This window comes from Posidoniimonas polymericola (assembly GCF_007859935.1).
Lineage (GTDB): Bacteria > Planctomycetota > Planctomycetia > Pirellulales > Lacipirellulaceae > Posidoniimonas > Posidoniimonas polymericola.
In genome coordinates, this window is sequence record NZ_SJPO01000009.1 from 227,861 (window position 1) to 268,623 (window position 40,763).

Annotated in this window: 34 protein-coding genes and 1 pseudogene (1 of these 35 cut by a window edge); 18 read left to right on the plus strand and 17 right to left on the minus strand. The window is 67.2% G+C overall.

Annotated features, from left to right (window positions below):
- Positions 1 to 202 carry the start of a helix-turn-helix domain-containing protein gene (locus tag Pla123a_RS18370; RefSeq protein WP_231956535.1) on the minus strand. It extends 677 nt beyond the left edge of the window, so only the first 202 of its 879 coding nucleotides appear in the window; the start codon lies at positions 200 to 202; its stop codon lies beyond the left edge, outside the window.
- A 180-nt stretch (positions 203 to 382) separates the two neighbouring features.
- On the opposite strand from Pla123a_RS18370, the gene Pla123a_RS18375 reads away from it, so the two are divergent.
- Positions 383 to 883, plus strand: coding sequence for a HEAT repeat domain-containing protein (locus tag Pla123a_RS18375; RefSeq protein WP_146589664.1), 501 nt, complete (start codon positions 383 to 385; stop codon positions 881 to 883).
- Positions 884 to 910: 27 nt separating this feature from the next.
- Here the strand turns inward: Pla123a_RS18375 and Pla123a_RS18380 are convergent, their stop codons facing one another.
- Positions 911 to 1,723 (minus strand): SDR family oxidoreductase, encoded by an 813-nt coding sequence (locus tag Pla123a_RS18380; RefSeq protein WP_146589666.1) that lies wholly within the window; start codon positions 1,721 to 1,723, stop codon positions 911 to 913.
- A 176-nt stretch (positions 1,724 to 1,899) separates the two neighbouring features.
- On the opposite strand from Pla123a_RS18380, the gene Pla123a_RS18385 reads away from it, so the two are divergent.
- The 4 genes from Pla123a_RS18385 to Pla123a_RS18400 all read left to right on the plus strand — a co-directional run bounded on the left by Pla123a_RS18385 (position 1,900) and on the right by Pla123a_RS18400 (position 6,131).
- Positions 1,900 to 2,964, plus strand: a complete 1,065-nt coding sequence (locus Pla123a_RS18385; protein WP_146589668.1) for an ABC transporter ATP-binding protein — start codon at positions 1,900 to 1,902, stop codon at positions 2,962 to 2,964.
- Between the two features lie 114 nt (positions 2,965 to 3,078).
- The gene (locus tag Pla123a_RS18390; RefSeq protein WP_146589670.1) at positions 3,079 to 5,061 is read left to right on the plus strand and encodes a glycoside hydrolase family 97 protein; all 1,983 of its coding nucleotides are present in this window, start codon (positions 3,079 to 3,081) and stop codon (positions 5,059 to 5,061) included.
- Between the two features lie 88 nt (positions 5,062 to 5,149).
- Complete coding sequence (locus Pla123a_RS18395) at positions 5,150 to 5,392, plus strand: hypothetical protein (RefSeq protein WP_146589672.1); 243 nt, start codon at positions 5,150 to 5,152, stop codon at positions 5,390 to 5,392.
- Between the two features lie 118 nt (positions 5,393 to 5,510).
- Positions 5,511 to 6,131 carry a DUF3124 domain-containing protein gene (locus Pla123a_RS18400; RefSeq protein WP_231956536.1) on the plus strand — a complete coding sequence of 207 codons (621 nt, stop codon included), beginning with the start codon at positions 5,511 to 5,513 and terminating at the stop codon, positions 6,129 to 6,131.
- 143 nt (positions 6,132 to 6,274) lie between these two features.
- On the opposite strand, the gene katG is transcribed toward Pla123a_RS18400, so the two are convergent.
- Together katG and Pla123a_RS18410 are read right to left on the minus strand one after the other, a co-directional pair.
- Positions 6,275 to 8,641 (minus strand): catalase/peroxidase HPI, encoded by a 2,367-nt coding sequence (katG, locus tag Pla123a_RS18405; protein WP_197528098.1) that lies wholly within the window; start codon positions 8,639 to 8,641, stop codon positions 6,275 to 6,277.
- Between the two features lie 295 nt (positions 8,642 to 8,936).
- Positions 8,937 to 11,993, minus strand: a complete 3,057-nt coding sequence (locus Pla123a_RS18410; RefSeq protein ID WP_197528099.1) for a CHAT domain-containing protein — start codon at positions 11,991 to 11,993, stop codon at positions 8,937 to 8,939.
- A 346-nt stretch (positions 11,994 to 12,339) separates the two neighbouring features.
- Between Pla123a_RS18410 and Pla123a_RS18415 the strand changes: the two genes are divergently transcribed.
- From Pla123a_RS18415 to obgE, 6 genes are all read left to right on the plus strand, one after another.
- The gene (locus tag Pla123a_RS18415) at positions 12,340 to 13,323 is read left to right on the plus strand and encodes a hypothetical protein (RefSeq protein ID WP_197528100.1); all 984 of its coding nucleotides are present in this window, start codon (positions 12,340 to 12,342) and stop codon (positions 13,321 to 13,323) included.
- 144 nt (positions 13,324 to 13,467) lie between these two features.
- Complete coding sequence (gene rpmA, locus Pla123a_RS18420) at positions 13,468 to 13,719, plus strand: 50S ribosomal protein L27 (RefSeq protein WP_146589679.1); 252 nt, start codon at positions 13,468 to 13,470, stop codon at positions 13,717 to 13,719.
- A gap of 223 nt (positions 13,720 to 13,942) precedes the next feature.
- Positions 13,943 to 14,065 (plus strand): hypothetical protein, encoded by a 123-nt coding sequence (locus Pla123a_RS25190; RefSeq protein WP_261342760.1) that lies wholly within the window; start codon positions 13,943 to 13,945, stop codon positions 14,063 to 14,065.
- On the plus strand, positions 14,062 to 14,460 hold the full coding sequence (locus tag Pla123a_RS18425; RefSeq protein WP_197528101.1) for a type II toxin-antitoxin system VapC family toxin: 399 nt from the start codon (positions 14,062 to 14,064) through the stop codon (positions 14,458 to 14,460). The genes Pla123a_RS25190 and Pla123a_RS18425 overlap by 4 nt, the downstream gene beginning before the upstream one ends.
- Positions 14,461 to 14,650: 190 nt before the next feature.
- Positions 14,651 to 15,247 (plus strand): transglutaminase-like domain-containing protein, encoded by a 597-nt coding sequence (locus Pla123a_RS18430; protein WP_146589683.1) that lies wholly within the window; start codon positions 14,651 to 14,653, stop codon positions 15,245 to 15,247.
- 44 nt (positions 15,248 to 15,291) lie between these two features.
- Entirely contained in the window at positions 15,292 to 16,287 is a 996-nt protein-coding gene (gene obgE, locus Pla123a_RS18435) for a GTPase ObgE (RefSeq protein WP_146589685.1), read from the plus strand.
- A gap of 831 nt (positions 16,288 to 17,118) precedes the next feature.
- On the opposite strand, the gene Pla123a_RS18440 is transcribed toward obgE, so the two are convergent.
- From Pla123a_RS18440 to Pla123a_RS18455, 4 genes are all read right to left on the minus strand, one after another.
- Positions 17,119 to 18,249: a hypothetical protein gene (locus tag Pla123a_RS18440; RefSeq protein WP_146589687.1), complete on the minus strand. Its 1,131-nt coding sequence runs from the start codon at positions 18,247 to 18,249 to the stop codon at positions 17,119 to 17,121.
- Positions 18,250 to 18,273: 24 nt separating this feature from the next.
- Positions 18,274 to 18,807: a permease prefix domain 1-containing protein gene (locus Pla123a_RS18445; RefSeq protein WP_146589689.1), complete on the minus strand. Its 534-nt coding sequence runs from the start codon at positions 18,805 to 18,807 to the stop codon at positions 18,274 to 18,276.
- Between the two features lie 4 nt (positions 18,808 to 18,811).
- Positions 18,812 to 19,168, minus strand: coding sequence for a PadR family transcriptional regulator (locus tag Pla123a_RS18450; protein ID WP_146589691.1), 357 nt, complete (start codon positions 19,166 to 19,168; stop codon positions 18,812 to 18,814).
- Between the two features lie 200 nt (positions 19,169 to 19,368).
- Positions 19,369 to 20,631, minus strand: coding sequence for a beta-ketoacyl-[acyl-carrier-protein] synthase family protein (locus Pla123a_RS18455; RefSeq protein WP_146589693.1), 1,263 nt, complete (start codon positions 20,629 to 20,631; stop codon positions 19,369 to 19,371).
- 390 nt (positions 20,632 to 21,021) lie between these two features.
- On the opposite strand from Pla123a_RS18455, the gene Pla123a_RS18460 reads away from it, so the two are divergent.
- The 3 genes from Pla123a_RS18460 to Pla123a_RS18470 are packed head-to-tail and all read left to right on the plus strand — an operon-like array spanning position 21,022 to position 22,951.
- Complete coding sequence (locus tag Pla123a_RS18460) at positions 21,022 to 22,251, plus strand: fatty acid desaturase family protein (RefSeq protein ID WP_146589695.1); 1,230 nt, start codon at positions 21,022 to 21,024, stop codon at positions 22,249 to 22,251.
- Positions 22,252 to 22,269: 18 nt separating this feature from the next.
- Positions 22,270 to 22,539: a hypothetical protein gene (locus tag Pla123a_RS18465; RefSeq protein WP_146589697.1), complete on the plus strand. Its 270-nt coding sequence runs from the start codon at positions 22,270 to 22,272 to the stop codon at positions 22,537 to 22,539.
- On the plus strand, positions 22,514 to 22,951 hold the full coding sequence (locus tag Pla123a_RS18470; RefSeq protein WP_146589699.1) for a type II toxin-antitoxin system VapC family toxin: 438 nt from the start codon (positions 22,514 to 22,516) through the stop codon (positions 22,949 to 22,951). The genes Pla123a_RS18465 and Pla123a_RS18470 overlap by 26 nt, the downstream gene beginning before the upstream one ends.
- A 151-nt stretch (positions 22,952 to 23,102) precedes the next feature.
- Here Pla123a_RS18470 and Pla123a_RS18475 read toward each other — a convergent pair whose 3' ends face one another.
- The 6 genes from Pla123a_RS18475 to Pla123a_RS18500 form a co-directional block, all read right to left on the minus strand.
- Entirely contained in the window at positions 23,103 to 23,480 is a 378-nt protein-coding gene (locus Pla123a_RS18475; protein ID WP_146589701.1) for a CBS domain-containing protein, read from the minus strand.
- A gap of 138 nt (positions 23,481 to 23,618) precedes the next feature.
- Positions 23,619 to 25,409, minus strand: a complete 1,791-nt coding sequence (locus Pla123a_RS18480; RefSeq protein ID WP_146589703.1) for an ATP-binding cassette domain-containing protein — start codon at positions 25,407 to 25,409, stop codon at positions 23,619 to 23,621.
- 102 nt (positions 25,410 to 25,511) lie between these two features.
- Entirely contained in the window at positions 25,512 to 26,561 is a 1,050-nt protein-coding gene (locus Pla123a_RS18485) for an ROK family protein (protein ID WP_146589705.1), read from the minus strand.
- Between the two features lie 192 nt (positions 26,562 to 26,753).
- A complete protein-coding gene (locus tag Pla123a_RS18490; protein ID WP_146589707.1) occupies positions 26,754 to 28,157 on the minus strand; it encodes a hypothetical protein in 1,404 nt (467 codons plus the stop codon).
- Between the two features lie 178 nt (positions 28,158 to 28,335).
- The gene (locus Pla123a_RS18495) at positions 28,336 to 29,109 is read right to left on the minus strand and encodes a 3-keto-disaccharide hydrolase (protein WP_146589708.1); all 774 of its coding nucleotides are present in this window, start codon (positions 29,107 to 29,109) and stop codon (positions 28,336 to 28,338) included.
- A gap of 115 nt (positions 29,110 to 29,224) precedes the next feature.
- Complete coding sequence (locus Pla123a_RS18500) at positions 29,225 to 29,521, minus strand: hypothetical protein (protein WP_197528102.1); 297 nt, start codon at positions 29,519 to 29,521, stop codon at positions 29,225 to 29,227.
- 661 nt (positions 29,522 to 30,182) lie between these two features.
- Here Pla123a_RS18500 and Pla123a_RS18505 point away from each other — a divergent pair.
- Positions 30,183 to 31,111: pseudogene (locus Pla123a_RS18505) on the plus strand (IS110 family transposase).
- A gap of 1,272 nt (positions 31,112 to 32,383) precedes the next feature.
- On the opposite strand, the gene Pla123a_RS18510 reads toward Pla123a_RS18505, so the two are convergent.
- Both Pla123a_RS18510 and Pla123a_RS18515 read right to left on the minus strand, forming a co-directional pair.
- Positions 32,384 to 33,652: a DUF1501 domain-containing protein gene (locus tag Pla123a_RS18510; RefSeq protein ID WP_231956537.1), complete on the minus strand. Its 1,269-nt coding sequence runs from the start codon at positions 33,650 to 33,652 to the stop codon at positions 32,384 to 32,386.
- A 218-nt stretch (positions 33,653 to 33,870) separates the two neighbouring features.
- Positions 33,871 to 35,568: a DUF1549 and DUF1553 domain-containing protein gene (locus Pla123a_RS18515; protein WP_146589710.1), complete on the minus strand. Its 1,698-nt coding sequence runs from the start codon at positions 35,566 to 35,568 to the stop codon at positions 33,871 to 33,873.
- Between the two features lie 853 nt (positions 35,569 to 36,421).
- On the opposite strand from Pla123a_RS18515, the gene Pla123a_RS18520 reads away from it, so the two are divergent.
- From Pla123a_RS18520 to sdhA, 3 genes are all read left to right on the plus strand, one after another.
- Positions 36,422 to 36,730, plus strand: coding sequence for a hypothetical protein (locus tag Pla123a_RS18520; protein ID WP_197528103.1), 309 nt, complete (start codon positions 36,422 to 36,424; stop codon positions 36,728 to 36,730).
- A gap of 308 nt (positions 36,731 to 37,038) precedes the next feature.
- Complete coding sequence (locus tag Pla123a_RS18525) at positions 37,039 to 37,872, plus strand: succinate dehydrogenase cytochrome b558 subunit (RefSeq protein ID WP_146589712.1); 834 nt, start codon at positions 37,039 to 37,041, stop codon at positions 37,870 to 37,872.
- Positions 37,873 to 37,973: 101 nt separating this feature from the next.
- On the plus strand, positions 37,974 to 39,956 hold the full coding sequence (gene sdhA / locus Pla123a_RS18530) for a succinate dehydrogenase flavoprotein subunit (RefSeq protein WP_146589714.1): 1,983 nt from the start codon (positions 37,974 to 37,976) through the stop codon (positions 39,954 to 39,956).
- Positions 39,957 to 40,288: 332 nt separating this feature from the next.
- Here the strand turns inward: sdhA and Pla123a_RS18535 are convergent, their stop codons facing one another.
- Positions 40,289 to 40,612 carry a transposase gene (locus tag Pla123a_RS18535; protein ID WP_146589716.1) on the minus strand — a complete coding sequence of 108 codons (324 nt, stop codon included), beginning with the start codon at positions 40,610 to 40,612 and terminating at the stop codon, positions 40,289 to 40,291.
- Between the last annotated feature and the right edge of the window lie 151 nt (positions 40,613 to 40,763).

Sequence of the window (40,763 nt, forward strand, 5' to 3'; positions counted from 1 at the left end):
TCAGCTGGCGAGCGCCAATCCGGATATGGTCCCCGCCCAGGATGTAGACCAGCGACCCCTCGTTGAGGAAGTTGATCTCGACCTCTTCGTGCCGATCGGGCCGCGGCATGCGGTGCGGCTCCCAAAGTTCGCACCGGAACCCGTAGGGCGTGAAGTCCTTGCGATGAGAATTGAAGTGCTGCACGACCTCAGAATATGGCAAGTCCAGGAATATATCCAGGGAGAATGCCCATTAACCGAACCGTACGATGACACTTAGCGCCCCTCACGAAGGCCTAGCCAGCCGGCGTAGGGACGAGTCGCACCAGCCCTTCCCATGCTCTTGGTCGCAGGGGTGGTTTTGGCGCCGGTCTTATCAGCACACGCTTGGAGCCCCTCATCGATGCCCTCCAACGAAGCCTGCGCTCTCGCTCACGAACAGATCTTCACGGGCAGCTGCCCCTGGTGCGACGAGGAGGTCAGCATGTTTGACAACCTGCCGCAGATCGCGGTCGCGCGCACACGCAAGTGCCAGTGGAACGTCACGGCGATCGAGCGGGCACTCGACAGCGGCGACGAGTCCGCCTGCGCGGCGACAGTCTCGAATCTAGTGGGCGCCGACGGGCCCGAACTCGAAATGGTTCTGCCGCTGCTTCAGAAGGCGCTGCAGGCCCCTTCGCCCGTGGTTCGGACGCACGCCGTGCGAGCCGCGGTCAAGATGGGAGAAACGCTTTCGGCAGAGGACGCCCGGTCCCTGATGCGGGGAATCTTCGAATCCCCCGCAGGGCTGTCGGTGAAGTCTCTGCTGGTCGCCAGTCGGCTGCTTTGCAACGACCTCGACTTCGGTGACTGCGTCGATCCGGACGGCGGGGACCGCGAGTGGATGGTTCGCGACCCCTTCTAGCGGCTAAGCATCCACGTGACGCGCCGGCTAGATGGTCGTCGACGAATAGCCGCCGTCGACCACAATGTTCTGGCCGGTCACGAACGAAGACGCCCGCTGCGCCGCGAGCCAGACAACCGCGCCGCCCAGCTCTTCGGCCGTGCCGAAGCGGGCCATCGGCGTGTGGCCGATGATTTGGCCGCCGCGCTCGGTGTAGCTGCCGTCCTCGTTGAACAACAGCGCGCGGTTCTGATCGGCCGGGAAGAAGCCGGGGCTGATCGCGTTAACGCGGACGCCGGTCGTGGCCCACTCGCGGGCGAGGAACTGCGTGAGGTTGATCACCGCCGCCTTGGCCGCCGAGTAGGCGACCACCCGCGACAGCGGGATCATGCCGCTCATCGACGCGATGTTGATGATGCTCCCCTTGCCGGCCTTGACCATCGCGGCGCCGAACACCTGCGCGGGCAGCACCACGCCGCCGGTCAGGTTGAGGTCGAACACGCGGTTCCAGGCGTCGAGCGGCAGCTTGCAGAAATCGTCGCCCGGCTTGAGCGTGGCGTCGGGGTGGTTGCCGCCGGCGGCGTTGACCAGCACGGTCGGCTCGCCGAGCTCGGCGGCGATCGCGTCCCGCGCGGCCTGCAGGCTGCCGGCGTCGAGCGCGTCGGCGGCCTGGAAGATCGCCTTGCCGCCTTCCGACTTGATGCGGTCGACAGCCGCGGCGCCCCGTTCGGCGTTGCGGCCGACTACCGCCACCGCCGCGCCGGCGGCGGCCAGCGCGTCGGCCATCGCCCCGCCCAGGGCGCCCGTGCCGCCGATCACCACCGCAACGTCATCGCTCAGGTCAAACAGATCAGCAGCCACGTGCAACGCTCCAGGTATGAGTGTCAGGCAAGAATATCGGGTCGAAGAGTCCGCCGGCCAACCGAGGCGCAATCCAGCGGGCAGGCCACCATTTTGCTAGGCTGGAGGTCCGGGGTCGACCCCCGCGAGTGCATTCTCCCTGCCCCCGCCATCCGCCGCAAACCCAGGGCCGTCTGTTGCCAACGCTCGAGCTCCGCCACCTGAGCAAGACCTACCCCAACGGCGCCGCTGCTGTGCGTGACGTTTCGCTCCAGCTGCCGGCCGGCGTGCTCGCCGTGATGGTCGGGCCAAGCGGCTCCGGCAAAAGCACCCTGCTGCGGCTGATCGCCGGGCTCGAGCGGGCGACCTCTGGCGAGGTGCTGTTCGACGGAACCGCGCTGTCGGGCGTGCCGCCCCACCGCCGCGACCTGGCGATGCTGTTCCAGCAGCCCGCTCTCTACCCGTACCTGTCGGTCCGCGGCAACCTGGCCCACGGTGTGAAGCCGCTCCGGCTGGGCCGCGGCGAGGCCGACCACCGCGTGGCCGAGGCGGCCCGGCTGCTGGGTCTCGAGCCGCTGCTCGACCGCCGACCGCAGGAGCTCTCCGGCGGCGAGGCCCAACGGGTCGCGCTCGGTCGGGCGCTCGCGCGGCGGCCCCGTCTGCTGCTGCTCGACGAGCCGCTCGCGAGCCTCGACGCGGCGCTCCGTGGCGAGCTGCGGGGCGAGCTCCGCCGGCTGCACGCCGCGCTCGGCGGCACGATGCTGTGCGTCACCCACGACCAATCCGAGGCGCTCGCCCTCGCCGACCTGCTGGTGGTAATCAACGAGGGAACTCTGCAACAAGTCGGACCGCCGCAGGAGCTGTACGAGCGGCCCGCCAACCGCTTTGTCGCAGGCTTCCTCGGCCAGCCCGGCATGAACCTGTGGAGCGGACGCGCAAGTGACCATCGGTTCGAAGCCGACGGCGGAGCCATCACGGCTCAGATTGCCGGCGTTCCTAAGGGCGACATGGTTCTCGGCGTACGGGCCGAGCGGCTCCGGCTGAACGACGAACAGGTCCCTCCATTGGGCCGCGGGCGGGTCACGCACGTCGAGCCGCAGGGGCCCGACGCCGTCGTGCACCTCGACGCAGGCGGCGCCCGCTGCGCGGCCCGGTCAGCGGCGCCGTGCTGCTTCCAAGTGGGCGACGACGTGACGCTCGGCGCCGTGGCCGACGACCTGCACTGGTTCGCCGCCGACGCCGCGGGGCTCCGGCTGGCTTAGCGTTGGTTGGTTATCGACCAGCAGTCGATTGGTCGACATGCAAACGGCAGGTGACTCCGTTAAGCTATCGGCTGCTTGTCCCGTCCGACTCTCTTCTCCATCACGAGCTCCACTATGCGTCCGCACCGCTGTCTTCGGTTGTCGCTGATTCTGTTGGCGTTTTCCGCCAAGCCGCTGCTGGCGCAGGAAGTCCGGATCGGCTCGCCCGATGGGCGCAACACGATCGTTCTCTCGGCCGGCGACAACCGCGGGCCGGTTCAGATCTCTGTGATTCGGGACGAGGCCGAGCTCATCGCGCCGTCGCCCTGCGGTCCCAGGCTCGTCGGCAGCGGCGTATTGGGGAAGCGAGTGGAACGGTTCGAGTCTAAGACCTGGCGGATCGATAGCGACTTCACGCTGCCGTGGGGCAAGACCAACATGGTCCGCAACCGCGCCGCGGCGGCGCTGGTCGACCTGTCCTGGCCCGGCACCCCTGACTGGCAGATCGAGCTGTACGCGTCGGACGAGGGGGTCGCGTGGCGGCACCACCTGAAGTCGCCCGCCAAGATTGCCGACGAGGGGTCGGGCTTCCGCGTGAACGGCGGCCCGCTGGCGTTGTACGGCGAGCTCGCCAGCTCTACGACCTCGCACGAGATGCTCTACCGCTACGCACCGCTGGCCGAGATCCCGGACGGCGTGCTGCTCGAAATGCCGCTGCTGCTGACCTGGCCCGACGGGCCGGCCGCCGCGATCACCGAGGCCCGCGTCCGCGGCTTCCCTGGCATGTGCCTGCAAGGGACCGGCACGCCCGGCACGCTACGCTGCCGCCTGTCGCCGCTGCCCGACCAGCCAGGCGTGTGCGCCGTGGGCGACGCGCTCATCAGCCCGTGGCGGGTAGTGATGGTGGCCGACAGGGCAGGGGAACTGCTGGAGAGCAACCTGCTCACCTGCCTGAACGACCCGCCGGAGGGGAGCTTCGCGTGGGTCAAACCGGGCAAGACCACCATGCACTGGTGGAACGGCGAGTTTGAGCAGGACTTCAAGCTCCCGCCCGACAGCACCGAGTCGCTCGATCGGCACCGCCGGTACATCGACTTCTGCGCCGCCAACAACATCGCCTACCACATGGTCTCGGGCGACGGCCGCTCGTGGTACCGGCAGTCGTCGACCAACTACGGCAAGCCCAGCCCCGACGCCGACGTCACCGCGGCGCGGCCGGAGATCCGTCTGCCGGAGATCCTGGCCTACGCCAAAGAGAAGGGGGTCGGCATCCGGCTGTGGGTCCACTGGCGCCCGCTCAGCGAACAACTCGAAGAGGCGTTCGCGCTCTACGAGTCGTGGGGGGTCCGCGGGCTGATGGTCGACTTCCTCGACCGCGACGACCAAGCGATGAACGAGTTCACCGAGCGGATGCTCAGCTCCGCCGCCCGGCACAAGCTGCACATCCAGGTGCACGGCTCACCCAAGCCGAGCGGCGAGGAGCGGACCTTCCCCAACCTACTGAACCGCGAGGGGGTGCTCAACCTCGAGCACCTCAAATGGAGCGACCACTGCACCCCCGACCACGACGTGAATGTCGCCTACGCCCGAGCGCTCGCCGGCCTGGTCGACTACCACCTCGGCGGGTTCCACGCCGTGCCGCCGGGTGAGTTCGAGCCGCACAGCCTTGAGCCGGACGTGCTCGGCAGCCGCTGCCATCAGCTGGCCCTGTACGTGCTGTACGAGAACCCGATGCCGATGGTCGCCGACACGCCCGAGCGCTACGCGGGTGAGGCCGGTTTCGACTTCCTCACCGCCTGCCCCACGACCTGGGACGAGACCCGCTTTGTCGCCGGCGAGCCGGGCGAGTACCTCGTGCTGGCCCGCCGCCGCGGCGATGCCTGGTACCTGGGCGGGATCACCAACCACCAGGGCCGCGCGGTCCCGCTGCCGCTCGACTTCCTGCCCGCCAGGGGCGCCGAAGCGCGGCTCTGGCTCGACGCATCGCTCGACGGCGGCCGGCCCAACACGCTCAAAGAGCAGCGGGTGAGGCTCGGCCCGACCAATGTCCCCACCATCCAGTTCGCGCCGGGCGGCGGGTTTGTGGGCGTGCTGCGGCCCAACCCGGACGACCGCTGACCACCGCATTGGCCCCGGCTCGCGGCCAGCCTACAATGGCCGGGCCGCTATTTGGCGGCGCGGAACACCGATTACCGGAGCAAGCACAATGGCGTGGCTGTTTGAGCGTACTGTCGAGTTGGCGGCCTGGACCGCGATGTTTGTGGCCTGGATCTCGGCCGCCTGCATGCTGTACTGGGCCTACCTCTGGGTCGCGACGCTCAACTCCGAGCCGGACCACCAGCTGCTGGTGAACGTCAGCCAGTGGGCCGCGGCGTTCGTCGGGTTCTCGGTGGCGCTGGGTGCCCTGGCGTGCATCGACCGCTTCCTGTTCGACGCCGACGAGAAGTAGCGGAGTATTGCCGAGCGGCGCCGCTTTCGACCTCCGTCGCGCCGGCGCAATGGGCTAGACTTGCGGGACGGTCCTCACGCCCGTGACCCATCGCAAGCCTCGCCTGGAAACCGCCTGAATGCCTCCGCTGACCGAACATGACGTCGAAGCCTTCATGGGCCGCTTCAAGCTGCTGCTGATCGTGGGCGGCTTGCTGCTGGGCGCACTGATCTTGGGCGGCCTGCTGTACATGGACGCGCGGCTTGAAACGGTCCGCGATGCGCTGCACTTCCGCAACCCTGAGAACGCCGCCCGCGAGTCGATCACGGTCGAGGCGCCGCAGTCCGCCATCAACGCGGTCGACGGGCAGACGGTGTACGTGCCGGCCTACTCGCATATCTACCACCAGGACGGCCGCTCCTACCTGCTGACGGTCACGCTGAGCGTCCGCAACACAGACCCCGAGCACGAGATCGTCGTGACCTCGGTCCACTACTACAACACCGAGGGGAAGCTCGTGAAGGACCACCTCGATCAGCCCCGCCGGCTGGCGCCGCTCGCCACCGCCGAGTTCCTCGTCGAGCGCGACGACACGTCCGGCGGCAGCGGCGCCAATTTCCTGGTGGAGTGGGTCGCCGAGCAGCCGGTTACTGAGCCAATCGTCGAGACCGTGATGATCGACACCCTCGGTCAGCAGGGGATCTCGTTCGCCCGGGTTGGCAAGCCGATCAAGAAGGTCACACCGGCCGAGGGTGAGTAGCCGGCCCGGATGACCTGGGGGAGGGTGATACGGCCGGTTCCCGCCGGCAGCCAGATAGAGATGGAAACCCAGCCAAAAAATGCCCCCTGACCGCGGGGCGGGCAGGGGGCGTGTGAACTCCGTTCTTGGTTGCCGAGCGGCTGCTACTTCTTCACGTCGAAGCGGTCGAGGTTCATCACCTTGTCCCACGCGGCGACAAAGTCGGTGACGAACTTCTCCTTGGCGTCCTCGGCGGCGTACGCCTCGGCCAGACCGCGGAGCTGCGAGTTGGACCCGAACAACAGGTCGACCCGCGTGCCGGTCCACTTCACGTCGCCGCTCTGGTAGTCGCGGCCCTCGTAAACGCCCTCGGTGTCCGACTCCTTCCAGGTCGTGCCCATGTCGAGCAGGTTCACGAAGAAGTCGTTGGTCAGCGTGCCCGGCTTGTCGGTCAGGACGCCGTGCCGCGACTGCTCGTAGTTGGCGTCGAGCGCCCGCAGGCCGCCGATCAGCACCGTCATTTCCGGCGCGGTGAGGGTCAGCAGCTGGGCGCGGTCGACCAGCCGCTCTTCGGGGCGGCCGCGGTAGTCGTCCGACAGATAGTTTCGGAAGCCGTCGGCCTCCGGCTTCAGCAAGTCGAACGACTCGGCGTCGGTCATCTCGTCGGTGGCGTCGGTGCGTCCCGGGGTGAACGGGACCTCGACGTCGTGCCCGGCGTCGCGGGCCGCCTTCTCGACCGCGGCGCAGCCGCCCAGCACGATCAGGTCCGCCAGCGAGACCTGCTTGCCGCCGGTCTGCGCGTCGTTGAAGTCCTGCTGCACCTGCTCGAGCTTGTCAAGCACCCTGGCGAGCTGCTCCGGCTGGTTGGCCTCCCAATCCTTCTGCGGGGCCAGGCGGACGCGGGCGCCGTTGGCGCCGCCCCGCATGTCGGAGCCGCGGAACGTCGAGGCCGAGGCCCACGCGGTCGAGACCAGCTCCGGCACACTCAGGCCGGTCGCCAGGATCTGGTCCTTCAGACCGGCGACATCGTCGTCACCGATCGGTTCGTAGTCGGCGTCCGGGATCGGGTCCTGCCAGAGCTGTGCCTCGGGGACCTCGGGTCCCAGCAGCCGCGAGACCGGGCCCATGTCGCGGTGGGTCAGCTTGTACCACGCCTTGGCGAAGGCCTTCTCGAACTCCTCGGGGTGCTCGTGGAACCGCTTGGAGATCTTGCGGAAGCCGGGGTCCTCCTTCAGGGCGAGGTCGGTGGTGAACATGATCGGTGCGTGCGACTTCGAAGCGACGTGCGCGTCGGGCACCGTGCCCTCACCGGCGTTCTTCTTGGGGGTCCACTGCTGGGCTCCGCCCGGGCTCTTGGTCAGCACCCACTCGTAGCCGAACAGGTGGTCGAAGTAGTCGTGGGACCACTGCGCCGGGGTGGTGGTCCAGGCGCCTTCCAGGCCGCTGGTGATGGTGTCCTCGGCCTTGCCCTTGCCGAACTTGTTCTTCCAGCCGAAGCCCTGCTCCTCGAGCGGGGCCGCCTCGGGCTCGGCTCCAACGTACTCCTTCGGGCTGGCGGCGCCGTGGGCCTTGCCGAAGCTGTGGCCGCCGGCGATCAGCGCGATGGTCTCCTCGTCGGACATCGCCATGTTGCCGAAGGTCTGGCGGATGGCGTGGGCCGCGGCCTGCGGATCAGGCTTCCCCTTGGGGCCCTCTGGGTTGACGTAGATCAGCCCCATCGTGGTGGCGCCGAGCGGGTTGGGCAGGTCCTCGCCCACGGTGTAGCGGTCGCCGCTCATCCACTCCTTCTCGGGTCCCCAGAAGACGTCCTGCTGCGGCTCCCAGACGTCCTCGCGGCCGCCGGCGAAGCCGAAGGTCTCGAAGCCCATCGACTCGAGCGAGACGTTGCCCGCCAGCACCATCAGGTCGGCCCACGAGATCTTCTGGCCGTACTTCTGCTTGATTGGCCACAGCAACCGCCGGGCCTTGTCGAGGTTCGCGTTGTCGGGCCAGCTGTTGAGCGGCGCAAACCGCTGCGTGCCGTCGCCCGAGCCGCCGCGGCCGTCGCCCATGCGGTACGTGCCCGCGCTGTGCCACGCCATGCGGATGAAGAACGGGCCGTAGTGGCCGTAATCGGCGGGCCACCAGTCCTGCGATTCGGTCATCAGCTCGCGGAGGTCGTTCTTGACCGCCGCGAGGTCGAGTTTGTTGAACTCTTCGGCGTAGTCGAAGTCCTTGCCGAGCGGGCTGCTGAGCTCAGAATTCTGGTGCAGCACGCGGAGGTCGAGCTGGTTGGGCCACCACGCCTGATTGTTCATCGTCAGGACGGTGGTCGACTTGTAGCCGTCGGAGTGCATGTCGCCGTGGGAGTCGGCGCCCGGTCCCTGGGCCGGATTGTCGGCAGCGTTCTTGAGGGCCGTGAAGTACTGCACTGCGCCGGTGATGGGGCACTTGGCAGCGGCCTTAGCGGGCGGGGCGCCTTCCTCGGCGCGGGCCTGCACGGCGCCCGACGCCACGAAGGCGGCCAGGAACAGCAACGAGCGAATAGTCATCGGTGAACTCCTTTCAAGAGAATTGCGACAAGCGATGGTCCGCCTGAGGGACGGGGCCGCCCGAGGGCCGGTCGCGGGCGGGCTCCCAGCACAACTATAGCGGTCGCTCGCGTAGCGGGTCCAATACACAGGCGACATGCGTGCAATGCGTTCGGCGCATGGCTGCGTGTCGCAGCAGTCGCCCGGCTGGTTGGTGATAGCGGGCTGCTTCCCGCAGGCGGCCTTGCGCGGTTGCGCCGTGTCTGCGGACGCCGGACGGCAGACGAATCACGACTCCCGGGGAGCCTTTCGCAGGCTAGGCCGCCGCCGGCGCCGCCGGCGGGTTTTCGGCGTCGCCGGGGCCCGCTTCTTGTAGCTCCTCGGGCGGCGGCTCGTAGCCCGCATCAATCAGCAGGTAGCCCGACCAAAAGAACGGGTGGTCGGCCGACGGCGGCTCGGCTCCGAGGTCGCGCAGCTTGAGCCGCGGCTCTTGGTACGGATCGAGCAACGCGGTGCGGGCGAGCGTCACGCTCCGCCGCCAGGCGTCGGTCGCGGGGGTGCGGGTCCAGTCGGTGACGAACTCTTGCACCAGCTGGCGGTGCACCGCGCCGCCGGTCTGCCAGCGGCTCATCAGCACCGTCTGAGCCCCCGACGCCATCAGGCCGCAGGCGGCGTGGAACACCTCTTGGCCGAGCGGGAGGGCGGCGACCTTGCCGCGGCGGCTGCGCCGGCCGCCGGCCGATTTCAGCCCGTTCTCCGCGGCGGTCCTAAGCCCGGCCAGCACGACGCGTTCCGGGCCCTCGTACGGCAGCCGCTCCCAGTCGGCGAGCGTCCCGCCAGTGGTGCGGTCGATCGGCAGCGGCGACCAGTCGTACGGCGGCTGCTCGGCGAGCACGCTGTCGGTCATCACGACCGCCGACTCGAACGCCGAGATCAGCGTCGCCGAGGGCACCGGCGAGGGGGTCGGCAGCTTGGTCGGCCCCGCCAGGACGCCGCTCAGCCCGTCCCAGGTCATCTGCTGCATCTCGCGGGTCTCGTCGTCGCCGGAGGCGTGGGGCGTGACGATCGCCGTGTGCTGCACCAGCCGCGGCGGGTCCTGCTTGGCGAGCGCCAGGCCCATGGTCGGGGCATAACGCGGCATGACGACGTCCGCGATCAGCTGCCGCTTGCTCGGCTCGCCGATGATCAGGGCCTCGAACGGCAGGTGCCAGAGCGGCCCGTCGGGGACGATGATCAGCCGCTTCGTCTGCGAGAGGTCGAGCCGCGACTCCTGCAGCAGTGCGTCGCCCAACGCGGTGGCGAGCTGCCGCCAGGCGTCGTCCTGCAGGTCCTCATCGGTGATGCCCTTGTTGTTGCTGTAGTTGCCGATGGCGTTGAGCAGCTCGGCGATCTTGCCGCGGACCACGCCGGCGTCGGGCAAACGCCAGTAGTGCTCGCCCCCGGAGACCAGCACGAACCCGTGCAGCGTGTCGCCCATCTGGTGGAACACCAAGAGCGCGTCGCCCGGCTGCATCCGCTTGCGGATGTCCTCGGCCGAGCGGCGGGGCGGGAAGCTCAGCTCGGTCGGCAGCCGGTGCAGGGCGAGCTCGGTGAGCATCGCTTCTTGGAGGGCGGTCGCCTTGCTCAGCTGCGTGAACAACCGCTGGTCGCGCCGCGCGTCGTCCGAGAACAGCGTCTTGGCGTCGGCCAGCTCGCTGCGGGCCGCGGCGGCCTGCTCGGACACCGGGCGGTAGCCCGGCGACCGGGCCGAGAAGACCTGGCGCTCGAGCCGCTGCGCCTTGTCGAGCTCGGCGTCGGGCGCCTCGAGCAGCGTCCGCAGCGTCAGCAGCCGGCCCCCGAGCGGCTGGTGGCTGAGGAACCGGCGGCGTTTGGCGAGGTCGGCCGCGTAGAGCGCCGGCAGGGTCTCCCGCCGCGCGAGCGACGCCGTGATCCAGCGGTCGAAGGCCGGCTCGTGGTTGGTCCGCAGCAGGCACATCGCGTCCATCGTGTCGTAGGCCCAGTGCAGCGGCGCCGGGTCGGTGAGCATCTGCTTGTAGACGTCCACCGCGACCCGCGGCGAGAGCTCGCCGGCGTCGAACCGCTCGTTGGCCAGGGCGAGCTGGAAGTTCGAGAGCGACAGCTCCGAGTACCGCTGCAGCGACTTCTCGAGCGACTGCTGCCCGGCCTTCTGCTTGCCCGCCTGCAGCGCCGCCATCGCCGCGACGTAGTCGGCGTAGGCGCCCAGCCGGCCGTTCGCGACGTCGCTGCGGCGGGGCAGGGCCGACGCGACCAACGCGGCCGCCTCGTCGGTGTGGCGGGCGGCGGCGTGCTGCTCGGCCAGGATCAGCCGCGCCTGCGCGGCGATGTGGTTGAAGCGTTCCCGCTGCGCCCAGTTGGCGATGTCCGGCAGCGTTGGCTCGACGCCCTCGGCCGCCAACGACTGGCGGTGCACGTGCTGCAGGCCGAGCGCGTCGGCGACCGTGTCCCAGTCCTCGTAGGCAAACGCGGCGAGGATCGCCTCGCTGGTGAGCCGCGGGACCTGCTTGTCCTCCTCGGTCCCCAGCGTGAGCATCGCCTGGGCCAGCAGCGCGGCGCCGGTCAGCTCGTGGTCGTAGCGGCCGCCGAGCAGCTCCGCCCGCACCAGGCACGGCCCGGCCTCGAGCGGCTTGTAGACGCCCATCAACGCCAGGCCGGTGACGAGGTCGGCCCAGGACGACGACCAGTGGTTCGGCGGCGCCAGATTCCCCCGCGAGAGCGTGTCCGCCAGGTCGCGTGACAGCGCGTCGTGCGGCCCCAGCGGGCCGAGCAGCGTGTTGCGGCGGCGGATCGCCAGCGCCGCGGTCCGCATCACCTCCGCGACGTCGATCTTCCAGAACTGCGGCATCTGCACCAACCCGCCCTGGCTGGCGGCCGCGTTGTTATTGAGGTTGCCGAATGCGAACAGCATCGTGTCGGGCAGCCGACCGTAGGTCACATTGCGGGTGGGGCGTCCCCACGGCGCCAGCCGGCGGCCGTTCGGGTCGGGCCGCGGGTCCTGGGTGAACCGCACCCGCAGCATCCAGTTGTGGTTGGCCAGGAACAGCTCGCAGGCGCGGTTGAACTCGAGCAGCGCCTGCTGGTTCAGGCCCATCTGGTAGAGGGCCTCGCCCCGCATGGCGTAGAAACAGATGGAGTCGACCCAGCGGCTGGTGACCGTCTTGATGCTGCCGCGTTGCTCGCGGAGCAGATCCCTAGCCGCGTCCTGGTAGTCGCCCTCGTAGATCGATTCGACCGCCAGGTAGTAGCTGGGCCCCGGGACGGCGCCGGTTTGGGCGTCGGCACGTCGCGGCGCGAGCAGGGCGGCCGCCAGCACCAACATGGCGATCAACGCCTGGGCGGGCGAGGTCCTCTTCATCGGATTCCCTAGGGAAAAGCGGCGGCGGACGGAGAGTCGGCGGCAGAATTCAATCTTAGCACTCTGCCGCATATAGGACGAATCGATGGCCGCGCCCGCCGGGCGACCCCCCCAGCCGCGCCAGCCCCACCCGGGCGGAGGTCCGCAGCGGCGCCCTGCCGCTGCACGAAACCCGCCTCGAGGTTTGCTCTGACCGTTGGCGGCAAATATACTGCAGAGACGGAACCGCAAGCCCCGCCAGGGCTTGCACTTACTCGAACGGATTCGCTCGCACCGCCCCCGTGCCTGTGTCGGCCCCCTGGCCGCCGCTCGCCCGCGGGCCCCACCTCTGCCGTTCGACACCGCTATGCCTCTTGTCTTGAACCATGTTGTGTCGCTGCGCGCCGCGTGGCTGATTGCGTTGGCCTGCCTGCTGACCTCGGCAAACGCCCGCGCCCAACAGGTCGATCCCAGCCAGGCGCCGCGGAACTTCGCCCCCGGCGTGCTGACAACCGTTCCGCCCGAGATCCTGCCGGGCGAGACCGCCAGCGTGCACCCGCTGGTCGAGCTACGCAGCAACCAAAAGCTGGCCTGGCAGCCCGAGTACCTGGCCACCAGCCAGACGCTGTACGAAAAGGCCGCCCACGCCCGCTTCACACGGGACATCTGGTGCCTGGAGTTCTCCTACAAGCCACTGCGGCTAATCTGGGTCGACGTGCCGCAGGCCAACGGCCGGCTCGAGAAGAAGCTGCTGTGGTACCTGGTTTACTCGGTCCGCAACACGGGCGAGGGCCTGGCGCCGGCCGCCGGCGAGGTCAACGAAGAGAAGGCCAAGCCGACCGAGATCGGCCCCGTAACCTTCGTCCCGCAGTTTGTCCTGCAGGGCCACGACCAGGAGAACGGCCGGCGGCAGTACCGGGCGTACCTCGACAAGTACGTGCCGTCGGCGATGGAAGCCATCCGCCGCCGCGAGGTCCGCGGCCGCAAGCTGCTCAGCCCCCCCCAGATGGCTGAAACCCCGCTGCCCCCCGCCCAAGACGGCGACGACGCCATGTGGGGCGTGGCAATCTGGGAGGACGTCGACCCCGACCTCGACTTCTTCAGCGTGTACGTCCAGGGCCTGACCAACGCCTACCGCTGGGAAGACCCGGACGGTGGTTTTCAGGCCGGCGACCCGCCCGGAACCGGCCGGAAGCTGGTTTCTAAGACGTTGCAGCTCAATTTTTTCCGCCCCGGTGACCGATTTCTCCAGCACGAGACCGAGGTCCGCCAGGGCCCGGCCCCCGGCAAGGCCCAGCTGTACGGCGACGGCGTGACCGAAGGGCTTGTCTACCGCTGGACCTACCGCTAAACTGCGGGGCTCACGGAGGCTGTGCGAGGGGTCCAGGCGGACCCTCGCCGGCCCGCTGCATCAACTATCATCGCACCCAACACACGCTGCCCCCGCCGGCGAACCAGCCGGCCGCGAGGGGCAATTTGATCGGGAAACCCCACGATGGCACACAAAAAAGGTCAGGGCTCTAGCCGCAACGGTCGCGACTCCAATGCCCAGCGCCGCGGCGTCAAGAAGTACGGTGGCGAGCGCGTCATCGCCGGCAACATCCTGGTCCGCCAGCTCGGCAACAAGTTCCATCCCGGCGCCGGCGTGGGCCAGGGCAAGGACTACACCCTGTTCGCGCTGATCGACGGCCAGGTCATGTTCGACCGCGAAGGCCGCCGCATCAACGTCATGGCGGAAGCCAACTAGAGCGGCGTCGCGAATTCGCGCCGCGGGAGGAGCAGTCATCGAACCTCTGCAAGGCTCTCCGAACGGGCCCCTTCGCGAGCCCCTGCACGGCGAAGTCCACGGCTCGATCATCAAGCTCCACACCGATCCTGGCCTGCCCGATGGCCAGCAGGTGGAGGTCACGGTTCGCCCCGCCGCCTCCGAGCAGACTCCGGCAACCGATGACGCCGCGGCTCGCAACCGATTGCTCTCTTACAAGGGCGTCCCCGACTGGTCGGAGAAGGACGATCAGATTCTGGCGGAGATCGCCGCCAGCCGCCGCTCGGCAACTTGGCGAGAGTCTCCCGAGTCAGGCGACGCCGAGTGAACTATCTGCTGGACACTAATGTCTGCTCGGCGTTTGTGAAGCGCCCGAGCAGCTTGTTCCACAAGTTTGTGCAGCACTCGGGCCGCCTCGCCACCACCACGATCGTCTTGGGCGAGCTTTCGGCGTGGGCCTATCGTCGGCCCCATCCCGAGACACTACTCGAGCCGATCAACAATGAACTTCTTAGCGAAGTCGCCTTGCTCGATTTCGATCGCCGGTGCGCGGACCGCTTCGGCCGGCTGCGAGCCGAGCTGCTTTCGCAAGGCCTTGGAGGCAATCCAGTTGACCTGATGATCGCCTCAGTCGCCCTCGAGCACGACCTGACGCTGGTTACTAACAACGTGCGGCACTTTGAACCGATCCGCGGGCTGCGGGTTGAAGACTGGCTGGCTTAACTGGTCGGGAAAACGATGGATACCATTGAGTTTCAGCGCTCGAAGGATGACTGCCGAGGCCTCAAGCAGTTGATTCTTCTCGGGCCGAGGCTCGAGGGGCTCGAGCTTTGAGCAGCGCCTCAGTCAAGCAGCAAGCCAGTCGACATTTCCAGACATCGACACATTCCTCACTAATACGCGGCGGCGTGTCATGACGGACGACTCCACGGCATCGCTTGAACCATTCCTTGCCCCCGACGATCACATCGACTGGAAGACGCCTAGCGTCTTGAAGCGCGCCGAGGAGCTTAGCCGCGGCCGCAAGGATGCCACTGAAGTTGCCGCCGCCTGCTTCCGCTTCGTCCGTGACGAGGTCCAGCACAGCGGCGACCACGCGCGGGACGAAGGCACCTGCCGGGCGTCCGACGTCCTGCGGCACGCCACGGGCTGGTGCTACGCCAAGAGCCACCTGCTGGCGGCGTTGCTGCGGGCCAACGGCGTCCCCTGCGGGCTCGGCTACCAGCGGCTGTCGGTCCACGACGACGGCGCCCCATACTGCCTGCACGGGCTCAACGCCATCTACCTCGACGGCGTGGGTTGGTATAGGGTGGATGCGCGGGGGAACAAACCCGGCGTCGAGGCCGAGTTCTGCCCCCCTGTCGAACAACTAGCCTATGCCGCGTCAGCAGCAGGCGAACAAGACCTGGCCGGCGTTCACGCGACGCCCCACCCGGCTGTCTTGCGGCTGCTCTCTACCTGTAACAGCTGCCAAGAGGTTCTCGACAACCTGCCAGACGTTCACCATTAGCTCTCCCGCTCTGCTCGTTCTCCCTTTCCTTGTAGTCACCTCATATGTTTGTCGACCGCGTCCAAATCGAAGTCCAAGCCGGCCGCGGCGGGGATGGCTGCATGAGCTTCCGCCGGGAGAAGTACATCCCCCGCGGCGGGCCCGACGGCGGCGACGGCGGCAACGGCGGCAGCATCATCATCCGTGCCGAGGACGGCATCGACAGCCTCAGCGCGCTGGTGCACAAGAAGCACTGGAAGGCCCGCTCCGGCGTGCACGGCTCCGGCAGCAACCGCCACGGGGCCAACGCCGACGACCTCGAGATCCTGGTGCCCCCCGGCACGGTCGTCCGCGACGACAAGCACGACCTGCTGCTCAAGGACCTAGCCGAGCCGGGCGACTCGGTGGTCGCCGCCCACGGCGGCAAGGGGGGCAAGGGCAACAGCCGCTTCAAGAGCTCCACCAACCAGGCGCCGCGTGAGTTCACCCGCGGCGAGGAGGGCGAGCAACGGCTGCTGGTGTTCGAGCTGAAGGTGATCGCCGACATCGGCCTGCTGGGCAAGCCGAACGCCGGCAAGAGCACGCTGCTCTCCCGCGTCAGCCGCGCCCGGCCCGAAATCGCCGACTACCCGTTCACGACCAAGAAGCCGAATCTGGGGATCGTGCAGGTCGACATGGACCGCTCGTTCGTGATGGCCGACATCCCCGGCCTGATCGAGGGCGCCGCGTCCGGCGCCGGCCTGGGCCACGAGTTCCTGCGCCACGTCGAGCGGACCCGCGTGCTGATCCACCTGGTCGAGCCGTCGCCGATGGACGGCACCGACCCGATCGAAAACTACCGCGCCATCCGCCAGGAGGTCGAGCAGCACGCCTCGGACCTCGCCGCGCGGCCCGAGATTATCGCCGTCAGCAAGGCCGAACTCCCCGACGCCCCCGCCGTCCGCGACCTCTTGGCCGAAGAGACCGGCAAGGAGGCGATCCTGTTCTCCTCGGTCACCGGCCAGAACCTCGACAAGCTCCTGGCCCGCGCGTTCGCCGTGCTGGCGGAAGAGCGTGAGTAATGGCAAGTTCGACCCACACGCGGGTTCCGGGGCCAGCGATTGGAACTCGCCGAACCTGCGCGGGACGACGAAGTCGGTGCAGCTTAGAGATCAGCTTATCGAGACTCTCGAGTATCATATGGCGAGATGCCGGCGCTACGTCGGGCGCCGGATTTGGGGCACCAACGGCAACGAGGATCTTCAGCTCGAAAAGTTGGATTGGAGGCTCATATCTCGAACGCTCCGAAAAAAGAAATCGCTACCACACTCGCTCGGTTTGCAGATACGCTCGGCTGGCCTGACCTTCGGGTTTTCCAACATAAAATCGATGACAGAGCCGTTTCACCGCAGCCGTTTATCACGACCTGGTACGAAAGCGGAACTAGCGAGGGAGGACGCAATGACTTCTTCCTGCAGATAAACGAGGTATCCGCTGGACTAGCCATGACATATACGGGGGCCGTTTATGCAATCCGATACCGGATATGCACAGGCTGGCATCCGTTCACGCTTCCTTCAGCGGACAATCAGGTAGCAGCTGACGCAGAGCGAATCGACTGTTGGCTGCACCGGCGTTGGTTTGACAGCCCGGCGATGCGTAGGCAGTTTCGAGCTGACCACCCGGAGTGTGCGGGCTACTCGTGGTCAAGAATCCGAAGTGATGGACCTCCGTATTTGCAGTCAGGTGATGCATAGCAGTATCTGGCAATTCATGCCCGCAACTATTTCCGAGGCTAGAGTCTGAGTGTTTCCGATCTGTAACTGCGTCAAACTCCTGAGCTACGATCTTGACGCCGTATGTAGTAGCAGCAGCGCCGTGCACCTTCGTTGACGCCTGCCACCCCGAATGGGCTACGGCCCCGGGTAAACCACCGGCCGGTCGGCGACCTTCACCCGGATCAGCCACTGCATATTGCTGAAGCGGCCCGACCACTCGGCCGGCCGGATGGCGTCCCCCTCGCGGCTGTCGGACGAGGCGACCGTTTGCTCGGGGTCGTCGCGGTAGCCGAGGTAAAGGCCCTTGTTGTTCTTCCCGTGGGCGTCGACGCTCACGTAGAACCTGCCCTGCACCTTGGTGGGGAGCGTCGGGATCGAGATCCAGTCCTTCCGCTGCGTCGCGACGCTGTAGGGGAAGGTGGTCCGGCTGAGGATGTTGCGGTCCTGGTCAAGGACGTAGACGTCGCCGCTGACGGCTTCGCTGTCGTGCTCACGGCCGAACTGCGAGGCGTAGATCTGCACCTGCCAGACGTACGCCTCGACGTTCTTGGGGGTCTCGTAACCGACCGTGTAGCAGGCGCCCTGGATGTTCATGTGGTCGTCGGTGGGGCCGTCGTCGTGCTTGAGCGTGAGGCTGCGGGCGTCGCCGAGCAGCTCGCGCTCGATTGACTGCTCGCGGTCGGCCTGCTGCTCAGTGCGCTGCTCGTTTGTCATCAGACGGCGGGCGGCGCCGGCGGTGTCGTCGGTCAGGTAGGCGCGGATCATCCACTCGCCGTCCAGCTTGTCGCCCGCGGCCGAGGGGTCGGAAGCCGTGCGGACAAACGAGTTCGCAGACGAGCCCTCGTCGATCCCGACGTAGACCCCCTTGGTTCGGGTCGGGTTGAAGAACACCGCGACATGGAACGCGCCGCTTACGGCGACCGGATCGAAGTTGATGCGGACCCACTTCTCGGGCCCACGCTCGAAGAGCGAGTAGGGCTGCTTGATCTCGATCTGCTGCGAGTGGTCCTCATTCGTGACCAGGACGAGGAAGTCCTCATTGGGGGCCTGGCCGGCGCCGTACCGCGAGCCGTGGAGGCGGATCCCGGTGAGCCGCCACTCGCCCTCGGGGCACTCGAACCGCACGGAGTGCATGCCGCCGGTCATGCTCCGCTTACCCTCCTGGCTGCCGTCGTCGTGCTTGAGGAGTTCGGTCTTGGCGGCGGCGGTGGTCGCAAAGACCGCCAAGGCGATAGTCACCATGCAGGTGCAGAGAGCGCGGGACATGCGAGAAACCGTTCGAGTAAACGGCTAGGGGATCTCCGCGGCAAACTCGGTAGCAGGCAAGTCGAGGCGGCTCCAGTCGCTCCACGGCTGCGCGAGCGCCTGGGCCGGAGCCCAGCCCGCAGGCAGCGGCGTGTCGCCGGACGAGCCCCCCGCCGTCGACGACGCCCCCGCGGCCTGGAGCTGTTCGATCTGGGCGGTCAGGGCCTCGATCTGGGCGGCGCTGCTCGCGCGGAACTGCACGGCGGCTACGGCCTGGTAGACGACCACGCCGAGCAGCAGCGACAAGAGCGCGGCCTGGCCCAGTAGCAGCCAGCGGCGCGGCCCGAGGTCGACGCTGAGGCACGCACGGCGGCAGTCCTCAAAATCGCCAAAGCGGAGGCGCGCCTCACGCGCCGCGTCGTCCGCCGACATGCCGCGGCGCACGTTCTCCTCGGCCCGCATCTCCAGGTGGAACTTCAGCTCGTCGCGGATGTCGGCGTCGATGTCGGCGCGCGACCGGGCAGCGAGTGACTGGGAAGCGAGAGGAAACAGCCGGCCGATGGTTTGCTGAAGGAGCATCGTACTAGGCCTGCACGGCGGGCGGGTTCAGGATCAGACCAATCGCTGCGGAGAAGCTGCTCCACCGCTCGGTGTCGGCCTTGAGCTGCTTGCGGCCCGCACCAGTGAGCTTGTAGTACTTGGCACGGCGGTTGGACTCGGAGAGCCCCCACTCGTGCTCGATCAGGCCGCGGCGGGCCATGCGGTGCAGGGCCGGGTAGAGCGAGCCCTCCTCGACCACCAGCGCGTCCTGGCTGGACTGCTGGATGCTGCGGGCGATGGCGTAGCCGTGCATCTGGCCCGCCGTGAGGGTCTTGAGGATGAGCATATCGAGCGTGCCCTGCAGAAGGTCGGCCCGGCGTTTTGTGTCTGGCTTCGCCATAATCGGCAGCTCCGTCGGCACTCCCCTGGTTGTTCTAGGGGAATGGTACAGAGGCTTCCCTAGAATGTCAAGGGGAACGCCGGGAAGCGGCGCTGGCGGAAGGGCGGGAGTAGCGCGACCGTTGTCGTTGGCCGAAGGCCATACGCACCGTAGTAGGCCACAATGAGGTAGGCCGTTGGCCGACTTAACTCGACCGAAAGCTACTCAACCACCAGCACGGTCGCCACGGCCTGGCCCATCAGGTTGTAGTTGAGCTTCAGCACAGCGGGCTTGTCGAAGGGCGTCTGCTCGGCCGCGACGTTCACCGGGCAATTGGGGTCGGGCGTTTCGTAGTTGAGGGTCGGCGGGATGGCGCCGTGCTCGATGGCGGAGAGCGTGACCGCCATCTCGACCGAGCCGCCCGAGGCGCCGGTGTTGCCGAAGAACGACTTGGGCGCCGTGACCGGCGCGTCGCCGATCGTCGCGCGGAGGGCGGCGGCCTCGACCTCGTCCTGCTCGACCGAGCCGCACGCGTGGGCGCTGACAAACGCCAACTCGTCGGGCGTGACGCCGGCCTGCTCGAGGGCGGCGTTCACGGCGTTCACGATCGCGCGGCCTTGCTTGACGCTCTTCGGCGGCCGGCCCTCGTTGCGGACCGCGACCGAGGCGACCCGGGCGATGATGTTGGCCCCGCGGCGCTGCGCGTGGCGCTGGTTCTCGAGCACGATCACGCCGGCGCCCTCGCCGCAGACCGCGCCGGTGCGTGCACGGTCAAACGGGCGGCAGGCCTCGGCCGGGTCGACGCCTGCCTTCCAGGCCGCGGCGCCCTCGCGCCACAGCGGGTCGAGCTGGTTCAGGCGGCTGCTGCTGGCGCCGACAAACATGACGTCCGTCGCGCCGCGCTGGATCATGCTGGCGGCCTCGGACAGCGCCATCAGGCTCGAGGCGTCGCCGTGGGCGATGGTGTTGGTAGGGCCGCGGGCGTCGCGGCGGATGCCGGTGTGGCAGGCCGACATGTTCGGCAGGTACTTGAGCATCCACAGCGGGAACAGCTCGCGCATGCCGACCGGGCCCCAGCTTTCGTAGTCGAACCGGCCGTCTTCGCTCAGGCAGGCCTGGTAGCTGGCTTCCAGCTCTTCGGGGGGGCAGTACATCAGACCGGCGCCGAACACCACGCCCATCCGCTCGGGGTCGACCGTAGCGTCCTCAAGGGCGGCGTGGTCCCACGCCTGCTCGCCGGCGGCGAATGCTAGCTGGATCTCCCGCGCCATGACCTTGAGGCTCTTGCGCGGCTTGACCCACTCCTTGGGATCAAAATCCTCGTCCCGGATGATGCCGCCAAACGGGATCGGCCAGTCGGTGCCGGCCATCCGCTCGTAGACGCGCACCCCACTGCGGCGCTGCTCGATCGACGACCAGACCTGCTCGCGGCCAACGCCCAGCGGGCAGGCAATGCCGTATCCGGTGATGACTACGTTTTCCAAAGCAAACGCCTAACGAGGTTCGAGGCGGTAACGAGGGGGTGTCCCGCAAAATCGGAATCGGTCGGTCGCGGCGGCGGCGGCATAACTCAGATCGGCTGCAATCAGCAGCGTCGCGGCGCCGACCAATCGTTACAGGGCTGCTAAGCCAATTACGCAGTTTAGCCAGCCCGCCCGGCCCGCTCCACCCGCCGGCCGGGACGCACGACCGGATTGCTATCGGTCGCTACGGTCACCCCACCCAAGCCCGATCGCCGCGGCCCGCCCTGACAGCGGGCGGAGCCGGCGACCCTGCGGCCTGGCGCGGTTGCACCGCCGCCGCCAGGTAGCCCCGCATTGGATCCAGCCTCCCCAATTGCACCGGCCCAAGGGCCGTGCGAACGAGTCGCCGCCATGCTGCTCCCGCAAAACACCGACGCCAATTCTGCCTGGGCCGACCAGCCCCTGGTGCTGGCCCCGCAGGACCCTGAACGGGCGCCGAAGCGGCCGGCCGCGGGGCAGCCGTCGCCGCCGGTCGCGGCCGCACGGCCGGAGTTCTCGCTCGCCCAAGCCCGGACGATTGTCGGCCAGCGGTTCAAACCGGACCCGATCGTGTACTGGGCCGACCTGCTGGTCAGCTGGACGACGGCGATGCTGGCGTACCAGCTGGTCTGCAGCCCCACGATCGGCTGGGGGTCGGCGGCGGTGACGCTTGGCTGGCCGGCGCGGATCGCCTGCTTCTTTCTTTCGAGCGCGCTGATCTACCGCTGCGGGCTGTTCATCCACGAGCTGACGCACATCCCGGAGCACGAGTTCCGCGTGTTCCGCAAGACGTGGAACATGCTGTGCGGCGTGCCGTTTCTGATCCCCTCGTTCGTGTACCTGACGCACGTCGACCACCACCGGCGGCGGCACTACGGCACGCACCAGGACGGCGAGTACCTGCCGCTGTCGCACCGCTCGCCGTGGTGCATCGTCGGCTATATGGCGCAGAGCCTGATCATCCCGGTGCTGGCGGTGGTCCGGTTCGGCGTGCTGACCCCGCTGACCTGGTTCAATGGGCCGCTGCGTCGGTGGGTGATGACGCACGCCTCGAGCATGGTGATCGACCCCACCTACCTGCGTCCCTACCCCACGGCCAAGGCGCTGCGGCTGATCCGTCGGCAGGAGGTGCTGACCTTCCTGTACATCGCGGCGGCCGCCGTGCTGCTGTACCGCGGCGCGTTCCACAACGGGCTCGTGAGCCCCTGGGTGCTGCTGCAGGCGTACCTGACCGGCGTGCTGGTGGTGACCGTCAACGCGGCCCGGACGCTCGGCTCGCACCGCTGGCACAACGACGAGCACAACCAGATGACCTTCGTCGAGCAGATGCTCGACAGCGTCAACTACGACAGCCCGCGGTCGCTTGCGTGGCTGTGGGCGCCGGTTGGCTCGCGCTACCACGCGTTGCACCACATCTTCCCGTCGATGCCGTACCACGCGATGGGCTCCGCGCACCGCCGGCTGATGGCCGAGCTGCCGGCCGACTCGCCCTACCGCAGGACCGTGGCAAAGTCGCTCAGCGGGGAGCTGCGGGCCTTGTGGCGGCGTTCGCAGAGCAGCCAACGGCCAAATAGGGCTCAAGATTTTGACTTAGCGAGCTGAGAATGCGAGAATAAGGGTATGCACGTCAACTTCCCCGAGCCCAACGACACGGTCGTATCCGCCAAGGCCGCCGCGAGCGGCTTCGGCGACGACGTCGCCGCGTACCTCTTGCACCTCGTTGAACAAGACGATACGACCGTCGATCGTTCCCTTGATCAGAACGCGCTGGAAGCGTTCGAACGCCTAGGCTTGGTGGGGTGCATCAAGGACGGCCCCAACGACCTCTCGACAAATCCTAAGCACATGGAAGGCTTCGGACGGGATGGCCAAGACGTTAACCCTGATTGACACCGGACCGTTGGTCGCATTGTTCCATGAACGCGACCAACACCACGCCGGCATCAAGCTCGTATTCGCTCGCTTGCAGCTGCCCTTTCTGACCTGCCTGCCGGTAATCACCGAAGCGGCCTACCACCTACGCAATCAGCCTGGGAAGGTGCAACGCCTGCTCGAGGCCGCCCGAGGAACGCACCTGCTGCTTCACCCGCTCGGTGGCGCTGATCTGCAGGCGGTCAGCGAGATCCTTCACCGCTACGAGGATCAGCGGTTTGACTTTGCCGACGCCTGCTTGATGCACGTTGCCGGGGCCAATGCCGGGATTGAAGTGTTCACTGTCGACACAACGGACTTCTCGCTCTACCGCACGCCAGACGGGAGCCCGCTACCGCTGGTAGACCTCGGCGGCAGTCGCGGCTATTAATCTCTGCGCCGCCAATGGACCGAGGCCGACCAACGGATGGCCGGTTTCCGTGTGAGCAGGCTCAATGCGGCGGGTTCCTTCGCCGCGCAGTCATGAATAGTACGCGTAGCCCCACAACGGGTGGGCGTCCCCTGAGCAGCCGCCACGCGGCCTAAACGAACTGCGCCAGGTAGTTCACCAGGTCGGTCCGCGAGACCATGCCCACGACGCTCGCGCCGTTGACGACCGGCGCCCGCTGGACGCGGGTCTCCTTGAACTTCTCGGCAATCGACTCGATCGAGTCGCTCTGGTCGAGCGTCACGGTGTTGGTCGTCATGTGATCGACCACCGGCGCGTCCATCAGGGCGGGGTCCGAGAAAGACGCCAGGATATCGTACTGCGAGACCATCCCCTGCAGCGCGCCCGACGCGTCGATCACCGGCAGTCCCGCCAGCCCGTGGTGAGCGAGCAGCGCGATCGCCTCGCGCATCGTGGCGGTGACTTGCACGCCGCGCACGGCGTCACTCATCAGGTCTTTGGCGGTCGCCATGCGGGAGGTCCTCTGCCTAGTGGGTCGAAGCTAGGGGCCGCCCGAGAGAATTCCGGGACGTAGAGAAGGATAGCCCACCGCCAACGAGCGGAGCTCGGCGTGCGGCAATCCCTACTGGAGGACGAGTCGTGCCGGTTCTCAGGACTCGAGCGACTCCCACCGGGCGTACGCCTCGGCCAGTTGCTGCTGCTGCTCGGCCTCCTCGGCCTGCTTTACCCGGATCAGCTTGGCGTCCTGCTGGTAGAAGGCCGGGTCGGCCATCTCCTCGTGCAGGGCGGCGATCGAACCCTCCAGCTTCTCGATCAGCGCCGGCAGCGACTTCAGCTCCCGCTGCTCGTTGTACGACAGCTTCTTGGTCGGGTCGGCCTTGGGGGCCGGCTTCTCGGCCGCCTTCGGCTTGGGCTCCGCCGCGGGAGTCGGCTCGGCGGGCTTCCGCTGGCGGAGCCAGTCGTCGTAACCGCCGTCGTAGTCCTTGACCCCGTCGGCCTCGAACACCAGCGTGCTGGTCACCACGTTGTTGAGGAACGCCCGGTCGTGGCTCACTACGAGCAGCGTGCCGGAGAAGTCGATCAGCTTCTCCTCGAGCAGCTCGAGGGTCTCGGCGTCGAGGTCGTTGGTCGGTTCGTCGAGCACGATGATGTTGGCCGGCTTGCTGAACAGCTTGGCCAAGAGCACGCGGTTCCGCTCGCCGCCGCTGAGCAGCTTGACCGGCGTGCGGGCGCGGTCGGGTGTGAATAGGAAGTCCTGCAGGTAGCCGATGATGTGCCGCGCCGACTGCTTGCCGTCCGGCAGCGCGACGTTGATCGTGTCGTAGCCGTCGCCGATGTTCTCCTGGACGGTCTTCTCCGGGTCGAGCTGCCCGCGGAGCTGGTCGAAGTACGCCAGCTCGAGGTTGGTGCCCAGGCGGACCTCGCCCTCGGTCGGCTGGAGCTCGCCGAGCAGCGTCCGCAGCAGGGTGGTCTTGCCGGCGCCGTTGGGGCCGATCACGCCCACCTTGTCGCCCCGCATCAGCGTGGTGGTGAGTCCTTCGAACACGGTGTGGTCGCCGTAGCGGAACGACACGTCTTTGGCGTCGGCCACCAGCGCGCCGCTGCGGCCCGCCTCCTGGATCGCCAGCCGCGACGTGCCGAGCTTGTCCCGCCGCTCGCTCCGCTCGACACGCAGCTGCTTGAGCGCCCGCACGCGGCCCTCGTTGCGGGTGCGGCGGGCCTTGATGCCCTGGCGGATCCACTTCTCCTCCTCGGCCAGCCGCTTGTCGAACAGCGCGTTCTGCTTCTCCTCGGCGGCCAGCGCCTGCTCCTTGCGGATCAGGAAGGTGTCGTAGTCGCAGGACCAGTCGAACAGCTGGCCTCGGTCGATCTCGAGGATGCGGGTCGCCAGGCGGCGGAGGAACTCGCGGTCGTGGGTGACAAACAGCAGGGTCGCCCGCCAGCCCGACAGGAACTGCTCCAGCCAGTTGATGGCGTCGATGTCGAGGTGGTTGGTCGGCTCGTCGAGCAGCAGCATGTCGGGCTCGCCGACAATCGCCTGGGCGAGCAGCACCCGCCGCTTCATGCCGGACGACAGCCCCTCGAAGCGGGCGTCGGCGTCGAGGTTCATGCGGGTGAGCACCTTCTCGACCGCGTGGTCGGCCTCCCACTCCTCGAGCTTCGCCGGCAGGCCCTGCCGAACGACCGCCGCGATGTCGCTGTCGATGTCCTGAGGCACGTCCTGGCGGAGCTGCGCGACGCGGGTCCCCGGCGCGACGACCACGTCGCCATGGTCGGGCGTGAGCTGCCCGCTGAGCAACCGCATCAGCGTGGTCTTGCCGGCGCCGTTGCGGCCCAGCAGGCCAATCCGGTCGCCCGGCTCAATGACGCAGTTCACCTCGTCGAGCAGGGGGGGACCGCGGAAGCCTATCGTGACGCTGTTGAGTTGGATCTGGGGCATACGAAGGGGGAGGTGGGAAGTCGGAAGGAGGTTAGAGAGCAGCCGAGGGCGGGCCGAGCACGAAGCGCTCCCCCTTTACCACTTCGGCCTTCCCCCCTTGGGTCAGGGCAGCACCCAGGCCAGCGCGCCGATCACCGGCGCGGCGTCGCCGCAGACCGAGAACTCCAGCCGGTCGAGGTTGCGGAAGCCGTCCAGCGCGTGCTCGCGGTACGACTCTTCGGCGGTCAGGCGGTAGCGGTCGCGGACGTCGGACGCCAGGTCGCACACGCCGCCGCCAATCACCAGCCGGTCGTAGTCGCCCAGGTAGTTGACGCTCAGCATCGCCAGCCCCAGGGCCCTGGCCTGGTCGTCGAACAGCTCGACCGCGAGCGGGTCGCCGGCGGCGGCCAGCTCGCGGAGCTGCCGCGCCTTCTCCTTGGTCGTGCCGCCCGCGGCGTTCAGCTTGTGGTCGGCCCATTCGGGCAGCGTCAGCCGGTACTCGAGCTGGTGCGTCAGCCCCGTCAGCGACACGGCCGACTCGGCGGTCGACTTGGCGTTGCCGACCACCAGCTGGCGGTCGTGGTCGTGGCGGAAGGCGTACTCCGGCAGCAGGATGTGCCCGACGTGGCCCGCCCGGCCCTCCTTGCCGCGGAGCGGGTTGCCGTCGACCACCGCGCCGCCGCCGAAGCCGGTGCCGACGATGACCATGAACAGCGAGTGCAGGTCCTCCGCCGGCAGCTTGTCGGCCGGCGCGCCGTCCCACGAGAGCGAGCGGTTGCGGATGGCGAACTCGCCCAGGGCCGCCGCCTGGCCGTCGCCGATGTAGCACACCTCCAGCCGCGGCGAGACCGCCCGGAACGCCTTCTCCAGCTCCTCGCGGATGCCAAACCGGTCCCACTGCTTCGGGTCGAGGTTGGGGGTCTTGAGCAGCACGCCGTCCTGGGTCGCCGGGCCGGGGGTCGCCAGGCCGACAAACGGCACGTTCTCGAGCGTGGCGCCGAGCCGCTCGAGCTCAACCGACGCCTGACGCACAATCGCCGCGATGACCGCACCCGGACCGTCTTGGGGCGCGGTCGGGAACTGGTCGCTCACGGCCACCACCTGCCGCGACTCGTCGCCGATGGCGAGGGTGCTGGTAGTGCCGCCGATGTCGACGCCGATAAAGTAGGTCATAACGAGGTTGCCTGTCGCGGCCCGGTGGTGGGGGCGGGTCTGCCAGGCAGCCGCCCCAGCCGCAAAGAGAGGGAGGATTAAAGAAGCCGTCAGTATCGCGACCTTGCCGACGCGATGCAATCGCCCCGCACGGGGCCCGCTTTGGTGCAGGCGACAACGGCAGGGAGCCCAGCGGCGAGTCGCACCCGCCGCCTAGCGGTTCGGCGACCAGTCCATGACCCCGCCGGCCGGCGCAGCGGCCTTGGCGGCTGGGGTCGCCGCGGGGGCGGCGCCGGGCAGCGGCAGCGGCGACGGCTCGTTGTGCGACGCGAGGCGGATCTTGCGGGGCTCGACCGGTTCGTCCGACTGGCGCCAGCCCGAATCGGCGGCGTCCTGCTGGACAGCCACCAGGTTCGCCCGTTCGCTGGCCCGCCAACCGCCCGATTTGTCATCCTCGGTTGGCGGCTCGGCGGCCTCTGCCGGCGGTGCGACGGCCAGGGTCGCCTCGTCGAGGCTCGCCAGCCGGCCCAGCGTCACTGGCGTCTGGTCGAGCAATTTCTGGTCGTTCGGCTCGTCAACCAGCCGCACCCACAACTCAAGTTCCTCATCAAGCGGCACGCCGCTCGGCAGCACAACCGCCAGGTCGAGCACCGGCTGCGACGCGTCGGCGCGCCACGAGGCGGCGACCTCATCAGCCGAAAAATCCCACCGCGCCAGCTTCTGGCCGTCCTCGCCGACCCGCGGATCAATCAGCATCAGCGACGCCTGACCCGCGAACCCGGTCGGCTCGCCCAGCAGCGTCCGCAGTCGGATCAAGGTCACCAGGGTCGGCTCGCCCGAGTCGAGCGCCGGCCCGGCGTAGCCATGAACGGTCAGCCCGCCGAGCGGCTCGGTCGGGAGCACGGCGGCAAACTCGGGTCCTGCCCCGTCGGGCTCGGACTCGATCGGCGCCGTCGGGTTGTTCGGTTCCGGGCGCGACTGGCTCAGCGGCGGGAGCTCCTCGGCCGGGGTGTAGCGAGCGTCGGGCAGCGGCGCGACGTCGCCGCCTCCGAGAGGCTCGTCGAGTGGCGGGATATCGATCGGCGGCGCCCCCGCTGGCGGAGCCGAACGCTGCGGCAGCGGCGGCGGGTCTTGCGCCGGCACACCAAGCGGCGGCGGTTCAACCGGATCGGCGGCCGCTCCGGGCGGGGCCGCCATCGGCTCGCCCAGATCGATCGACGGCACGTCAAACAACGAGTCTTCTTCTTCGCTCAGGTTGTCGGCGGCGGGCGGGTCGATCCGTTGCAGCCCCGGGCTGCGGCGGTCGGCCGGCGTGCCGGCGCCGTCGAGCAGGCTACGCGGCGCCGTCGGAGCCGGGCGGGGCGTTACCGCGCCCGCCGAGTCGGTCGTCGCCTTGAGCTGCTGGGCCTCGGCCCGGTAGTTCCGGATGATCCCCTGGTACTCCTGGATACAGTCTTCCAGGCGGTAGATCTCGTCCTCCTGCAGGCGGAGCTCGCGAAGGTAAATATCGCGGTACGCCTGCTGGTTGTTCTGGCAACCAACCACGCCGCACAGCGTCGCCAAACAAGGCAACACCAACAGCGGGGCGCGCAGCGAGTACAGGGGGAACCGGTCCATGTGGCGGTTAATAGAAAATCCACCGGCCGGCGTCAATGCGGAGCTTGGAAGCAGCGCCCGACGCCAGGTGGCACGCCCTTCAAGGTCGTGGTCGCCCCGCTGGTGAATCTCCACGCCCTTAAAGGGCGTACCACCCAATTACCTGTCACGGCGTCGCCGGCGCTAGCTGCTGGCGGTGCTAGCGAAAACGCGGCTCCGCGACCTGCTTCCCCTCGAGCTTCTTGTAGTCGCGGATCCAGATGTTGCGGAACCGCACCGGGTTGCCGTGGTCCTGCAGCCGGAGCGGCAGCCGGTCGGGGTGCGCGGTGTACGCCGGCGGGGTGTCCCACGCCGACTTGCCGGCCAGCTCGGTGTGGTTCTGCAGCAGCACGCCGTTGTGGATGACGGTCATGTACGCCGGGCTGTTGAGCGAGCCGTCGGCGTTGAACCGCGGCGCGGTCCAGATGACGTCGTACGCGTTCCACTCGCCGGGCGGACGCATCGCGTTGACCATCGGCGGCTGCTGCTTGTAGATCGCGCCCGCCTGACCGTCAAAGTACGTCGGGTTCTGGTACGAGTCGAGGATCTGCACCTCGTAGCCGACCCCCTCGGCCTGCGACATGAAGTACACGCCGCTGTTGCTGCGGCCCTGACCGTTGCCCTTCACCGGTACCGCGGCCGACCACTCGATGTGCAGCTGGCAGTCGCCAAACTTCTCGCGGGTCACCAGCGCCCCCTGGCCGGCAATCAGCACGCCGTCCTCGACCTTCCAGTTATCCGCGTTGTCGAACGCCGACTTGCTGGTCCCGTCGAACAGCACCAGCGCGTCCGACGGCGGATCGCTGTTCTTCTCGCCCGGCGTCACGACCGGCGGCTCGGGCCACTCGATGCCGGGTAGGTACTCGCTGGCGTGGGCGGCGACAGCGGCAAGGGCGAACAATGGGAGCATGCAAATCGAAACAAAGCGGTTCATGATGGGTGGGCCTGTCGTGGGTAGGAGGATCGCTCGCGGAGTCGGTGAGCGAGCGACCATTATGGCCCGTGGCGAGCCCGATCTCAAGAAACGCCGGATTGTTGCGGCTTTAGCCCTATTCCCCGTCGTCGGACGCTTCGCCGTCCTCCGGCTCGCCAACGTCGACCGTGGACCAGTCGATCTCGGCGGTCTCCTGCTTCAGCTTGGCGAGCGTGTTCTGGGCGACCGGCAGGTCCTCCTCGGCGACCATCACCTTCACCCAGCCGGGCGCCTCGGCCTTGAAGCCGGCGGTGTACCCGCCCACGGCGGTCGACTTGATCCCCTCGTTCTCGAGGGCGCCGACGACAATCATCGCCTGGGCTTCGGTGGGCAGGGAGACCAGCTCCGCGATGTGATCGGTTGGGTTGTTCATAGCCTGGCAACGCGTTGAAGGAGACTCGCCTCCGGGGCAGGGCGCCCCGCTACTCTATTGTACACTCGCCGCCCGGCTTTCGGCTCCAGGTGGCAGGCGAATGACCAATGACGAAGCCAAAGGGACCAAGCCGGTTTGAAGGCCGGCATTGGGTCAGTTCGGTCTCCGGACTTTTGTCCCCTATTCCGACATCCATTGATAGGGACAAAAGTCGGCTCCCATCTCGAGCGCCCGCACTCGTTTCCCCCTGCGATAGCAGCGTCTGCTGTCTTGCCCTCCGATTTCTAGATCCGACTTTTGGCCGATAGTGCGCGCCACCGCGGACAAAAGTCTGGCTCCCTAACGACAACGCCAGGTGAGCTTGAATTGGGGACTGGCTCTCGACCGCACAGCAACCCCATGCCTTTGGCTCGACTCACCTGCGGTCGCGTGCCTTGTACCTTGTATTATTGAGTATATATGGAGGCTGCTAGAGAGTTGAGCGGCTCTGCTGAGTGAGCGTAGCGAACGAAGCAGAGCCGCCGCCGGTCGCGAGATCGATGTGCCTGAGGCCGCCAGGCCGTGGGACAGCAGGATCCCGGCCGGCGTTTTGAGTGGGATCCCGAACAGTCGCCTGGGCCGCTGCCTGGCAAGCCCGCGTATGCAAGTAAGGGAAGCTCTCATGGAACCCGTCGTGATTGGGATTGACGTTTCGAAAGAGAAGCTGGACGTGGCCACGCCCGAGGGCGTCTCGCAGTGGGGCAACGACCCCGGGGGGCTGCAGGGCTTGGTCCGCGACCTCTCGGCTTGGCCGATCGCCTCGATCATCCTCGAAGCGACCGGCGGCTACGAACGCGCCGCGGTGGCCGAGCTGGCCGGGGCCGGGCTGCCGGTCGTGGTGGTGAACCCGCGGCAGGTCCGTGACTTTGCGCGGGCGACCGGCAGGCTGGCGAAGACCGACGCCATCGACGCGGCGGTGCTGGCCCAATTCGGCCGCGCTGTACAGCCGGAGCGGCGACCGCTGCCGAGCGAAAAACAGCTGGAATTGCAGCAGCGGATCGCCCGCCGACGGCAGCTGGTTGGCATGCTCACCACCGAGAAGAACCGGCTGCAGCAGACAACCAGCAAGCTGGTTCGCAAGACGATCCAGTCCGTGATCAACACCCTCCACAAACACTGGGAGCCCTTGACCAGCAGCTGCACGAAACGATTCGGCAGACGCCCGTCTGGCGTGAGAAGGAGGACCTGCTGCAGAGCGTGCCCGGCGTCGGAACCCAAACGGCGTTCACCCTGCTCGCCGAGTTGCCCGAGCTGGGCGGCTGCTCTCGGCAGCAGATCGCCGCGTTGGTCGGGGTCGCCCCGATTAACCACGACAGCGGGAAGCGACGCGGCCAGCGGACCACCGCCGGCGGCCGGGCGAGCGTTCGCTCGGCCCTCTACATGGCCACCCTGGTCGCCACCCAGCATAACCCGGTGATCAAACAGCATTACCAACACCTGCAAAAGGCCGGGAAGAGAAAGAAGGTCGCCCTGGTCGCTTGCATGAGAAAACTCCTCTGCATCCTCAACGCCATCCTCCGAGAGAAACAACCTTGGCAAAAATGCCCCTAAACACTTGATCGCTAAGACAGTCGCTGTCCCCGTTTCAAGCGGGGCGTCGACAGATCGGCGAGCCTGCCCTATTTGACCGCGCGGGGCAGGGCGCCTCTACCGAAAAGCGTTGAGATTGCGGGGAAAGGTCAAGGCAGAAGAGAACCCAAAGTTGGCGATGCCCTTCAGCTCTCAAGCCCACTCTCCCTAGCCGACGGATTACATCCGTCGGACGACCCCGCGGTTGAGGTTGCCCAATACGCAAATCCTTCACCGGGGCCTCCGATGGATGGAATCCATCGGCTACTGAACGAGCGTGTGGCAGCGACTTTCGCCCGCGAGGAGGTTCGCCAGCCGATCGAGGTGGATCGGGCGAACGTCGGTGTCGCCTGCGACAAATGGCGATCGAGTCGCAAGCGATGCTTGGACCGGCAATGCCTCTTGGGCTCCGCCCACCGACGTTCGTTCGAATGAATCAACCCGCTGGCCGGCCGCGGGGCGAACGAAAGTCGGTGCTACCCGTGTGCGCAGGAGTTTCACGCCGACGCGGGTTGGCGGCAGTGTTACGCCCCGTCGGGTATGATGTAGCCGGCCAGCAGAGGATTGGCATCGAGTGTGCCTGGGGAAACAGATGAAGCTATGGCATTCAAATAGTGCACTAGAACACGAAGGCAAGCGGATAGTTGCTCTACTGGAGGAGCGACGTTCCCTTGATGAGGCTGACCTCCGGGTTGTGTCACAGATAGTTGACGAATCCGAGAGCGTCGCTGTCGGAATACTAGCACTGTATGGAACACTGCTGGCAGCGATTCTGACTACTCTGTTGGTCGCAGAGTTCCTGACTGGGTTCCGTAGCGAAGGACTGAATGCTGCCCTGATAAGTACTGTGTTTCTTGCGTTTTTCGCACACTTCATGTGGGAGTTTCGCTGCGACAACTATCGGAAGCAGATATCGAACCGCCTTAAGTGCCGAAAGTGTTCGCAAGAGCTGCCAGATGGATTAGCTATTCATCAGTTCGCAAGAAACGGCATTTGCCCAAGTTGTGGTTGCAAGAGTTCGGCCTTTTTCGGTGGCGATTTGCGTTCATGATTCTGTCACTCTGCTAGGCGACGAAGCGAGCCTGCGTCGGCTTCATCGTCCTGCGCCGGTTGAGCGCGTCGCCAGCCTGCAAGCGCCGGAATCGCGCTGCCGCTTGTTACGGCCTACGTCAGTCGTCACCGAACACCGGGGCCTCCGACGGATGTAATCCGTCGGCTACTGAGAACTAGCGCCCAGCGGCCTCCAACCAGCGCCTACCCAAACAGCTCGGGGATCAGCTTGCCGCCGTTGGCGATCTTCATCGGCCGGCCGTTGCCGGAGGTGAACGTGGTCTGCAGCGAGATGCCCAGGCCCTGGCAGACGCTCGCCATCAGATCCTCGGCGGCGTAGGGCTCGGTTACGACGCGGGAGCCGTCGGCGCTGGTCTCGCCGATCGCCAGGCCGCCGTTCAGGCCGCCGCCGCCCACCACGGCACTCCACGCCCGGGCGTAGTGGTCGCGGCCGGTGCGGTCGTTGATCCGCGGGGTGCGGCCGAACTCGCCCATCCAGATCACCACGGTGTCCTCGAGCAGGCCGCGCTGCGTGAGGTCCTGCATCAGGGCGGCCATCGCCTTGTCCATCTCGGGCAGCTTGGTGGTGAGCGTGTCGAAGCAGTTCTGGTGCAGGTCCCAGCCGCCAAAGCCGACCTCGATGAACGGCACGCCCGCCTCGACCAGCCGCCGGGCGAGCAGGCAGCCGCGGCCGAAGCCGCCGTTGCCATACTGCTCGCGGACCGACTCGGGCTCGCTCATCACGTTGAAGGCCGCCATCTGGTCGCTGGAGAGCAGCGAGCGGGTCTTGTCGAGCACCCGGGCGTGCTCCACGGCCGAGTTGCCGCGGCGCTGGTTGATGAACCGCTGCTCAACCGTGTCGAGCAGGGCGAGCCGCTGGGCCATGCGGCGGTCCTCCAGCCGCATCTCGAGGTTCCGCACGCGGCCATTCGAGTCGACCTGGAACGGCGCGTAGCTCATGCCGAGGAAGCCGGGGCCGGCGCTCGAGCCGCCGATCGACACAAACGGCGGGATCTCCAGGTCCTTGGCGAACGGCTCGAGCTCGTGCGCGACAACCGAGCCGTAGCTGGGGTGCTCGATGTTGGGGTTCGGCACGTAGCCGGTGTGCATGTAGTAGGTGCCGCGGCCGTGGTCGGCCTCGCGGGTGCTCATGCTGCGGACGATCGACAGCTTGTCCATGTGGCTGGCCATCTGCGGCAGGTGCTCGCAGATCTGGGCGTTGCCGTTGGTCCCGATCTGGGCGAACGGGCCAGAGGTCGGCGCGCCGGGCTTCTGGTCCCAGATGTCGATCGTGGGCGGGCCGCCCCCCATCCACAGCAGGATGGCCGACTTGTGGTTGCGGCGCATGGTCTCGGCGCCGGCCTGCAGCGAGCGCGTCATCGCCAGCGCCGGCCCGGCAAACGCCGCGGCGCCCGCCATGTGGCTCATAAAGTGACGACGGCTCATTCCGGTCGGCGTGGCGAAGCGTTGCATGAGGGACCTGCTACTGCGGGTGAGGTGCGTGAGCGAGCGACGGTGTCGGTAAGTTCGCGGCGAAACCGCGCCGTAGTCCCCTCCCCCTGGTGGGGAGGGTTAGGGAGGGGGGAGGCCCCGCTCTGATGCTTGGCCATCCAGATATTCGGTGGCTTTGCCAACCAGCAGGGCTACACCCCTCCCCCGGCCCCTCCCCATCAAGGGGAGGGGGGGATTTCCTAGTGATTCAAAATAAACTCGTTCGTGTTCAAGAGCGCCCACCACACGTCCTGCAGGGCGGCCGGCACTTCACCGCCGCGGGCGGCGAGGATCTTGTTGCTGATCGCCAGCTCGTCCCGCTCTGGCTCGCGGGCGAGCGCGGCGAGGTACAGCTGCGTGATCTTCTGCGGGTTGCTCAGCCGGTCGTTCATCGCGACTTCGTGCAGGAAGCTGCCGGGCTTGCACTCGGTGGCGCTGCGGATGAGGTCGCCGTTCATCATCATCAACGCCTGCGGGATCGAGCCGTTGAAGGTGGTCGCCTCGCCGTTCTCGTCGTTGCCGAAGGCGGTGTTGAACTGGGCGAGCCAGCGTTGCTTCATCTCTTCTCGCTGGGCGTAGCTGAGGCTCTCGTCGGCCTTGGTCGCCACGAGCAGCGACTCGTACAGCTGCTCGGCCTGCATCTGCCTCAAGTAGAAGTGGCTGAACATCGGCCGCGACCCGACCGCGGGGTCGTCGGAGTCGTTCGTGCGACTCACGCGGCTGCTCAGCGAGTACGGCTCGGACAGCACCATCCACCGCATCAGCTGCTTGAGGTTGAAGCTGCTGCCGCGGAACTCGTCGGCCAGCTTGCCGAGCAGCTCGGGGTGCGACGGCGAGTTGTGCGGGCCCATGTCGTCGACCGGCTTGGTGAAGCCGTAGCCGAAGAAGTGCGACCACATCCGGTTGACCATCGCGCGGGGGAACAGCTCGGAGGCAGCGATCAGGTCGGCCAGCTCCCCGCGGCGGTTGATGTCCGACAGGTAGCCGCTGTCGCCGAAGTCCTCGCCCTGGTCGGCGTACAGCTCAGCGAGCGAGGTCCCGTCGACGAACACCGGGTAGGCGACCTTCAGCTTGCCGTTGCGGAGCTCGTAGTACAGCTCGGCCTTGGTGGGGTCGCCCCCCTCGCCGGCGAAGTCGCGGTCGACGATCCGCGCGTAGCGGTCGTTGACGTCCGCCTGGTTCCGCTGGATGCGGGTCTGGCGGAAGAAGGCGTTCATCTCCCAGAACTGGTTCTGCTTGTACTCGTTGAACGGGTGGTTGTGGCACTGCGTGCACTGCACCGCCATGCCGAGGAAAATCTGCGACGTCTTGGCCGTGGCCTGGATGCCGTTCTCCTCCATCTTGTCGGCCAGGAAATTGGCCGCGCCGTTGTAGTCGTCGTCGCCGGGGCGGCAGCTGCCGGTCGCGGAGACCAGCTCGCGCATGATCTGGTCGTACGGCTTGTTCTTCTGGAACGCCCGCCGCAGGTACTGCTGCATGCCGGAGCGGTCGACCAGCGAGTTGCGGTCGACCCCGCCGGTCCGGCCGACCAGCAAGTTGGTCCAGACCGTGGTCCAGTTGCGGGCGAACTCGGCGAGGTACTCGTCGCCCAGCAGACGATCAACGAGCTTGAGCTGCTTGTCGCCACTGCGGTCGCTCGTGTACTGCTGCAGCTCGTCGACGCTGGGGATGCGGCCGAGCAGGTCGAGGTACACGCGGCGGCACCACTCTGCGTCGGTCGCCGCTTTGGACGGAGCGAGCCCCGCGTCCTGCCAGGCGGCGCGGACCTGCTGCTCGATCAGCCGCGTTTGAGCGGGGATCGGGTCTGGCGTCGCATCGCGGGTGGCGGCCAACGCCGAGAGGGGGCTCAACAAGGAGCCAGCAAGAATCAGCGCGGTAGCCGAGAGTTGTCGATGCACTGCGTTCGACCCGTTCGTTGTCAGAGTGCTGCTAGGAGAAGTGGGTGCGTCCCCGGCGATTTGCCGTTAGGGACACACGATTGGCGTGTCTTTGCATCGTAGCCGACCTGCCTTGCAGAACCTAAAGGAACTGCCCGCGGATGCGGTTAAAATCACAGGCCATCTGAGTCGATTCGCCAGGAAGTGCTGCCGTTGTTGCCGATTCGAAGAAAATCAGCTGATTTCTCTCAAATCGATTTTGGGGCAGCAATCGACCCACCCGAAGAGTGTTTCAGTTTGCAACACATGTTGCGTTTTGAGACACCCAAAACGCAACAGGCGAGCCGCAACTGACATTGCTGTCGAGTGTGCGGCTCGCCTTGTAAGTTGAGAACCTCTCAGAGGGTAGCCAGCTCGGGGAGGGACAAGCTGGCTCTAACCTCTTCCTGTTCCATGGGTTCCAACTTCGCGTTGCGTCTTCCTCTTCATCTTCCGGCCCCTCGTTCTCTGTTCCGGCCCCGGTCGATGCCTCTTCGTCCGTAGGCGAGGGTCTTCTGATGCGAGAACTAATATGCAACGCCCGTGCCAAAAGTCTGCCGCCGGTCCGATTGCGAAGGGCGACTGAGTCATCGGTGCGATCGCTTCGACGTCCGATCGGATCGTTTTGACGACAGTTTTCGACCCTGCAAGGAGCGGACCGGGCGGCAAGAATCGTCTCAACCCATTTGCCTCAATAACCTTACAGCGTTTTAGGGCCGCTTTGGCATGCAGGTCGCTTCCTGACTCTAGCGAAATAGGGGTCGCCGTGGGCCGCGACACCAATCCCAGTGTGACCAGACGCCTGCCCCGTGAGGCGTCGTTATGGAGAGCAACGATGTTCAAGAAAATCACCCTCGCCGCGCTGTTTGTCGGAGCCATGGCGCTCGGCAGCCTCGGTATGGCGTCGCAGGCGCAGGCCGGGCATCCTCACCACTGCCACGGCGGCTACGGCTACGGCGGAGGTTACGGCCCGGCGCCCCGCGCCGCGTACTACGCACCGGCTCCCCATGTGCGGAGCGTCTACTACGGCGGCGGCTACCACCCGCGGTCGGTTGGCTACTCGGCCTACTACGGCCCGCCCGCTTACTCGCGGCAGTCGTACTACCGCAGCAGCCCCGGCTTCCGGCTGTCGATCGGCTTCTGATCTCCGGCTCAACCGGCTAGCCGGCGCCTACCGCAACCCAGCAACTCCCCGCCGGGCGGCAGACTCTTCTGCCGCCCGGCTTGTTGTGCGCGCCCCCGAATTCGAGACCTACGGACCCGTTTGTCGCGCATCGAACGCCGCTTGTCAGTCACTACCGAAGCTCTATACTGTGCGTGCCTAAGGCGTTTGGCAGTAAGCAATTGCCACGCCCGCGGCGTTCGTTATCCGACGCCGGGAGCCCGACCGAAGAGGTCCCGCCCCGGCGCGGCTCTCCGACGCAGTTCCGTTTTCTTGGTGGGAGAACTTTGGTGGCTGATTCTTCGTTGTCGTTTCTCCAGCGCCATGAGTTCCTCATCCGCCGGCTGCACTCGCTCTCGGGCCTGATCCCGGTCGGCGCCTTCATGTGCGTGCACCTGCTGGTGAACGCCAGCGTGCTGAACAGCGCCGAGACCTTCCAGAACAACGTCTACCTGATCCACTCGGGCGACAAGCTGCTGCCGCTGGTGGAGTGGACCTTCATCTTCTTGCCGATCCTGTTCCACGCGGTGGTCGGCGTGGTCATTATCAAGGGCGGGCTGCCGAACAACAGCAACTACCGCTACGGCGCCAACTGGCGGTACGCCATGCAGCGGGCGACCGGCATGATCGCCTTTGTGTTCATCATGGCGCACGTGTTCCACACCCACGGCTGGTTCCATTTCGACGCTTGGCGCGACATGGCCAAGTCGCTGGGCGGGGCCGCGTTCGCACCGTTCAATGCCGCCAGCACGCTGAAGGTCGCGATGAGCGGCGTGGTCGTGCCGGTGCTGTACGCCATCGGCGTGCTCTCCTGTGTGTTCCACCTGGCCAACGGCATCTGGACCATGGGCATCACCTGGGGCGCGTGGACCACGCCCAAGGCGCAGAGCCGGGCCCTGGTCATCTGCTCCGGGTTTGGCGTGCTGCTGGCGGTGGTCGGCATGAGTGCCCTGTGGGGCGCGACAAACCCCGCGACCGCGTCCGGCGACACCTCGGTCGAGGCGATCCGCGAGTCCGAGGACCGCATGTACGAGGCCCGCGTCGAGGCCGGCTCGATCATGCCCAACGAGCACAAACGCTACCACGATCCAACCGCCGACGCAGGCGAAGCGGAAGATCACTAAATACTACCTAGACACGTACTACTAGACTCTGAGCCGCAGCAGCCGGCACGCCGCTAGTTTGGGCGTCGAGTGCCTCGGCCGAACCCTACGAAGGTGACTGCATGTCACAGCAACGCGTTCTAGTCGTCGGCGGTGGACTCGCCGGTCTCGCGGCCACGATGAAGATGGCCGAGCAGGGCATCCACGTCGACCTGATGAGCCTGACTCCGGTCAAGCGCTCGCACAGCGTCTGCGCACAGGGCGGCATCAACAGCGTCAACGACCTCACCCGCCAGCAGGGCGACGACGAGTGGCTCCACCTGGACGACACCGTCTACGGCGGCGACTTCCTGCAGCACCAGCCGCCGGTCAAGGAGATGGCCTACTGGGCGCCGCGGATCATCAACCTGCTGGACCGCCTGGGCGTGCCGTTCAACCGCACCGAAGAGGGCTTCCGCGACCAGCGCCGCTTCGGCGGCACCCTGTACAAGCGGACCGCCTTTGCCGGCGCCACGACCGGCCAGCAGCTGCTCTACGCGCTTGACGAGCAGGTCCGCCGCTGGGAGGTCGAGGGCCTGGTCACCAAGTACGAGGGCTGGGACTTCCTCCGCCCCGTGGTCGACGCCGACGGTCAGTGCCGCGGCGCGGTCGCGCAGAACCTGGTCACGATGGAGATCCGTTCATTCCGCGCCGACGCGGTGATCCTGGCCTCCGGGGGCTGCGGCCTGATCTACGGCCGCAGCACGATGAGCATGGCCTGCAACGGCAGCGCCGTGAGCCGCGCCCTGCGGCACGGCGCCCGCTACGCCAACGGCGAGTTCATCCAGGTGCACCCCACCGCCATCCCCGGAGCCGACAAGCTGCGGCTGATGAGCGAGTCGGCCCGCGGCGAGGGGGGACGCGTCTGGGTGCCCCGCAAGCCGCAGGACCCCCGAGCGCCGCGTGACATCCCCGACGCCGACCGCTACTACTTCCTCGAGGAGCGGTACCCGACCTACGGCAACCTGGTGCCGCGCGACATCGCCACCCGCGAGATCTTCAACGTCTGCGTCAACGAGGGCCTGAGCGTCGAGTCCGACAAGCAGTGCGTCTACCTCGACCTGACGCACATCGAGCGGAGCGAGCTCGACCGCAAGCTGGGCGGCATCCTCAACATCTACGAGAAGTTCACCGGCGAGAACCCGCGCGACACGCCGATGAAGATCTTCCCCGGCGTGCACTACTCGATGGGCGGCCTGTGGGCCGACTACGCCCGCACCGCCGACGGCGGCCTCGACCCGGGCAACCCGATCAACCAGCAGACCAACGTCCCCGGCCTGTACGCGATCGGCGAGTGCGACTACCAGTACCACGGCGGCAACCGCCTGGGCGCCAACTCGCTCTTGTCGTGCATCTTCACCGGCCTGTTCGTCGGCCCCGGCATCGAGACCCACCTCAACTCGCTCAAGGCCTCGGCCGGCGACGAGCAGTACGACTCGCTGCTCAAGAGCGCCGCCGCGGAGGAAACCGCCACCGAGAAGGCGATGATCTCCGACAGCAAGCCGGGCGGCGAGAACCCCTACCTGATCCACCAGGAGCTGGGGCAAGAGATGACCAAGGCCGCCACCGTCGTCCGCGACAACGACCAGCTCACCGGCGCCCTCGCCAAGGTGAACGAGCTGTGCGAGCGGGCGAACAACTGCTCGCTGTCCGACACCGGCGCCTGGACCAACCAGAACATCACCTACACCCGCGCCCTGCGGGACATGTTCCCGGTGGCCAAGGCGATCCTCAAGGGCGCGCTGGCCCGCGACGAGTGCCGCGGCGCGCACTTCAAGCCCGCCTTCACCATGCCCGGCATCGAGGCCGACGACCCGGCCGAGCGCCGCCGCCAGGCCGAGGCCTGGTGCGACGCCTTCGAGCAGAAGAACGACAAGTGGCTCAAGTCCACCATCGCCACGTTCGACGCCAACGGCGAGCCGACCCTCAGCTACGAGGACGTCGACACGTCGCTCATCCCGCCCCGCCCCCGCCTGTACGGCCTGGTCGGCGCCGAGGTGATCGAGGAGGTGTGGAAGGAACGCCAGCGGGCCAAGGACGACGCCAAGCAACCCGCCGGGGTGTAGCTAAACTGTCCAATAGCCTGCCGCGGTTGGTGGTGGGGTCGGCGGTTTGCTGTTCGCCCAGGTGCTCATCCGATACGTACGGCCCTACCTGGCCGAAGAGATCGCCCGCCGAGAATCCGCGTCCCTTGGCCAACGGCCAACCCCACCGTAGCCTAGGGTGCCGCCCTAGGTCGACTGACCATGCGCATGCGTTGGCTGAAAGCCAACTTCAACCCAAAACCAACGGTTGAGTTTGGCCTTCAGCCAAATGGGGTCATCGCTCACCGGCACCTAGGGCGTTGCCCTAGGCTACGGTGATTTTGGCCGTTGGCCAAATGGGCTCGCCGGTGGGCTCAATCCCACACGTACCGTTCGTCGTAGTCAATGCCGTAGCGATCCAGGAACGACCGGTACTCCTCCTGAAACGACTGCGTGCGGTGGTGCTCTTCTTGATGGCGAACGTAGCGTTCGACCTCGTCGCGGTGGGTGGGGCTGACCGAGAACATCCCGTAGCCGCGTTGCCAGTAGAACGATCCGCACTTGGCGCCGAGCGTCTTGATGAACTTCGACGACTCCCGCTTGGCGTGCTCGACCAGTTTGGCGGGCGCCTCGAGTCTGCCGATGTCGAACAGCACGTGCACGTGGTCCGCCACGCCGCCGACCAGCGACTGCGGCACAGGTACCTCCCCGGTGAATCACGCGCGGCCCCCGTTGGCCACGGGCCAACGCCACCGTAGCCTAGGGCAACGCCCAGTAGCGTCCGGTAAATCCTTCACACGATTTTAACTTGCGCTATTGCGGCTGTGTGTGGTAGAGGTGGCGTATGTC

What these genes read in the sequence shown, in the direction of transcription:
- Pla123a_RS18375 (WP_146589664.1), top strand. Translation starts at nt 383, where the DNA reads ATGCCCTCCAACGAAGCCTGCGCTCTCGCTCACGAACAGATCTTCACG.
- Pla123a_RS18390 (WP_146589670.1), top strand. Translation starts at nt 3,079, where the DNA reads ATGCGTCCGCACCGCTGTCTTCGGTTGTCGCTGATTCTGTTGGCGTTT.
- Pla123a_RS18395 (WP_146589672.1), top strand. Translation starts at nt 5,150, where the DNA reads ATGGCGTGGCTGTTTGAGCGTACTGTCGAGTTGGCGGCCTGGACCGCG.
- Pla123a_RS18400 (WP_231956536.1), top strand. Translation starts at nt 5,511, where the DNA reads ATGCCTCCGCTGACCGAACATGACGTCGAAGCCTTCATGGGCCGCTTC.
- katG (WP_197528098.1), bottom strand. Translation starts at nt 8,641, where the DNA reads ATGACTATTCGCTCGTTGCTGTTCCTGGCCGCCTTCGTGGCGTCGGGC.
- Pla123a_RS18410 (WP_197528099.1), bottom strand. Translation starts at nt 11,993, where the DNA reads ATGAAGAGGACCTCGCCCGCCCAGGCGTTGATCGCCATGTTGGTGCTG.
- Pla123a_RS18415 (WP_197528100.1), top strand. Translation starts at nt 12,340, where the DNA reads ATGCCTCTTGTCTTGAACCATGTTGTGTCGCTGCGCGCCGCGTGGCTG.
- rpmA (WP_146589679.1), top strand. Translation starts at nt 13,468, where the DNA reads ATGGCACACAAAAAAGGTCAGGGCTCTAGCCGCAACGGTCGCGACTCC.
- Pla123a_RS18430 (WP_146589683.1), top strand. Translation starts at nt 14,651, where the DNA reads ATGACGGACGACTCCACGGCATCGCTTGAACCATTCCTTGCCCCCGAC.
- obgE (WP_146589685.1), top strand. Translation starts at nt 15,292, where the DNA reads ATGTTTGTCGACCGCGTCCAAATCGAAGTCCAAGCCGGCCGCGGCGGG.
- Pla123a_RS18440 (WP_146589687.1), bottom strand. Translation starts at nt 18,249, where the DNA reads ATGTCCCGCGCTCTCTGCACCTGCATGGTGACTATCGCCTTGGCGGTC.
- Pla123a_RS18445 (WP_146589689.1), bottom strand. Translation starts at nt 18,807, where the DNA reads ATGCTCCTTCAGCAAACCATCGGCCGGCTGTTTCCTCTCGCTTCCCAG.
- Pla123a_RS18450 (WP_146589691.1), bottom strand. Translation starts at nt 19,168, where the DNA reads ATGGCGAAGCCAGACACAAAACGCCGGGCCGACCTTCTGCAGGGCACG.
- Pla123a_RS18460 (WP_146589695.1), top strand. Translation starts at nt 21,022, where the DNA reads ATGCTGCTCCCGCAAAACACCGACGCCAATTCTGCCTGGGCCGACCAG.
- Pla123a_RS18465 (WP_146589697.1), top strand. Translation starts at nt 22,270, where the DNA reads ATGCACGTCAACTTCCCCGAGCCCAACGACACGGTCGTATCCGCCAAG.
- Pla123a_RS18470 (WP_146589699.1), top strand. Translation starts at nt 22,514, where the DNA reads ATGGCCAAGACGTTAACCCTGATTGACACCGGACCGTTGGTCGCATTG.
- Pla123a_RS18475 (WP_146589701.1), bottom strand. Translation starts at nt 23,480, where the DNA reads ATGGCGACCGCCAAAGACCTGATGAGTGACGCCGTGCGCGGCGTGCAA.
- Pla123a_RS18480 (WP_146589703.1), bottom strand. Translation starts at nt 25,409, where the DNA reads ATGCCCCAGATCCAACTCAACAGCGTCACGATAGGCTTCCGCGGTCCC.
- Pla123a_RS18485 (WP_146589705.1), bottom strand. Translation starts at nt 26,561, where the DNA reads ATGACCTACTTTATCGGCGTCGACATCGGCGGCACTACCAGCACCCTC.
- Pla123a_RS18490 (WP_146589707.1), bottom strand. Translation starts at nt 28,157, where the DNA reads ATGGACCGGTTCCCCCTGTACTCGCTGCGCGCCCCGCTGTTGGTGTTG.
- Pla123a_RS18495 (WP_146589708.1), bottom strand. Translation starts at nt 29,109, where the DNA reads ATGAACCGCTTTGTTTCGATTTGCATGCTCCCATTGTTCGCCCTTGCC.
- Pla123a_RS18500 (WP_197528102.1), bottom strand. Translation starts at nt 29,521, where the DNA reads ATGAACAACCCAACCGATCACATCGCGGAGCTGGTCTCCCTGCCCACC.
- Pla123a_RS18510 (WP_231956537.1), bottom strand. Translation starts at nt 33,652, where the DNA reads ATGCAACGCTTCGCCACGCCGACCGGAATGAGCCGTCGTCACTTTATG.
- Pla123a_RS18520 (WP_197528103.1), top strand. Translation starts at nt 36,422, where the DNA reads ATGTTCAAGAAAATCACCCTCGCCGCGCTGTTTGTCGGAGCCATGGCG.
- sdhA (WP_146589714.1), top strand. Translation starts at nt 37,974, where the DNA reads ATGTCACAGCAACGCGTTCTAGTCGTCGGCGGTGGACTCGCCGGTCTC.